Raw genomic sequence first — 55,867 nt, 5'->3', positions numbered from 1 at the left:
GGCGACCGGGGCGACGAGCGGACCCCGTACGCGCCGATACCGGGCCTGGCGGGGCTCGCGGAGGCGGCGCGGCGGGTACGGGCTGCGGGCGTCGCGGTGGAGCTGCGCACCGGCGGTGTTCCGAGGCCGTTGCCGCCGGGCGTGGAGCTGTGCGCGTACCGGGTCGTCCAGGAGGCCCTCACCAACGTCATCAAGCACGCCCCGGCGGCGCGCGTCGAGGTTCTCGTCGCCTACCTCCCGCACATCCTGACGGTCACGGTCACCGACGACGGCGGCGCCCCGGCCGGCGCCCCGGGCGGCTCACCCGACGGCCGGGCGCGCCGACCGGATCCGGCCAACGTTGCGGCAGGACCGGGGCACGGGTTGATCGGCATGCGCGAACGCGCGAGGCTCTACGGCGGAACAGTGGCCGCCGGCCCGCGGACCGAGGGGGGATTCAGCGTGCGCCTCACCCTGCCGGTCACCGCCGCGCGTCCCCTCGGACCGGAGAACCGGCCGCCGGCATGATCCGGGTCCTCGTCGTCGACGACCAGATCCTGATCCGGGCCGGACTCGTGGCGCTGCTCCAGGCGGCGCCCGGCATCGAGGTGGTCGGGGAGGCCGAGGACGGCGAGGGCGCCGTGGCCCGCGCGGCCGAGACCCGCCCGGACGTGATCCTGATGGACATCCGGATGCCCGGCCTCGACGGCACCGCCGCCACCGAGCGGATCCTCGCCCGGGCGGTGGACCCGCTGCCCCGGGTCCTCGTCCTGACCACCTTCGACCTCGACGAGTACGTGTACGCCGCCCTGCGCGCCGGAGCCTCCGGGTTCCTGCTGAAGGACACCGGTCCGGAGCGGCTGATCGAGGCGGTCGCCGCGGTGGCCCGCGGCGACGTGCTCTTCGCCCCGAGCGTGACGCGCCGCCTCATCGAGGCCTACGTGAACCGCTCGGACCCGGTGCCGGACACCCCCGCCGCCCTCGACGCGCTCACCGCCCGCGAGCGGGAGGTGCTGCGGCTGACGGCGCGCGGGCTGTCCAACACGGAGATCGCCGAGCTGCTCTTCATCAGCGAGGCGACCGTCAAGACCCACCTCAACCGGACCATGAGCAAGCTCGCCCTGGACAGCCGTGCCCAGGCCGTCGTCGTGGCGTACGAGACGGGCCTGGTCGTCCCCGGCGGCCCGCCCCCGACCGCCTGAGCCGGCCCGCCACCGGCCGCCACCGGCCGCCACCGGCCGCCCCGGCGCCCGGCGCACCGTCCCGCGCCTCAGCGCGGCAGGGTGAGGGACCAGGCCGCCGGGTGGTGGGTCCAGGTGCGGCGGCGGACCGGGCCGGTCAGGAGGTGGTCGGCCCGGTAGCGGAAGTCCGCCCCGGACACCGTCACCGCCTGCGCGCGCCCCGTCAGCGGCGCGCCGCCCGCCACCCGCACCACGACCTCCGCCGGGCCGCCCCCTTCGCCGGTCCGCACCGCCACGTCCTCCACCGGCTGGTCCACGTCCGCGAGGACCACCCCGTCCACCCGCACCTCCACCCGCAGCCGGTGCCCCGCCGCCGCCGGCCCGGGCAGCAGCGTCCGCAGCAGCGAGCGGTAGCCCCCGCCGCGGCGCGCCGAAGCGCCCGCCGCCTCCGCCGCCCCGGAAATCCGCAGCCCGCCCAGCACCACCCCGTCGCTGTCGTCGACCAGCAGGTCCCGCGGCCGCGTCACCCCGTCCAGCGCCGCCCTCGCCCCGAGCACCGCCGACAGCGGCACCCCGAGCGAGCGGGCCAGCGCCAGCGACCCCGCCGGCCCCACCGGCACCAGCGCGACCGCCCGGTCCACCGGCCCCCGCTCCCGGTGCAACAGGGCCACGGCCCGGACCAGCGCCCGGTCGTCGCCGACGATCACCGGCCGCCGATGACCCCGGCGGGCCAGGGCCCGCGCAAATTCCTCCTGCGAATCCGGGAGGCAGATTTTCGCCGCCGCCCCCGCTGACAGCACATCCTTCGCGATTCGCACGGACTCGCCGTCAAGACGGCGGGCGACCGGGTCGACGAGCACGAGCAGGCCGCCTACCGGCGCGCCCGCATGGCTCATGGTGGGCTCTGGAGCCGACACCTCGGTCCTTCCTCGGGTAGCATCTTTGTGCAAGAGGCCCTTGCGCTATTGCGCCAGGGCCTTCGTCTATTCCGGGGCACCGGTCCGACGGCTCAGCCTGCGGTGTACATCGTCGTACGCCCCCTGACCTTGGACATGCCCCATCCGGAAGAGGTGTACGCCTGTGCCCGCTCTTGTGCTGCTCGGAGCTCAGTGGGGTGACGAGGGCAAGGGAAAGGCCACCGACCTGCTCGGTGGTTCCGTCGACTATGTAGTGCGTTACCAGGGTGGCAACAACGCCGGCCACACGGTCGTCGTCGGCGACCAGAAGTACGCGCTGCACCTTCTCCCTTCCGGCATCCTCTCCCCCGGATGCACCCCGGTGATCGGCAACGGCGTCGTCGTCGACCCGGCCGTCCTGCTCTCCGAGCTGCGCGGCCTGAACGAGCGGGGCATCGACACCTCCAAGCTGCTCATCAGCGGCAACGCGCACCTGATCACGCCGTACAACGTCACCCTCGACAAGGTCGGCGAGCGCTTCCTCGGCAAGCGCAAGATCGGTACGACCGGCCGCGGCATCGGTCCGACGTACGCGGACAAGATCAACCGCGTCGGCATCCGCGTGCAGGACCTCTACGACGAGTCGATCCTCACCCAGAAGGTCGAAGCGGCGCTGGAGGGCAAGAACCAGCTCCTCGCGAAGCTGTACAACCGCCGCGCGATCGAGGCGGAGGCGATCGTCGAGGAGATGCTCCAGTACGCGGAGCAGATCAAGGGGTACGTCGCCGACACCACCCTGATCCTGAACAACGCGCTGGACGACGACAAGGTCGTGCTCTTCGAGGGCGGCCAGGGCACCCTGCTCGACGTCGACCACGGCACGTACCCCTTCGTCACCTCGTCGAACCCGACCGCGGGCGGCGCCTGCACCGGTACCGGCGTGGGCCCGACGAAGATCAGCCGCGTCATCGGCATCCTCAAGGCGTACACGACCCGCGTCGGCGCCGGCCCGTTCCCGACCGAGCTGTTCGACGAGGACGGCGAGGCCCTGCGCCGCATCGGCGGCGAGCGCGGCGTGACCACCGGCCGTGACCGCCGCTGCGGCTGGTTCGACGCCCCGATCGCCCGCTACGCGACCCGCGTGAACGGCCTGACGGACTTCTTCCTCACCAAGCTGGACGTGCTGACCGGCTGGGAGGAGATCCCCGTCTGCGTCGCGTACGAGATCGACGGCAAGCGCGTCGAGGAGCTGCCCTACTCGCAGACCGACTTCCACCACGCGAAGCCGATCTACGAAACCCTTCCGGGCTGGTCCGAGGACATCACGAAGGCCAAGACCTTCGCGGACCTCCCCAAGAACGCCCAGGCGTACGTGAAGGCCCTGGAGGAGATGTCGGGCGCCCCGATCTCCGCGATCGGCGTCGGCCCCGGCCGCACCGAGACGATCGAGATCAACTCGTTCCTCTAGGAACCGCACCACCCGCACCACCCGCACCACCCGCGGGGACAGGGCCCCGGAGCTCCGCGCTCCGGGGCCCTGTCCGTGCCCGGCGGCCCCGTACGGGCCCCGTGGCGCCGCTCAGCAGAACGCCTCGCGCGCCACGGCGGCGCCCTTGTTCCAGCCCTGGGTGTACGTCGCGTTGCCGGAGGCCGGGGCCCGCACGTCGCAGTCGCGCCGGGCGGCGTCCCAGCCCTCCCGGACGCCGGCCTTGTAGGGATTGCCGCCGACGGGCCCGCTCCCCTTGGCGCCCGTGCACCTCGTGTCCGTGTTGCCCTGCCGGACCGTGTACGGGGCGTCGCCCGTCTTGGGCATCGAGAAGGTGCCGTCGGCCTTCACGGTGAACCGCTGCGTCGGACTGTCGGTCCGCGCCAGGACGGCGGTCCCCGGCTGGAAGCCGTGGCCGGACAGGGTCGCTGTCCCGTCGGGCCGGACACCGGCCAGGGAACACGCGGCGGGGGGCGGCACGGCCGCGGGGGACGAGGCCCGCGCGAGGGCGCCGGGCCCGAGGGAGAGGGCCCCCGCCAGCACGGGGGCCAGGACGATCAGACGCGTACGTCGGTTCATGGTGCCGCTGCCTTCCACGGGGGACGGGGCCGTCGTTTGCGCCCCTCCATCGTCTCCCCGGGGGCCCCGTGTGTCGTCGCGAAGGGTTACGTCCCCGGACCCCGTCACCCGACCCGTGCGCCGGTGCGCCCGTGCGCCGGTGCGCCCGTGCGCCGGTGCCGCGGGTACCACCGGTGCCGCCCGTGCCGCCGCCCGGCGGGCGGCCGCACCGGGGCGGGCCTAGCCTGAAAGTTCCCTCGGGCAACAGGAGGAACCGTGGTGAAGGCGAGCCTCATACCCCTGCGCCGGGCCTGCGCGGCCGCCGCCGCGGCGACCGTGCTCCTCGTCCCGGCGGGCGCCGTCCGCGCGTACGGGGCGCCCGCCGCCCCGGCGCCCGCGGCCCCCTCCCCCACCCCTTCTCCGGACGACGGCTTCGCCCGGCTCACCCCCGCCGTGGCGGCCGAGCTGGACGCGGCCATCCGCACGACGATGGCCGAGACCAAGGTCCCGGGCGTGATCGTGGGCCTGTGGGCGCCGGGCAAGGGCAGCTACGTGAAGACCTTCGGCGTGGCCGACAAGGAGACCGGCGCCCCGATGCGGACGGACCTCGGGGTCCGCATCGGCAGCGAGACCAAGACCTTCACCGTCACCGCCCTGCTCCAGCTCGTCGACCAGGGCAAGGCCGGTCTGGACGACCCCATCGGCAGGTACGTCTCCGGCGTCCCGAACGGGGACCGCATCACCCTGCGCGAGCTGGCGGGCATGCGCAGCGGACTCTTCAACTACAGCGAGGACCCCGCCTTCGACAAGGCGCTCACCGGCGACCCCGACCGCGTCTTCACCCCCGGCGAGCTGCTGGACTACTCCTTCAGGCACCCGGTGCAGTTCGCGCCGGACGCCAAGTTCGAGTACTCCAACACCAATCTGATCCTGCTGGGCCTGGTCATCGAGAAGCTGACCGGACGCCGGCTGGCCGACGTCGTCAACCAGGACGTCATCAAAGCGGCCGGGCTGCGCCACACCCTCTTCCCCACCGGTTCGGAGTTCCCCGCTCCGCACGCACAGGGCTACACCGACCAGACGGCCTCCGGGAAGGTGGAGAACTCCACGGACTGGGACCCCTCCTGGGCCTGGGCCGCCGGGGCGGTCACCTCCGACCTCCAGGACCTGCGCAGCTGGGCGAAGACCCTCGCCACGGGCACCCTCCTGACGCCCGCGACGCAGGCCCAGCGCCTGAAGACGAAGCCGATCGGCATCCCCGGCGACGGCTACGGGCTGGGCATCTTCGACATCCAGGGCTGGATCGGCCACAACGGCTCGATCCCCGGCTACGAGACGCTGACGGTGTACCTGCCGCAGGCGCGGGCGACGATGGTCGTCCTGCTGAACACCGACGTCCTGGTCAACGGGCAGGAACCGAGCACCCTCTTCGGCGGCGCGATCACGCGCGTCGTCACACCGGGCCACGTCTATCCGGGCAAGAAGCCCCCCGTGCACGGCCGTTAGCGCGGGCGGGGCCCCGGGCCCTACCAGGCCAGCTGCGCGATCTCCTCGCAGACCACCGCGCACGCGTCGGCCGCCGGGTCGATCAGCGGGAAGTGGCCGATGCCGTCCAGCAGGGTCAGGCCGACCAGTTCCCCCGCCTCGCCCGCGGCGGCGACGTACGCCTCCGCCACCGCGTGCGGGACCACGATGTCCTCGCGCCCGTGCACGACGGCGGTGGCGATGCCCGTCGGGAGCAGCGCCGCCGGGTCGGCCGCGGGCCGCCGCGCCTCCCAGTGCTCCGCGCCCCCCAGCAACTGCCCCGACGCACCCCCGCAGACGCCCAGCGCCTGCGCCACCGTGAAGTCCGCGATGGGGGCCAGCGCCACCACCCCGCGCAGCGCGGGCGGCGCGGGCAGCCACCAGGGGGACCCGGCCGGGAGCACGTGCCGGGCGGCCGCCCACAGCGCGAGGTGTCCGCCCGCCGAATGCCCCGTCACCACCGTGCGGCGGGCGTCCGCGGCGGGCAGCGCCCCGGCAGCCAGGCCGGGCAGGGCGTCCATGGCGGCGGCGACGTCGTCGAAGGTCTCCGGCCAGCGCCCGGCGACCGGTCCCTCGGCATCCTGGTGCGGCAGGGAACTGCCGCGCCGGTACTCGACGTTGGCGACGGCGAAGCCCCGGCGGGCCAGGAACTCCGCGAAGGGGGTGACGTGCTGCCGGTCGTAGGGGGCCCGCCAGGCCCCGCCGTGCAGGACCACGACCAGCGGGGCCGGTCCCGAAGCGTCCCCGCGCGGGGCGTAGAAGTCGATGACCTGGTCGGGGTGTTCCCCGTAGGCGGCGCTCGCGTCCGGGGCGACCGCGGGGTGCGAGAAGGCCGAGGCGGCCTCGGCGGCGTCCCGTTCGACTGCGGGGTCCGTCATCGGCTCAACCTCTCGGTAACGCGTGGGACAGCGGGGACAGATGTTCCGGTGTTTCAGCAGAGCGGGACCGTATCAGGCTAGAACCCGCCTTCCTGTGGCCGGACAGCGCGGAACTGGAGCGGGCGGAGCCGTAGCCCCGCCCGCCCGTCGCAGTGACGTTTCGCTACCGGGTCACCCGAAAATGTGACCCAGCGTGCGCGCCGCGCGCTCCACGTCGGCGAATCCGACGTACAGCGGGGTGAACCCGAAGCGCAGGACGTCGGGGGCACGGAAGTCCCCGACGACGCCCCGGGAGACGAGCTCGGCCATCACCGCGCGCGCGTCGCCGGTGCGCAGCGAGACCTGGCTGCCCCGCTCGGCGTGCCCGGCCGGAGTGACCGGCTCGACCCGGCCCCCGGGGACGTACGCCGCCACGCACTCCAGGAAGAAGTCCGTCAGCGCGAGCGACTTGGCGCGGACGTCCTCGATGTCGACGCCCTCCCACACCCCGAGCGCCGCCTCCAGGGCCAGCATGGACAGGATGTCCGGGGTCCCGACCCGCGCCCGGGCCGCGCCCTCGGCCGGCTCGTAGCCAGGGGTCATCGCGAACGGCTCGGCGTGGCTGTTCCAGCCGGGCAGCGGCGAGTCGAAGGCGCCCTGGTGGCGGGCGGCCACGTAGACGTACGCCGGGGAGCCCGGTCCGCCGTTGAGGTACTTGTACGTGCACCCCACCGCGAGGTCCACGGCGTGCGCGTCCAGGCCGACCGGCAGGGCGCCCGCGCTGTGGCACAGGTCCCAGACGATCAGCGCGCCCGCGGCGTGCGCGGCCGCGGTCAGGGCGGGCAGGTCGTGGAGCCGGCCGCTGCGGTAGTCGACGTGGTTCAGGAGCACCACGGCGGTGTCCCCGTCGAAGGCGGCCGCCGCGTCGGCGGGGTCGACGGCCACCAGCTCCAGGCCCGTCAGCCGGGCGGCGGAGGCGGCGATGTAGCCGTCCGTCGGGAAGGTGGTGGCGTCGACGAGCAGCCGGGTCCGGCCGGGGGCCGCCAGGCGGGCGGCGCCGACCAGGGCCTTGAAGAGGTTGACGCTGGTGGAGTCGCCGACGGTCACCTGGCCGGGGGCCGCGCCGACGAGCGGGGCGATCAGGCCGCCGATCCGCTCGGGGGCGGTCCACCAGCCGCTCTCGTCCCAGGAGCGGATGAGGAGCTCGCCCCACTGGCGCCGGACGACGTCCGCGAGGGCGTCGGGGACGGCGGCCGGGAGCGCGCCGAGGGAGTTCCCGTCGAGGTAGACGACCCCGTCGGGGAGGGTGAAGCGCTCGCGGAGCCCCGCGAGCCCGTCCTCGGCGTCCAGCCGCGCGGCGCGGTCCCGCAGCTCGGTCGCGGTCGTGTCGGTCGCGGTCGTGTCGGTCGTGGTCCGGTCGGTCGCGGCCGGGTCGGTCGCGGTCCGGTCGGTCGCGGCCGGGTCGGTCGCGGTCGTGTCAGACATGGCTGCGGGCCGTCCAGAGCTCGGGGAAGACGTTCTTCGTCGCCCGCTTCTCCAGCCAGGTGACCCCGGCGGAGCCGCCCGTGCCGGTCTTCGCACCCATCGCGCGGCGGGTGGCCACCAGGTGGTCGTTGCGCCACCGCCAGACGAGTTCCGCCACGTCCGTGAGGACCTCGCCCAGCCGGTGCAGGTCGGCGTGGCGGCCGTCGGGCTCGGCGTACAGGGCGGTCCAGACGGCCTCGACCTCCGCCGAGGGCTCGTAGCGCAGCGCGAGGTCGCGCGTCAGGACCGACTGGGGGACCGGCAGGCCCCGGCGGGCCAGCAGGCGCAGGGTCTCGTCGTAGAGGCCGGGCTCCTGGAGCGCCTTCTCCAGCTCGCCGTGGACGCGCGGCGCGCCCCGGTGCGGAACCAGCATCGACGCCGACTTCTCGCCGAGCAGGAACTCCATCCGCCGGTACATCGCCGACTGGAAACCGGAACCTTCGCCCAGCGCCGAACGGTAGGCGTTGAACTGCGCGGGAGTGAGCTGCGCGAGGGGCCGCCAGGAGGCGTTCAGGGCCTCCAGCTCGCGGAGGGATCGTTTCAGCGCGTCCATCGCGACCGGGATGTCGTCCTCGCGCAGGGCGCGGGCCGCCGTCTCCCACTCGTAGACGATGACCGTGAACCACAGCTCCATGACCTGGGTCGTCACCAGGAAGACCATCTCGCCGGGATCGTCCGAGCGCAGGTGCTGGAGGTGGGTGAGGACGTCCGCCTGGACGTAGTCCTCGTACGGAGTCGTGCCCGCGAAGTCGAGGTTCGGGGTGTCCGAACCGGCTCCGGAGGCATCAAGGGCGTGCGACATTTCTGTCTCCTCGACACGTGCTTCCGGGTAGCGGTCCGCTCCTTCCGGTGAGGTAAGTGGAGCCCCGGTCCCCTGCCTCGCATCATAAGCAGGGGATCCGGAAGCCCTCTAGGGCGAACGCCTACGGTTATGCGAGCGTGTCCGCGGCCGTCGCCGAGGAGTCGCGCAGGAAGGTCGAGCAGCGCGCGTGCTCGTCCTTCTCCCCGATGGCCCCGGCCGCCCGGGCCAGGGCGTGCAGGGCGCGCAGGAAGCCGCGGTTCGGCTCGTGCTCCCACGGCACCGGGCCGTGGCCCTTCCAGCCGGCCCGGCGCAGCGAGTCGAGGCCGCGGTGGTAGCCGGTGCGGGCGTACGCGTACGACTCGACGGTGTGGCCCGCCGCGAAGGCGCGGTCGGCGAGGGCCGCCCAGGCCAGCGACGAGGTCGGGTGGGCGGCGGCCACCTCGGCCGGGTCGGTCCCGGCGGCGAGGGCCTCGCGGGGGGCGGGCTCGTCGGGCAGGTGGGTGGGGGCCGGGCCCCCGAGCAGGTTCTGGTGAATCGACATGGCCCCAGTGTGTCCGATGGGCCGGACGGGCGCGGTCCCGGCCGACTTGACGGACCGCCGCAATTCCCCGCCCCCGCGGACCCCGGCGTCGCCCAGGCTCCCGTACCGGAGCGTCCGCCGCGGCGGACCGGGGTGGTGGCGCGCCCACCACGTTGCGGGGAAGTGCGGTGGCCGGGGCACCTCCCCCGCAGGGGGGCGGACGGCGGAACGTGGGGGTGCAGTCGATGCACGCCTAGGGGGATGTCGTGGCAACGATCATGAGCAGCAGCACCGTCACCGGCCTGGACCCGGACCCGCTCCGGGCCACGGACCCGCGCCCGGAGCAGGGACCCGACCCGGCCTACGCCATGGCCGACGACCTCTGCGACACCGTCCTCGCCCCCCTGCGCCGCAAGGACCAGCGCGAGAAGGGCCGCCAGTACGTACGGGGGCTGCTCGCCCTGCCCGGCCGCAAGTCGATGCGCGGGATCGCCGCGCAGGTCGGCGGGGGCGCCGCCGAGCAGAGCACCCACCACTTCATCTCCGGCTCCACCTGGGACTGGGAACCGCTGCGCGACGCCCTCGCCGGGTACCTGGAGGCCACCACCCCGCTGACCGCCTGGGTGGCGCAGCCGATGGCGATCCCCAAGGGCGGCGAGCACTCGGTGGGCGTGGCGCACCGCTTCGACCCGCACCTGGGGCAGATGTTCCGCGGCCAGCAGGCCTTCGGCACCTGGTTCGCCTCGTCCTCGCTGGTGACGCCGGTCGGGTGGCGGATGTTCCTGCCCGAGGCGGAGGGCGCCGCCCCGCGCCCGCCCGCCGAGCGCGGGCCGTACGAGGACGCCGCCTACGCGCAGTCCGCGACGGCCGCCGTGCTCGACACCGTGCGCCGCGCCGCGGGCGCCCCCCGGCCGGTGGTGCTGGACGTCCACCGCATCGGCACCCGGTCCACGATGAACCGCTTCGCGCAGGCCGGGGTGCCGGTCATCGCCCGGGCGGATCCGGCGACCCCGCTGCTCGTCACCGACCCGGCACTGCCCGGCCACGGCGCGGGCCCCCGCGGCGCCCGGGACATCCTCCAGTCCGTGCGCGGGCTGTGCACGCCGGTGGAGTGGACCGACCCGGACCCGGCGCACCCGGGCGGCCGGCACCGCAGCACCCTCGCCGTCGCGGTGCGGGTGATGATGCCCGACCCGGCCCCGTCCCGCCGCCGCCACCTGCTGCTGGTCGGCGAGTGGACGGATCCCCGCCGCGCCCCGTCGCAGCTGTGGGTGACCGACCTCGTACGCCTGCCCGTCGGCCCGCTGCTGCGGCTGACGAAGCAGGGGCTGCGCGTCGGCTCCGCCGCCGGGCGCACCGGCCGCGAGGCGGGGCTGCGCGACTTCGCGGGCCGCGCCCTGCCCGGCTGGCACCGGCACGTCACCCTGGCGTCGGTCGCCCACGCCGCCCGCGCCCTGACGGCGTAGCCGCGCGCCGGGGCGGGCCGGGCTCCCGTCAGCCGGGGCGGTGCGCCGCCGTGCGGCGGTCGTGCAGGACCGTGCGGGCCTTGCGCAGCCGCAGGGCCAGCTGGATCTCCAGGGCCCGGGCGGGCTTCTGCCAGTGCGGGCCCAGCAGTTCGGCGATGCGCTCCAGGCGGCGGGAGACGGTGTTGGGGTGCACGTGCAGGCTCTCGGCGGCGTGGGTGGGGCTGGACCCGGCGGCGAAGTAGGCCTCCAGGGTGCGGGTCAGCTCCGTCAGCCGGTCGGCGTCGTACTCCAGGACCGGGCCGATGGTGCGGGCCACGAAGGACTCCACGTCGTGGTCGGCGGACAGCAGCAGCCCGAGGAACCCCAGGTCGCTCAGCGAGGCCGTGCCGCCGACCCCGTCCAGGGCGGTCAGCGCGTCCAGGCAGCGCACCGCCTCGGCGTACACGCGGGCCACCTCCCCCGGGCCCCCGGTGGGTCCGGCGGCGCCGGTGGACACGGCGTGGCCCAGCAGCGGGGAGAGTTCGCCGGAGGCCCGGTGGGCCGCGGCCGAGGCGTCGGCGCCGGGCAGCACCAGGACGATGCAGCCGCGGCGGACGCCCTTGAGGCCGCCCATCCGGTACGCGTACGAGGACGCCCAGGCGAGCGCCTTGCCCAGTTCGCCGCCCTCGGGCCGGGCGACGACCACCACGTGCGGGCGGTCGAGGTCGATGCCGAGCCGTCGGGTGCGCTCCAGCAGGTGCGGGTCGACGGAGTGCGGCCGCTCCAGCAGGTCGGCCAGGAGCTCGTCGTGCACGGGACCTTCGGCGGCGGCCGTACCGCGCTGGATCAGCATCAGGCAGGCCACGGACTGGGCCGCCAGCTGCAGGAGCCGTACGTCCTCGTCGGCGAGCGGCGCGGAGGCGCGCAGCAGCAGCACCCCGAGGTCCTCCGCGCCGGCCAGGACGGGAGCCAGCCACAGGTCGTCCGGCAGCCGCAGCGGCCGCCGGTCGGTCAGCGCCTGGAGGGCCCCCTTGGTCACCGTCTCCTCGTCCAGGCCGGGGAGTTCGCCGGTGGCGGTCAGCGGCCGCCCGCCCGGATCCCGTACCTGGAGGACCCCGTCCAGCGCGTCGGCGGTGGCGCGGGCCACGGTGGGCAGCCCGGCCCCGTCCAGGACCAGCCCGGCCAGCCGGGCGTGGCACTCCCACAGGTAACGGACCCGGGTCAGGGCCGTGTTGGTGCGCGAGCCGAAGGCCTCCAGCTCGGTGACCTCGTCGCGGGTCTGCTCCAGCAGCCGGGCCTTCTCGATGGCCACGGCGGCCAGGTCGGCGAGGGAGAGCATGATGCCGATCTCGTCCGGGGTGAACTGCCGTACGGAGCGGTCGGATCCGTACAGCGCGCCGAGGCTGGAGTCCCCGCGGCGCAGCGGGACCGCGATGATCGCGTGCAGGCCCTCCGCCGCGACGACGGCGTCGATGCCGGGCGAGTGGGCGATGGCCGGGTCGGCGAGGTAGTCGGCGGTCCACACCGGGGACTGGCGGGCCTGGGCGATGCTGCCGAGGCCCCGGCCGGTGCCGAGTTCGAGGCCGACGTTGAAGGCGGTGGTCTCGCCCTCGGAGGTGCGCACGTACGCGGACCCGTCGGGGCGGCTGAGCGAGACCCACGCCATGTCGAAGCCCAGCAGGCGCCGGGCCCGGCGGGTGATCAGGCGCAGCAGGCCGTCGATGTCGTACGGGGAGGTGAGGTCGTGCGCGGTGTCGACGAGGGCGGTGAGGGCGGCCTCGCGCTGCTTGCGGCGGGCCGCGCCGGCCCGGACGGTGCGGGCGAGCTCGACGGCCCGGGTGAGCTCGGCGAGGACGGCCTCCCCGGCGCCCGCGCCGTGGGCTTCGGCGAGCAGGGCGTCGTAGCGGCTCTGCGGGGCGTCCGCCGCGAGCAGTTCCAGTACGGCCAGTGAGCCCCCGTCGTCCCCGCCCATGGTGCCCTTCCCCCGTCCGACCAGCTGTTTTGCGCCCGGCTCCCGAACCTAGGTTCCGTCCGGCGGGGGGTCAAGCAGGACGCGCCCGGACGGCGCCGGCCGCGGTCTTCGGCCGGTCAGCAGCGGGCGCCGCAGGCCAGCGCCCGCTCGGCGGCGGGCGTCACGGGCGTCACGGGCGTCACCGGCGTCACGGGCCGGCCTCCGGCGCGGGCCGGCCCGGAGCCGGGGCGGCCGCCACCGGCCGGGCCCGGACCGGCCGCCGGGCGGATCGCGCCGCCCAGGCGGGGTCCGGAGGCGGGGCGGCCGGCCAGGGCCCGCGCCTCGGCCCGGCGCAGCGCGTCCGGGTAGGCGCCGTCGGGCCGCCCGGCGCCCGCCCCGCGCAGGCCCGCCAGTTCCAGGCGCAGTTCGCGGTGGCGGCCGAGCGCGAGTTCCGCTTCGACCCACTGGCCGAGTACGGAGATCCGGTCCGCGTCGAGCGCCGCGATGCGGCCGCGGAGCCAGGGGCCCGCCTCGACGCCGTCCAGGGCGGGGCCGGTCCACAGGTCCAGGGCGCGGCGCAGCCGGGAGGCGGCGCGGGCGAAGTCGCCCCGGCTCATGGCCCGGTACCCGGCGCCCGCCTCGCGCTCGAACTCCCGCACGTCGCAGCGGCCGCCGCCGGTGTCGAGAAGATACCCGCCGGGACGTGACGAGAGCACCGTTTCCGCGGTCCGTACCCCGCAGGTCCCCAGCGCCTCGGCGAACCGCTCGCGCAGACGGCGTACGGCGGCGTGCAGGGCGGCCCGGGCGTGCTCGGGCGGCACCCGGCCGGACAGCTCGTCGGCGAGCACCGCGACCGGTACGACCCGGTCGGGAGAGGCGGCGAGCACCGCCAGGACGTGCCGGGACTCCGGTGTCGGGGCCGTGACGGGCACGCCGTTCTCGGTGACCCGCGGTGGTCCGAGCACATCGATGTCCACAGTCTTCTCCCCCTGGGCGGCAGCAGAAAAATAATACCCGGAAGGATCTTTCAGGGAAGGGGTGGCGGGGTCCCGTCCTCGCGTCAGACGGAGATCCCCCGGTCGGCGACGGACGCGGCTCCGGCGGCAGCGGCTCCGACGGGCGCGGCCGCGGCCGGCTCCGCCCCGCCGGCGTCCGCCGGAGCCGTCCCGCCCGGGCAGCCGCTCCGGCAGCTGTGGCCCCCGTCGGGCCCGTACAGCGCCCGCGCGCCCCGCCCGGGCCGGGTGTCGAGCCGGATCGCCACGGCCGGCACCACCACGTTCGGCATGACGTGCGAGTACAGCTCGGAGACCTGCGCGTCCAGGTCCAGCCGGAGCGTCTGGGACATGGTGTTCAGCCCCGCGTACGCGCCCACGATCAGCCGCGACGGCACCAGCGGGTCCACGTTGGGCAGCAGTTCCCCGCGCCGCTCCGCCTCCTCCAGCACACCGACGTGCAGGTCGATCCAGGCCTGGTAGGGGGCGGCCTTGTCGAGGTGGCGGCCGGCGTGGTCCAGGGTCAGCCGGGCGCTCGCCCGCATCAGCGTCTCGTGCCGCAGCCGGTGCGAGAACACCATGCCGATGTCCACGAACTCCTGGGTCTTGTACGGCTGGGGGACCAGCTCCGGCTGCGAGGCGTTCTGCGCGTCGATGACGGCCTGGGCCAGGGCTTCCTTGGAGTCGAAGTGGAAGTAGAGCGCGCCCTTGGTGACCTTCGCGATGTTGACGATGTCGGAGAGCTTGGCCGTCTCGTAGCCGTGCTCCTCGAAGACCTCGGCCGCCGCTTCCAGGATCGCCCGACGCGTGCGCACCGCCCGGTCCTGCTTCACCTGGGGTCGCTCTGTCCTCATGTCTGGCGTCGCCTCTCCTGGCCCGCCGGCATTACATCCCCACGGGTACGTTTCTGTGGGTAGATTCCACACCATGGCGCGGCCGCCCGTCCACCGGAGCCCCCCGCCTCCGTCACAAAGGCCCGGCCCGACGGCCCGTCGCACGGGCCCGGCGCGACCAACGCGGCGCGGCCACCCGGCCGCGACCGCGCGGAAGGGGGCCCGCCGGTCCGTGGTGCGGACCGGCGGACCCCCTTCCCGGGTCCTCGGCGGGGACGGACGCCCCCGGCGCGGGTTACTTCAGCCTGGTGCCCGTGGAGCGCAGGTCCGCGCAGGCCGCGGTGACGCGCTTGGCCATGCCGGCCTCGGCCAGCTTGCCCCAGGTGCGCGGGTCGTAGGTGGACTTGGTGCCGACCTCGCCGTCGACCTTCAGCACGCCGTCGTAGTTGCGGAACATGTGGTCCGCGACCGGGCGGGTGAAGGCGTACTGGGTGTCGGTGTCGAGGTTCATCTTCACGACGCCGTTCTCCAGCGCGGTGGCGATCTCCTCGGCCGTGGAGCCCGAGCCGCCGTGGAAGACGAAGTCGAACGGCGAGGACTTGCCGTACTTCTCGCCGACGCCGGCCTGGAGGTCCTTGAGGAGCTCGGGGCGCAGGACGACGTTGCCCGGCTTGTAGACGCCGTGCACGTTGCCGAAGGAGGCGGCCAGCAGGTAGCGGCCCTTCTCGCCCAGGCCGAGGGCCTCGGCGGTGCGCAGCGCGTCGTCGACGGTGGTGTACAGCTCGTCGTTGATCTCGTGGCTGACGCCGTCCTCCTCGCCGCCGGTCGGGGTGATCTCGACCTCAAGGATGATCTTCGCGGCGGCGGCCTTGGCGAGCAGCTCCTGGCCGATGGCCAGGTTGTCGGCCAGGGTCTCGGCGGAGCCGTCCCACATGTGCGACTGGAAGAGCGGGTTCAGGCCGCGGGCCACGCGCTCGGCGGAGACCTCCAGGAGCGGACGGACGTAGCCGTCCAGCTTGTCCTTCGGGCAGTGGTCCGTGTGCAGCGCGACGGTGATGTCGTACTTGGCGGCGACGACGTGCGCGAACTCGGCCAGGGCGACCGCGCCGGTGACCATGTCCTTGTTGTACTGGCCACCCAGGAACTCGGCACCGCCGGTGGAGATCTGGATGATGCCGTCGCTCTCGGCCTCCGCGAAGCCGCGCAGCGCAGCGTGCAGGGTCTGGGTCGAGGTCACGTTGATCGCCGGGTAGGCGAACTTGCCTGCCTTCGCCCGGTCGAGCATCTCGTTGTAGACCTCGGGGGTTGCGATGGGCATCTGTCCGCTCCTTGGATGTGCGGGGAGTGTGCTTATTGCGGGCCCTGACCTGGGGGCGACGTCAGACGTCGCCCCCATCTTTCCAGACTCGGCGCAACACTCCAGCCCACCCGTCTCGCCATCCGGTCCGGCGCGGGTGGAGCCCTTCGCGGGGAGCGCCCCACCCACCCGGAAAGGAGCAGGTCAGGGCCCGGTGAGCCGGGCCGCGGGGACCTTGGTCCCCAGTTGTCCGCACGCTCCCCGTGTCCCCGGCGCGGGGCGGGTCAGCCGAGGCCGAGGTCCCCGAGGCGGTAGCCGGTCAGGTAGGGCAGGCCCGCCGCGGCGATGGCGTCGGCCGCGCCCCGGTCCACGATGGTGGCGACGGCGACGACCTCGCCGCCCGCCTCGCGGACCGCTTCGACGGCGGTCAGCGGGGAGCCGCCGGTGGTCGAGGTGTCCTCGACGACCAGGCAGCGCTTGCCCTTGACCTCGGTGCCCTCGATGCGGCGCTGCATGCCGTGCGCCTTCTGCGCCTTGCGGACGACGAAGGCGTCGAGGCGCCCGCCGCGCGCGGCCGAGGCGTGCAGCATCGAGGTGGCGACCGGGTCGGCGCCCAGGGTCAGGCCGCCGACGCAGTCGAAGTCGAGGTCGGCGGTGAGGTCGAGCATGACCTGCCCGACCATCGGGGCGGCCTCGCCGTCGAGGGTGATCCGGCGGAGGTCGATGTAGTAGTCGGCCTCCTTGCCGGAGGAGAGCGTCACCTTGCCGTGCACGACGGCCTTGTCCTTGATCTGCTGCAGAAGCGCATCGCGTACGTCAGTCATGCCCCCGAGCTTAATTGCGCCCTACGGGAGCCGCCGCCAGGTCCAGGTGCTGGAGATCTCCAGCGGGTCGACGGGCGTGACCAGCCGCGGGAGCGTGTTCAGACCGTTCGGGGGGCCGGACTGGGGCTCCACGCAGACGGCCTCGGGCTGCTCGTCGTAGATCACCACCCATTCGGCGCGGCTGGTCACCTTCAGCTCCAGGCGGCCGGGCCAGGTGAGGGTGACGTCGACGCCGCCGGGCATCCCGAAGCAGTCGTCCCAGGGGCCCGGCTTCGGGTCGGTGCGGCGGCCGGTGGGCAGGTGGTCCTCCCCGCGTTCCTCCTGCCACTGCGGCGCGAAGCCGATCTGCGCCTCGGGGCCGCCGGGTTCGAGGACGCGGTTGAACCAGGGGTGCCAGCCCGCCTGCGCCGGGAAGGAGTCCCCGTACGTCTCCACGCCCATGGTGAGCGTCAGCGCGTCCTCGGTGAGTTCGAAGACCTGCGTCACCCGGCCGGCGTAGGGCCAGGGGTCGGCCAGGTCGTAGACGAAGGCCGCCCGGGTCCCGCTCGCCCCGGCGGGCTGCCAGGCCGCGTCCCGGCCGAAGCCGTGGATGGCGTGCGGCGGGTGGTTCAGGGGCAGCTGGTGGACGGTCGCCCCGTCGCGGAACCGCCCGTTCGCCGTCCGGCCGCACCAGGGGACCATCGGGAAGGCCCCGAAGTGCGGGCCCTGGCGCAGCAGCTCGGTGCCGTCGACGCGCAGGCCGGCGATCCGGCAGCCGTTCTCCGGGTCGATGGTGATCTCGGCGCCGCCGGCGCTCAGTCGCGTACTCATACCGCGACCCTACGGCCCGTCAGCGGCGGCGGCGCAACGCCCGTCCGACCACGACGGCCGAGGCCAGGGCGAGTGCCGCGGCCGGGGCGACCCAGCGCATCCCGGCTCCCGCGCCGGCGGCGGAGGGGGCGGGGACGGGGGCGTAGCGGCCGCGCGGGGGCAGGTGGTCGACCTCCTCGGCGCTGCGGCCGATCATCGTGCGGCGGGCGTGCGCGGCCTCGGCCGGGGGGCCGGCCGGAGCATCGGGTCCCCCGGGGGCGCCCGGGGCGCCGTCCGCGGCGGGCTCCCCGCTCAGGAAGGGGTCGAGGGCGGGGTCGAGGGCGGGCGGCGGTACCTCGGTGTCGAACACGGAGGCGGTGACCTCGGTGACGTCCTCGCCCGGCTCCCCCGTCCCCCGGGCCTCCTCCGCTTCCTCGGCCTCGGCCACCGGGTCGTGCGGCTGCTCGCGCTCGGGCGCGCAGGCGCCCGCCAGATTGGCGGCGAACCGGTCCAGCAGACGGCGCCCGGCGGTGACGGTGGCCCCCGGATCGAAGCCCTCGGCCCGCCCCTTGGCCTCGGCCCCGGCGGTGAACTCCAGCCGGGTGCCGCCCTCGTGCGGGACCAGCCGCAGCCCGATCCGGAGCGCGACGGTGCCGCTGCCGCGCACCTCGGCGCCCTCGCCGACGGCCTCGAAGCGGCCGGGTTCGGGCTCGGTGAGGGCCAGCGCCCCGCGGTAGGTCACGGTGTGCCCGCCGACCCGCACCTTGAGCCGTCCGGCCGGCGGTCCGGCGTCGGCGTCCTGCTGGAGGCCGGGAACGCAGCGGGCCACCCGGGCGGGGTCGCGCAGCACTGCGCGGAGATCGTCTGCCGGTACCGGAACGAACACCTGATGCTCCATGTGGTCGAGCCTACCGACGGGACCCGTCCGCGCACACGGACACGACGGCTCCGGGGCCCGCCCGCCCGGGATCAGGAGTAGCGCGGGTGCGGGAGCGTGGAGGGCGGGAGCCCGGCCGGACGGGTCCGGGCGATGTCGCGGGCGGAGTCCTGCAGGGAGCGGGTGGACACCGCGCGCAGGGCGGGCGTGTCGCGGTCCACGCGCAGTTCGGGGACCTTCTCGCGGGCGGCGAGCACGTAGCCCCAGTCCTGCGTCGGCGAGCCGGTGGCGCCCGCCGTGCGGTCGGGCCCGGCGGCGAAGCCGGAGAGCCGGCCGCCCGCGCTGTAGGGGGTGGTCAGCAGCCCGGCGGCGCGCAGGGTGGCGTCGACGGTCCAGTAGGTGCGCGGCCGGGTGGTCAGCGGCCCGGCGTGCACGGCGAGGCGCCCGCCGGGGTTCAGGGCCCGTGCGGCGAGCCCGTAGAACTCCTGCGAGTAGAGCTTCGTGCTCGGGGTGATGCCCGGGTCGGGCAGGTCGGAGACGATGACGTCGAAGCGGGCGCGGGCGGCGGGACCGCGCAGCCAGCGGAAGGCGTCCTCGGTGACGACGGCCAGCCGCGGGTCCTCGTAGGCGCGGCCGTTGAGCACGGAGAGCATCGGGTCGGTGCGAGCGAGCCGGACGACGCCGGGGTCGAGCTCGACGACGGTGACGGAGGCGACGTCCCGGTAGCGCAGCACCTCGCGGGCGGCGAGCCCGTCGCCCCCGCCGAGGACCAGGACACGGGCGTGCGGCCCGGTCATCGCGGGGTGCACCAGGGCCTCGTGGTAGCGGTACTCGTCGTAGCCGGAGACCCGCAGGCGGCCGTCGAGGTAGAGGTCGAGGGAGCGGGGGGAGCCGGTGGCGGGGCCGGTCAGCACCAGTTCCTGCACGCCGGTCTGGACGGCGACCCGCACCTCCCCGCCGTAGACGGCGGTGCGCGCGATCCGTTCGAAGTCGTCGGCGAGCAGGGTCGCGCAGGCGAGGACGGCGAGGACGGTGGCGTTGGCGGCGATCAGCAGCCAACGGCAGCGGCGGCTGAGGTCGCACCGGAACAGCCACAGGACGAGGCCGCCCCCGGCGACCGCGTTGACCGTGCCGGTGAGCAGCGCGCCGGTGAGCTGGCCGACCATCGGCAGCAGCAGGAAGGGGAAGGCGAGGCCGCCCACGAGGGCGCCCACGTAGTCGGCGGCGAACAGGTCGGCGACGGCGCCGCCGGCGTCCTGTCTGCGGATGCGCTGGATGAGGACCATCAGCAGCGGGATCTCCGCGCCGATGAGCACGCCGATGGCGAAGGAGAAGCCGACGAGCGCCGGGCGGGACTCCCCCAGCCAGGCGAAGCTCGCGTACAGGGCCATGGCGGAGAATCCGCCGAGCAGGGCGAGGGCGGCCTCAATCGCGCCGAAGCCGAAGGCGGGCCGGGCGCGCAGGTGTTTGGCGAGCAGGGAGCCGACGCCCATGGCGAAGACCATGACGGACAGCACGACGGACGCCTGGGTGACGGAGTCGCCGATGAGGTACGAGCCGAGGGCGAGGAGCTCCAGCTCGTAGACGAGTCCGCAGGCGGCGCACACGAACACCGTGGCCAGGACGAGGAGTCGGCCGGTCCGTGCACGTACGGGCAGGGCGGCGGCCGGGACGGTCTGCACGCCCCGCGGCTCCGCCGCCGGGAGCACCCCGCGGGGGGCGGAACGGTCGATCATGAAGCGAACCGTACGTCACCGCCCGCGCACACCCTGTCACCCACATGGGTGCAACTGGCGCACTTATCCGGCCAGTTGGCGCAATCGGCGCGCAACCCGCCCTAGACGGCCGCCCCCATCCGTACGCCGACCCGGGTGCGGGTGGCCACCAGCTGGCCCTCCTGCGGGTAGGCGTGCCAGGTCCGCCAGCGCACCTGCCCCTCGCAGCGCTGCGCGAGCAGGGCGGTGAAGGCGTGTTCGTCGCCGGGAAAGGTGCCCGCTAGCCCGTTCGGGTGGTCCGCGACCAGGGCCAGCAACTCCTGGGCCCGCCCGGTGAAGGAGCCGCGGGAGAGGGTCTCGACCCGCGCGGCGAACTCGTACTCCCAGTCGCCCACCCGCTTGGCCACGCCCAGCGGCAGCGGCGTACTGCTGCCGGGCATGCAGGCGACCGTCTCCGAGCAGAGCACCTCGCCCTCCTCCAGGAACACCTGGTGGGAGGCTCCGAGCAGACGCAACTCCACCTTCGCGTCCGCGAGCTGGAGGTTCAGCACGGCAAGGGCGGGCAGCCGCTCCCGTCCCAGGGCCCAGGCGAGATCGGCGGCACGCGTGTCGGTGTAGGTGGTCTGGAGGGTCGTGAGCATGAGTCGGCTCCGCAAACGCGCGAGGGAGATGGGCCGGAGCCCGCCAGCGGTAGTCAACGGGTGGGGGGACACCGGCACGGGTCCACAGGAAGTCCAGGGAGGCCCGAGGACTGGTCTACTCAACCGAGGGAATCATGAAAGGCACGGCACTCACAGCGTTTTTACCCAACTTGACGGGGTTTACATCCCACCGGGGGCTACACAGTTCACGTGTTCAACGGGACGCCGCCCGTACGCCGCAGTGCGGGCCCGAACAAGAAGACGCCCCGGGGAAGTTGTCCCCACCGGAGCGCGCGTTCACGCAGGTCCGGCAGGCCCCTTCCAGTGTCAGCTGGACCCGCAGCCACCGCCACCGCAGGAGGACGACGAACCGCAGGAGGAAGAAGAACCGCACGAGGAGGAGGAACCGCAGGACGAGGAGGATCCGCACGAGGAGCCCCCGCCCCCGCCGGCCCACCAGCTGCTGCTGCTGCCACTGCCGCCGCTGCCGCTGCCGCCGCCCCCGGCCTTCTTGACGATCCAGACGATTCCCGCGAAGACGACTCCGATGATCACGACTACGAGGACCATGTCCCCGCCCCCTCTCTGACGCCCGGTCCCCCGGGCCCCGGGCTCCCCATGTCCCGGCGTGCAGGGGGGATGCCCGCAGGCCACGGCGGCCAAAGCACACTTGAGCAACTCCAGAGGTTCCCCCCAGGATGGCGCCCATGAGCGCACCCGCGAACAGCAGCCGCCCCTTCCTCAACCGCCGCCTGGCCTCCTTCGGCACCACGATCTTCGCGGAGATGTCGGCGCTGGCCGCCCGCACCGGATCGATCAACCTGGGCCAGGGTTTCCCCGACACCGACGGCCCCGCCGAGATCGCCGAGGCCGCCGTCCGCGCGATCCGGGACGGCCGCGGCAACCAGTACCCGCCGGGCCCGGGCGTCCCCGAGCTCCGCGAGGCGATCGCCGCCCACCAGCGACGCTTCTACGGGCTGGCGTACGACCCGGACACGGAGGTGCTCGTCACCGCCGGCGCCACCGAGGCCATCGCGGCCGCCCTGCTCGCCCTGCTGGAGCCCGGCGACGAGGTCATCGCCCTCGAACCGTTCTACGACTCCTACGCCGCCTGCATCGCCATGGCCGGCGCCGTCCGCGTCCCGCTCACCCTGCGCGCCCCCGCCTTCCGCCCCGACCTGGACGCCCTGCGCGACGCCGTCACCCCGCGCACCCGGCTGCTCCTGCTGAACACCCCGCACAACCCGACGGGCACCGTCCTGACCCCCGCCGAACTGGCCGCCATCGCCGAGCTCGCCGTCGAGCGCGACCTCCTGGTCGTCACCGACGAGGTCTACGAACACCTCGTCTTCGAGGGCGGCCACACCCCGCTGGCCTCCCTGCCCGGCATGCGCGAACGCACCGTCACCATCTCCTCCGCGGGCAAGACCTTCTCCTTCACCGGCTGGAAGGTCGGCTGGATCACCGCCCCGCCCGCCCTGGTCACCGCGGTCCGCTCCGCGAAGCAGTACCTCACCTACGTCGCCTCGGGCCCCTTCCAGTACGCCGTGGCCGAGGCCCTCGCCCTGCCCGACGCCTACTACGACGGCTTCCGCGCCGACCTCGCCGCCAAGCGCGACCTGCTCGCCGGCGGCCTCGCCGCCGCCGGGCTGGAGGTCTTCCGCCCGCAGGGCACGTACTTCGTCACCACCGACGTCTCCCCGCTCGGCGAGAGCGACGGCCTGGCCTTCTGCCGCGCCCTGCCCGAGCGCTGCGGCCTCGTCGCCATCCCGAACCAGGTCTTCTACGACGACAAGTCCGCCGGCGCCACCCAGGTCCGCTGGGCCTTCTGCAAGCGGACGGATGTTTTGGAGGAGGCCGTGGCCCGCCTCGGGCGTCTGGGGGCCGCGGCCTCGTAGGGTGGCGCCGGAGGGGGACCGAAGACCTTGGAACTGCCCGCCGGACGCAGCCTGCGAGGAGCGGCCCGCGCGGGCACGGGAAAGCCGGGCGGAACATGACGACGGTGTCCCTGCGGCCGCCGGTGCGGGCGACCACGGCCCCGGCGGCCCTCGTCGCGCTCGGCGTGTTCGCGGCCGTGCGCGGGGCCGGCGTGCTGGTGCTGGCCGCCGGGTCCTGGTGGGACGGGCGCGGCCCGGTACGGGTGCTCGGGAGCTCCTGGGACTCCGTCTGGTACCTCGCCATCGCCGCCCACGGCTACGGCCGGACCCAGATGTGGGCCGACGGCTCCATCCAGAGCGACCACGCCTTCTTCCCGCTCTACCCCGCCCTGGTCCGGCTGGCCGGGGCCACCGCGCCCGCCGGGCTGGCGGTGGCCTGGACGGCCGCCGCGGTGGCCGCCGTCGGCGTGTACCGGGTCGGGGAGCACCTGCTCGGGGCCCGGGCCGGGGTGCTGCTCGTCGGCCTGTGGGCGGCCCTTCCGCACGCCGTGGTGCTGACCCTGGCCTACACCGAGGCCCTGCTCTGCGCCCTCGCCGCCTGGGCCCTGTACGCCCTGCTGCGCGGGCGCTGGGCCGTCGCCGCGGCCCTGGCGGTGCTCGCCGGGCTGACCCGGCCCACCGGGATCGCCGTGGCCGCCGCGGTGACGGCGCTGGCGGTGCGGGAGCTGGCGCTGCGGGGCGGCCGCGCACCCGGCGTGTGGGCGGCCGGGCTGCTGGCCCCGGCGGGCTGGGCCGCGTACGTCCTGGCCGTAGGGGCGGCCCGCGGCGAGCCGCTCGGCTACTTCGCCGTGCAGCGGCAGTGGGGCTCGCGCTTCGACTTCGGCGTCGGGGCCATGCGGTCCGCCGGGACGGTGCTGACCGGCGGGCACGTGCCGCTCGCGACCACCGTGACGGTGGCCGTGCTGGCCGCGGCGGGGCTGCTCGCGGCGGCGCTGGTACTGGAACGGGCCCCGCTGCCGCTGCTCGCCTACACCGGGACCCTGCTGGTGATCACCTTCGGCGGCGCGGGGTTCTTCGAGTCGAAGCCGCGGTTCCTGCTGCCCGCGTTCCCGCTGCTGCTGCCGCTGGCGGCCGTCATGGCGAGAGCCCGGCCGCGCACCGCGGTCGTGGTGACCGGGTGCGCGGCCGGGCTCTCGTACGGCTACGGGGCGTACCTGCTCCTGGTGGCGCGGGTACCCCTGTGAGGGCCGCCGGCGACTAGTTGGTCCCGTCGCCCTCGGCCGTGTCGTCGCCCTCCGCGGAGTCGACGTCCTTCTCCAGGCCGAGCTGCTCCACGAGCCACTTGTCGAACTCGATCGAGGCGCGGACCCAGCTGACCGTGGAGGACACGAAGTGCTCCAGGCTGACGCCGGTGCCGATCAGCATCTGCGCCTCGCCGATCAGCCGGACGGAGCCGTCGTCGTGCGTGTGGCTGTAGACCTTCGGCCACAGGGTGCGGCGGTTCCAGTCGTCGATCGACTCGAGCAGCTGCGGCTTGTCGTCGATCGCGTGGGGGCGGTCGTAGAAGGTCCGCACGGAGAAGACCTGCTGCTCGTCTTCGCCGCGGAACATGAAGTACGTCCGGAAGTCCTCCCACGGCGCCGCGAGGTCACCCTCGTCGTCGACGACGTACTTGAGCTCCATCTGCTCCAGGAGCTGCTTGACCAGATCCTGGTCGGGGACGACGGGGCCCGCCGGTCCTGTGGCCTGCGGTTCGGGCTGACCCCCGAAGTTCGGAATCGAGGCCGGGTCGATGCTCACCGTGTACTTCCCTTCGTGCGGATACAGCCATCCTCCACCATCGCTCCCACTCCGTGTCCACCCCCGCACCCCCGATCCGCTCCGGGCGGACACGGGGACGCGGGAGGGGGTACGCGCGGGCGCCCGGGCGCGGGCCCGGCCCCCGCCCGGACGGCCCCGCTCAGAGCGCCTTGCCGACCAGCAGGCCGTCGCCGGCCACGTCGACGCGGACGGTGTCGCCGTCCTTGACCTCGCCGGAGAGGATCTCCCGGGCCAGCCGGTCCCCGACGGCCGTCTGGATCAGGCGGCGCAGGGGGCGGGCGCCGTACGCCGGGTCGTTGCCCTCGTCCGCCAGCCAGGCCAGGGCCGCGGGGGTGACGTCCAGGTGCAGGCGCCGGTCGGCGAGGCGCCGGGCGAGGCGGCCGATCTGGAGCTCCGCGATGTGCGCCAGCTCGTCGCGGGTGAGGGCGGAGAAGACCACCAGGTCGTCGAGGCGGTTGAGGAACTCCGGCTTGAAGCTCGCCCGGACCACCTCCAGGACGCGGGCCTTCTTGTCCTCGGCGGAGGTCGCCGGGTCCACCAGGTACTGGCTGCCCAGGTTGGAGGTCAGGACCAGGATGGTGTTGCGGAAGTCCACGGTGCGGCCCTGGCCGTCCGTGAGCCGGCCGTCGTCGAGGACCTGGAGCAGGACGTCGAAGACCTCCGGGTGGGCCTTCTCCACCTCGTCCAGGAGGACGACGGAGTAGGGGCGGCGCCGGACGGCCTCGGTGAGCTGGCCGCCCTCCTCGTAGCCCACGTAACCGGGCGGGGCGCCGACGAGCCGGGCCACGCTGTGCTTCTCGCCGTACTCCGACATGTCGATGCGGATCATGGCCCGCTCGTCGTCGAAGAGGAAGTCCGCGAGGGCCTTGGCCAGCTCGGTCTTGCCCACGCCCGTCGGGCCCAGGAAGAGGAACGAGCCGGTCGGGCGGTCCGGGTCGGCGATGCCGGCGCGGGTGCGGCGCACGGCGTCCGAGACGGCCCGTACGGCCTCGCCCTGGCCGATCAGCCGGCGGCCCAGCTCGTCCTCCATGCGCAGCAGCTTCTGGGTCTCGCCCTCCAGCAGCCGGCCGGCCGGGATGCCCGTCCAGGCACCGACCACGTCCGCGATGTCGTCGGGGCCGACCTCGTCCTTGACCATGCTGTCCTTGGCGGCGGCGCCCCCGCCGGCCTTGGTGGCCGCCTCCTCCTCGGTGGCCTCGGCCAGCTCGCGCTCCAGGGCCGGGATCTCCCCGTAGAGCAGCTTGGAGGCGGAGTCGAAGTCCCCGTCGCGCTGGGCGCGCTCGGCCTGGCCGCGCAGGTCGTCCAGGCGCTCCTTGAGCTCGCCGACCCGGTTCAGGGACTGCTTCTCCTTCTCCCAGCGGGCGGTCAGGCCGCGCAGCTCCTCCTCGCGGTCCGCGAGGTCCTTGCGCAGCTTGTCGAGGCGCTCGCGGGAGGCGGCGTCCGACTCGTTCTTCAGGGCCAGCTCCTCCATCCGCAGCCGGTCCACGGAGCGCTGGAGCTCGTCGATCTCGACGGGCGAGGAGTCGATCTCCATGCGGAGCCGGGAGGCGGCCTCGTCGACGAGGTCGATGGCCTTGTCGGGCAGGAAGCGGGAGGTGATGTACCGGTCGGAGAGGGTGGCGGCGGCGACGAGCGCGCTGTCGTTGATGACGACCTTGTGGTGGGCCTCGTAGCGGCCCTTGAGCCCGCGCAGGATCGCGATGGTGTCCTCGACGCTCGGCTCGGCGACCAGGACCTGCTGGAAGCGGCGCTCCAGCGCCGGGTCCTTCTCGATGCGCTCGCGGTACTCGTCCAGGGTGGTCGCGCCGACCATCCGCAGTTCGCCGCGGGCCAGCATGGGCTTGAGCATGTTGCCCGCGTCCATGGCGGAGTCCCCGCCGGCGCCCGCGCCGACGACGGTGTGCAGCTCGTCGATGAAGGTGATGATCTGGCCGTCGCTGGACTTGATCTCCGCGAGGACGGTCTTGAGGCGTTCCTCGAACTCGCCGCGGTACTTCGCGCCGGCGACCATCGCGCCGAGGTCGAGGGAGACGAGCCGCTTGTTCTTCAGGGACTCGGGGACGTCCCCCTTGACGATGCGCTGGGCCAGGCCCTCGACCACGGCGGTCTTGCCGACGCCGGGCTCGCCGATGAGCACCGGGTTGTTCTTCGTACGGCGCGAAAGCACCTGGACAACGCGCCGGATCTCGTGGTCGCGGCCGATGACGGGGTCGAGCTTGCCCTCGCGGGCGGCCGCCGTGAAGTCCGTGCCGAACTTCTCCAGGGCCTTGTACTGGCCCTCGGGATCGGGGGTGGTCACCCGCCGTCCTCCTCGTGCGTTCTCGAATGCGGACAGCAGCTTCTTCGCGGTCGCGCCCTGGGCGGAAAGGACCTCACCGGCGGCCCCGCCCTTGGCGGCGGTCGCGATGAGGAGGTGTTCGGTGGAGAGGTAGTCGTCGCCGAGCTTGCCGGCCTCCGCGTCGGCCTCGGCCAGGACGGCGAGCAGCTCGCGGGTGGGCTGCGGGGGCGCGACGGTGGAACCGGTGACGCTGGGCAGGGCGGCGAGCAGCCGCTCGGCGCCGGCCCGGACGGCGGCCTGGTCGGCGTCGGTCGCGGCGAGCAGGTCGGTGACGTTCTCGTTGTCCTCGCCGGCGAGCAGTGCCAGCAGCAGGTGTGCGGGGGTCAGGTCGGCGTGGCCGTCCTTGACGGCCCTGCTGGTGGCCGCGTTCAGGGCGTCGCGGCTCTTGTTCGTCAGCTCGGCGTCCACTCCGTGGCTCTCCTCTCCGGCGGGGTGCGCGCGCCGCGCACCGCTTTTTCTCGACTATGACACGTTCAGCGTCTGCAAACTTGAGTCTATTCCACTCAAGGTGAGTTTCGTACGCTTCGGCGCATGTCCCATGACGTACTCAATCCGACGCCCGAGTACCTCGCCTTCTGGCAGGAACGGCACGTCTGCACCCTGACCACCCCGCGCCCGGACGGCACGCCCCACGTGGTGCCGGTGGGCGTGACGTACGACCCCGCGGCCGGGCTGGCCCGGGTGATCAGCAACCGGCACAGCAAGAAGGTGCGCAACGTGCTCGCGGCGCCGGGCGGTTCGGCGCGGGCGGCGGTCTGCCAGATGCAGGGCCGGCGCTGGGCCACCCTGGAGGGGCGCGCGGTGGTCCGTACGGACGAGGCGTCGGTCGCCGACGCGGTGGCGCGCTACGCGGAGCGGTACGGGCGCACGCCCTCGCCCAACCCGGACCGGGTCGTACTGGAGATCACCCTGGACCGGGCGATGGGCCGGGCCTGAAGGGGCCGCCGGGGCGGACGGGGCGGCCCGGCCGGCCGGCAGGGCGTTCTCACCGGATCCTCATGCGGCGGACCGGTCCGGCCCCTGGACGCGGACATCACAACGGCGCCATCGTGGTCAGGTCCACGATGGCGCCGTTGTGTGGGGGAAGCACCTGGGGCGATCTGCAACGACGGGGGAATCGCCTCAGGCACTGCGGGGGGTGGCGGCGGTGATGTCGGGTTCGAAGAGCTGGTGATCGCGCTGATCGAGGTTGACGAAGACCATTCCGTACCGCACCTCGCAGCGGACGGGCTGCGGTGCGCCCCGGGGGCGGCGCAGACAGCGGTAGGCGCGGACGTCTTCGTCCTCCTCGCGCACGACGACGATCGGCTGGCCGAAGAGGGTGACCATCAGCGAGTCGCCCGCGTAGGGGATGGCGGTCGCAAGGTCGATGAACTGCCAGCCGGACCGGTAGGCGGAAGCCATCTCACGTCGGAAGTCGCGGTCGTCGGGGGTCATCAGGCGACCGTCGCGGGTGCGGCGTTCCAGCCGCTGTCGGACTGGACGGTCGGCACGACGTTCCAACCGCTGTCGAGCTCACCGTCCGCCACGGTGTTCCAGCCGCTGTCCGTCTTGCCCGCGGGCCTGGCGTCCCTGCCGCTGTCCGTCGGCGCGACGTTCCAACCGCTGTCGGCCAGAGCACCCCCCGCGTCGCCGTTGACAGCGCCGACTGCCCCAAAGACCGCAACAGCGGAGAAAACAACGGCAAGCGCCGAGCGAAGCATTCTCTTGTACATGGTCGGCTTCGTCCTCACTTGATGGAATCCTCTCCCCCGCATGTCAGACCATGGCTCATTCAGGCACGTTACGGCCACAGGGACGATGCATCATGTTCTTGCATGTTCAGGACCCTGGGGGGTGGAGATTTGCCCATAAGCGACACAAACCCGACACATCCCCACCCCGTGACATCGATGTGCGACGAGGGAGCCCGGCTCTACGCGGCGGCGCTGAGCACCGGACGGGTGCCGCGCAGCGAGGTGGAAAACGTTCCCTGCCTGCTTGAATTCGCCCTCCTGCGCCCCGACCCGGATGACGCGAACCAGCTCCGGGCGGTTCCGCCCGCCATCGCCCTGGCGCAGCGGCTCCAGCCCCTGGAACGCGAGATCCAGGACCGGCGGCGCAGCGCGATCGACCTCACCGACGCATTCGAGCCGTTCCTCACCATCAGCGCGCAGAACCCCTCGAACACCCACGCCATCACCGTCCTGGAGGGATTCGACCAGATCAACGCCGCGCTGGACCTGGCGACGGCCGAGTGCCACACGGAGATGCTGACGGTCCAGCCGGGCGGGGCCCGCCCCTCCTACGCCCTCAGCGAGGCGCTGGAACGCGACGCCCCGCTGATCGACCGCGGGGTGAGCATCCGCACGCTCTACCAGCACACCGCCCGGCACAGCCAGGGCACGCTCGCCTACGTGGAGCGGATCTCGGCGGGCAAGGTGGAGATCCGCACCCTGGAGGAGCTGATCGAACGGCTCATCGTGTTCGACCGCACGGTGGCCTTCATCCCGGTCAGCGACGACCGGCGGGTGGCGCTGGAGCTCCGCCACCCGGGGCTGGTCGACTACCTGATCAAGGTGTTCGAGCAGCTGTGGCGGCGGGCCGTGCCGCTCAGCGACGAGGTCACGTACACGCACATGCCCGACGGGATCTCCGGCGTGCAGCGCTCCATCGCCCAGCTGCTGATCGAGGGGCACGTGGACGAGGCCATCGCGCGCCGGCTGGGGATGAACGTGCGGACCTGCCGCGCGCACATCGCCCGGCTGGCCACCGCCCTGGGCAGCGGCAGCAGGGCCCAGCTGGGCTACCTCATCGCCCAGTCGGGGATCCTGCACACCGAGGGCCCCCCGGACCTCCCGGAGCCCTGAGGGGGCCGTACAGGGCCGCCCACGGCCCCGTGACGCGCGACGCGCGAAGGCCCCGCCCGGGATTTCGGGCGGGGCCTTCGCGCGTGCAGGTTCTTACAGGGCCGAACGGGCCGTACGGGTCGTACGGGGGCCTGCGCCGGGTGCGGGCGGCGTCAGTCCATCGGGCGCTTGGGACGCCAGACGACCAGCGCGCTGCCCGGCTGCGGCGGCTGGTACGGGACCAGGTCGCGCCGGTAGGAGGCGTGCACCTGGGCCTCGCGGGCCTTGAGGGTGGCCGCGGCCCCGTCCACCGCGCTGGCGAGCTCGGCGACGCGCTGCTGGAGCGCGGCCACCTGGTTCTCCAGTTCGATGATCCGCTTGATTCCCGCCAGATTGATGCCCTCGTCCTGGGACAGCGCCTGCACCGTGCGGAGCAGCTCGATGTCCCGGGCGGAGTAGCGCCGGCCGCGGCCGGCCGTCCGGTCCGGGGAGACCAGGCCGAGCCGGTCGTACTGGCGCAGGGTCTGCGGATGCAGGCCCGACAGCTGGGCGGCCACCGAGATGACGTAGACCGGGGTCTCGTCGGTCAGCTGGTACGCACCACTGCCGAAACGGGTCTGTCGTCGGCGGCCGTCCATGTCAAGCTCCCTTCGCGGACTCGAACAGCAGGGCGCGCGGGTCCTCGGACCCCACCGCGTCGCGGTACGTCTCCAGGGCCTCGCGGGCCTTGTCGCTCAGTTCCGTCGGCACCGCCACCTCCACCGTGACGAGCAGGTCGCCGCGGGTGCCGTCCTTGCGGACCGCGCCCTTGCCGCGGGCCCGCATCGTACGGCCGCCGGGGGTGCCCGGGGGGAGTTTCAGCGTGACCGCCGGACCGTTCAGGGTCGGCACCTTGATGTCGGCGCCCAGGGCGGCCTCCGCGAAGGTCACCGGGACCGTCACCGTGAGGTTGTCGTCCTTGCGGCCGAACACCGGGTGGGAGTCCACGTGGACGACCACGTAGAGGTCGCCCGCCGGGCCGCCGCGCTCGCCCGGAGTGCCCTTGCCGCGCAGCCGGATCCGCTGGCCGTCGGAGACGCCCGCCGGGATCCTGACCTGCATGGTCCGCGAGCTGCGGGCCCGCCCGCTGCCCTTGCAGACGTCACAGGGGGTCTCCGCGATCAGTCCGCGGCCCTTGCAGTCCGCGCAGGGGTCGGTCAGCGAGAAGCCGCCGCCGCTGCCGCGGGACACCTGGCCGGTGCCGACGCAGGTCGGGCACACCCGGGGGGTGCCGTTCTTGTCGCCGGTGCCCGAGCAGGCCTTGCAGGGTGCCTGCGAGGACATCCGCAGCGGGACGGTCGCGCCGTCCACCGCCTCCGTGAAGGAGAGCGTCACCTCGGACTCGACGTCCTGGCCGCGGCGCGGCTGGGTGCGGCCTCCCGCACCCGGGCCGGCGCCACGGTTGAACAGGCCGCCGAAGACGTCCCCGAGGCCGCCGCCGAAACCGCCGGCCCCCGCGCCGCCACCGCCGCCCTGGGTGCCCCCGAAGAGGTCGCCCAGGTCGAAGTTGAAGGAGCCGCCGCCCCCGCCCGGACCGGGGCGGAAGCCACCGTTGCCGAACAGGGCGCGGGCCTCGTCGTACTCCTTGCGCTTCTTGGGGTCGCCGAGGACGTCGTTCGCCTCGGAGATCTCCTTGAAGCGCTCCTCGGCCGAGGCGTCGCCCTTGTTCGCGTCCGGGTGGAACTCGCGCGCGAGCTTGCGGTACGCCTTCTTCACCTCGGCGTCGGTGGCGTCCTTCGGGACACCGAGGACCTTGTAGTAGTCCTTCTCGACGAAGTCCTTCGTGCTCATCCCCGGTGGCCCTCCTCTCGGTTTCCTACGTGTGCTGCGTCAGCCCTCTTCGGGGGCATCCGCGTCCTTGTCGGACGGCTTGTCGCCCTCCGCGGACTCGGACTTGGCGGCGGGCGCCGCACCCGGCTGGGGCTCGGCGACCGCGACCCGCGCGGGACGGATCGTACGCTCGCCGATCCGGTACCCCGGCTGCAGGATCGCCACGCAGGTGTCCTCGGTGACGTCCGGCGCGTACGAGTGCATCAGGGCCTCGTGGATCGTCGGGTCGAAGGGCTCGCCCTCCTTGCCGAACTGCTGCAGGCCCATCTTGGCCGCCGCGGTCTCCAGCGACTCGGCCACCGACTTGAAGCCGCCGACCAGTTCGCCGTGCTCCCGCGCCCGGCCGATGTCGTCCAGGGTGGGCAGGAGCTCCGTCAGGAGGGACGCGACAGCGATCTCCTTGACGGCGATCCGGTCCCGCTCCACGCGGCGACGGTAGTTCTGGTACTCCGCCTGGAGCCGCTGGAGGTCCGCGGTGCGCTCGCCGAGCGCGGTACGGGCCTGGTCCAGCTGCGCCAGCAGAGCCACGTCTGCTGCTGCGGAGTCCCCGGCCGGGGCCGCGGCCTCCTCCTTGTCGGAGGAAGCTGCGGCCTTCGGCTCGGCGGCGTCGTCGGACGTGCCGTCGGCGGGGACTTCGGGCTTCTCGTCGAAGCCCGGGGTCTCCTCCGGCATCAGGCAGCGCCACCCTTCGGCTTCTCGTCGTCCACGATCTCGGCGTCGACGACGTCGTCGTCGGCCGCCTTGGCCTGGCCCGCGTCACCGGCGCCACCCGCGGCACCCTGGGCACCCTGGGCGTCGGCGTAGATGGCCTGGCCCAGCTTCTGGCTGATCGCGGCGAGCTTCTCGGTCGAGGTGCGGATCTCCGCCGCGTCCTCGCCCTTCAGCTTCTCCTTGAGCTCGGTGATGGCGCTCTCGACCTCGGTCTTGACGTCGGCCGGGACCTTCTCCGCGTTCTCCGAGAGGAACTTCTCCGTCTGGTAGACGAGCTGCTCGCCCTGGTTGCGGGACTCGGCGGCCTCCTTGCGGCGCAGGTCCTCGTCCGCGTACTGCTCCGCCTCCTGGCGCATGCGGTCGACCTCGTCCTTGCCGAGCGAAGAGCCGCCGGTGACGGTCATCTTCTGCTCCTTGCCCGTGCCGAGGTCCTTCGCCGTCACGTGCATGATGCCGTTGGCGTCGATGTCGAAGGAGACCTCGATCTGCGGGACGCCGCGGGGCGCCGGCGGCAGGCCGGTCAGCTCGAACATGCCGAGCTTCTTGTTGTACGCCGCGATCTCGCGCTCGCCCTGGTAGACCTGGATCTGCACGGACGGCTGGTTGTCCTCGGCCGTCGTGAAGATCTCGGACCGCTTGGTCGGGATCGTGGTGTTGCGCTCGATGAGCTTGGTCATGATGCCGCCCTTGGTTTCGATACCCAGGGACAGCGGGGTCACGTCGAGGAGCAGGACGTCCTTGACCTCACCCTTGAGCACACCGGCCTGGAGGGTGGCGCCGATGGCGACGACCTCGTCCGGGTTGACGCCCTTGTTGGCGTCCTGACCGCCGGTGAGCTCCTTGACGAGCTCGGCGACGGCGGGCATGCGGGTGGAGCCACCGACGAGAACGACGTGGTCGATCTCGGACAGGTTGATGCCCGCGTCCTTGATGACGTTGTGGAACGGGGTCTTGCAGCGGTCGAGCAGGTCCGCGGTGAGCTGCTGGAACTGCGAGCGCGTGAGCTTCTCGTCCAGGTGCAGCGGGCCCTCGGCGGAGGCCGTGATGTACGGCAGGTTGATCGAGGTCTCCGTGGAGGAGGACAGCTCGATCTTCGCCTTCTCGGCGGCCTCGCGCAGGCGCTGGAGCGCCATCTTGTCCTTGGACAGGTCGACGCCGTGGCCGTTCTGGAACTGCTTCACCAGGTAGTCGACGACGCGCTGGTCCCAGTCGTCGCCACCGAGGTGGTTGTCACCGTTGGTGGCCTTCACCTCGACGACGCCGTCGCCGATCTCCAGGAGCGACACGTCGAAGGTGCCGCCACCGAGGTCGAAGACGAGAATGGTCTGGTCGTCCTTGTCGAGGCCGTAGGCCAGGGCGGCGGCGGTCGGCTCGTTGACAATACGCAGGACGTTCAGGCCCGCGATCTCGCCGGCCTCCTTCGTCGCCTGGCGCTCGGAGTCGTTGAAGTAGGCCGGGACGGTGATGACCGCGTCCGTGACCTTCTCGCCCAGGTACGCCTCGGCGTCGCGCTTCAGCTTCTGCAGGATGAAGGCGCTCATCTGCTGCGGGTTGAAGTCCTTGCCATCCAGGTTGATCTTCCAGTCAGTGCCCATGTGGCGCTTGACGGAGCGGATGGTCCGGTCCACGTTCGTGACCGCCTGGCGCTTGGCCACCTCGCCGACGAGGACCTCGCCGTTCTTGGCGAAGGCGACGACGGACGGCGTGGTCCTGGCGCCCTCGGCGTTGGTGATGACGGTGGGCTCTCCGCCTTCGAGAACGCTGACGACGGAGTTAGTGGTGCCCAGGTCGATGCCGACCGCACGTGCCATTTCAATTCCTCCAGCTGACTTGAGTGCAACGGACTCAAGAATGCCCCACAACCCTCCCGGCGTCAACAGAGGTGAGTCGAGGACGCTCAACCTTTAGGTGCCCCTTACGCTCACGTCTGCCGCGGCGCGCCCGAACGGGGCACCCCGGCCGCGCGCCACCCCCGTACGGCCGGAGGCGTCCGGCACCGTGCTGCCATGCCCCTGCTGCTCACGTTCCCCGACCGGCCGGCGCCGTGGCCGGCCAAGCGGGTCTTCGACCTGATCGGCGCACTGGCCCTGCTGACGGTATGCGTCCCGCCGCTCCTGCTCGCCGCCGCCCTGCTCTACGCGGCCCGGCGCCGGGGAGTCCTCGTGCGCGAGCCGGCGCTCGGGCTCGGCGGGCGCCCGTTCCGCACCTGGCGGCTGCGGACCGAGGACGCCGGACGGGCCGGCGAGGCCGTGGAGCGGTGCGCCCTGGACGCGCTCCCGCAGCTGCTCAACGTGCTGCGCGGCGAGATGTCCCTGGTCGGGCCCCGCCCGCAGGCCGCGCTCGCCCGGGCGGACCGCCCCGAACGCCTGCACGTACGTCCCGGAATGACCGGATTGTGGCAGGTCAGCTCGCGATCCGACCTCCCCTGGGAGGAGATGGACCTGCTGGACCGGCACTATGTGGAGAGCCATTGGCTGGGGATGGATCTCGCGATCCTCGCGCAGACCCCTCGGGCGGCCTACCGACAGAGGCATGCCTGAGCGACACAGATCACCGCTCGCCCACCTACATTGCGGCGGGGGAACTGGGTAACCTCAAGCCTTGACTCAATAAGTTACCGCTTAGTAAGTCCCGCCCGAGGAGCCCTCCCATGCAACTCGCCGCGATCATCGTGTCGCTGGTCCTGACCGTGGTCGGCGTCGCGCTGCTCGCCCGAGCCGTGGCCCAGATCTACCGCTTCGTGAAGATCGGCCAACCCGTACCGGCCGGCAGCCGTACGGACCGGCCGAAGGAACGAACGCTCACCCTGGTCAGGGAGTTCCTCGGCCACAGTCGGATGAACCGCTGGGGCATCGTCGGCTTCGCCCACTGGTTCGTCGCCATCGGCTTCCTGACGCTGCCTCCGACCCTGGTGCAGGCGTACGGCCAGCTCTTCCAGGCGGACTGGCTGCTGCCGATCGTCGGGGACTTCCTGCCCTTCGAGATGTACACCGAGTTCATCGGCGTCATGACGGTCGTGGGCATCGTCATCCTGATGGCGATCCGGCTGCTCAACCTTCCCTCGCGGGCCGGTCGCAAGTCGCGCTTCGCGGGCTCGAAGGCCTGGCAGGCGTACTTCGTCGAGTACGTCATCCTCACCATCGGCCTCGCCATCCTCGCCCTGCGCGGCCTCGAAGGCGCGATCCACCACGTGGACGGCTACGAGCCGGCGTACTTCGCCTCGTACCCGCTGGTCCTGGCCTTCAAGGGGCTCTCCCTCGGCGGCCTGCAGAACGCCATCTACTTCACCGCGATGGTCAAGATCAGCGTTTCGCTGATCTGGATGATCACGGTCTCGCTCAACACCAACATGGGTGTCGCCTGGCACCGCTTCCTCGGCTTCCCGAACATCTGGTTCAAGCGGAACGCAGACGGCGGCGTGGCCCTCGGCGCGCTCCAGCCGATGACCAGCGGCGGCAAGGAGATCGACTTCGAGGACCCGGGCGAGGACGACGTCTTCGGCGTCTCCCAGGTCGAGCAGTTCTCCTGGAAGGGCATCCTCGACTTCTCCACCTGCACCGAATGCGGCCGCTGCCAGTCGCAGTGCCCCGCCTGGAACACCGGCAAGCCGCTGTCCCCGAAGCTGCTGATCATGTCGCTGCGCGATCACGCGCACGCCAAGGCCCCGTACCTGCTCGCGGGCGGCGGCAAGGACATGGAGGGCAACGAGAAGGCGACGGCGGAGCAGCTCAAGGACGTACCGGCCGCGGCCCTGGCCGAGGCCGAGCGCCCGCTGATCGGCACCGCCGAGGAGAACGGCGTCATCGACCCGGACGTGCTGTGGTCCTGCACGACCTGCGGCGCGTGCGTGGAGCAGTGCCCCGTCGACATCGAGCACATCGACCACATCGTCGACATGCGGCGGTACCAGGTGATGATCGAGAGCGCGTTCCCGTCGGAGGCGGGCACGATGCTCAAGAACCTGGAGAAGAAGGGCAACCCCTGGGGCCTGGCCAAGAAGCAGCGCGTCGAGTGGACGAAGGAGGTCGACTTCGAGGTCCCGATCATCGGCAAGGACGCGGAGGACCTCTCGGAGTTCGACTACCTCTACTGGGTCGGCTGCGCGGGCGCCCTCGAAGACCGCGCGAAGAAGACCACGAAGGCCTTCGCGGAGCTGCTGAACATCGCGGGCGTCAAGTTCGCGATCATGGGCGGCGACGAGAAGTGCACGGGTGACTCGCCGCGCCGCCTGGGCAACGAGCCGCTGTTCCAGCAGCTGGCCCAGGAGAACGTGGCCATGCTGAACATGGCCTTCGGCGAGGACGACGAGGACGAGTCGACGAAGAAGCCGAAGACCGCGAAGCGGATCGTCTCGACCTGCCCGCACTGCTTCAACACGATCGCGAACGAGTACCCGCAGCTGGGCGGCGAGTACGAGGTCATCCACCACACGCAGCTGCTCCAGCACCTGATCGACGAGGGCCGGCTGACGCCGGTGACGCCGGTCGACGGGCTGATCACGTACCACGACCCCTGCTACCTGGGCCGGCACAACAAGGTCTACACGCCGCCGCGCGAGATCATGTCGGCCGTGCCGGGGCTGCGCCAGCAGGAGATGCACCGCCACAAGGAGCGGGGCTTCTGCTGTGGCGCGGGCGGCGCGCGGATGTGGATGGAGGAGCGGATCGGCAAGCGCATCAACAACGAGCGCGTCGACGAGGCCCTGTCCCTGAACCCCGACATCGTCTCCACGGCCTGCCCCTTCTGCCTCGTCATGCTCACCGACTCGGTGAACGGCAAGAAGAACGACGGCCAGGCGAAGGAATCCGTCCAGGTGGTGGACGTCGCTCAGCTGCTGCTCGCGTCGGTGAAGGCCCCGGAGCCGACCGAAGCCGAACTCGCCGCGGCGGCCGCGGAGGCCGCCCGGGCGGAGGAGGAGGCCGCGGCCGCGGCCGCCGCCGCGAAGGCCGAGGCGGACGCGAAGGCGAAGGCCGACGCGGACGCGAAGGCGAAGGCCGAGGCCGACGCCGAGGCGGAAGCCGCCGCACAGGCCGAGGCGCCCGCGGCGAAGGCGGACACCGACCCGGAGACCGAGGCCGCAGCGACGGCCACCACACGGGAAGCCGAGGCAGAGCCCACGCCCGACGCTCCGGCCGAGCCGAAGCCCGCCGCCGACGCGGCGCCGGAGGCAGCCGCCGAGCCCGAGCCGAAGGCGGCCACCGCGCCGGAGGCCAAGGCCGACGCGGCTCCGGAGGCAGCCGCCAAGGCCACGGCCGAGGCCGAGCCGAAGGCAGGCACCAAGCCCGCGCCGGAGGCGGAGGCCACGGCCGAGGCCGAGCCGAAGGCGGGCACCAAGCCCGCGCCGGAGGCGGAGGCCAAGGCCGACGCCGCACCCGAGGCAGCCGCCAAGGCCACGGCCGAGGCCGAGCCGAAGGCCACGGCCGACGCTCCCGCCGGGTCGAAGCCCGCCGCCGACGCGGCGACCGAGGCAGACGCCAAGGCGGCCGACAAGGCGGAGGCCGGGGCCGACGCGGCGACCGAGCCGGAGGCCGAGGGCGCCAAGTAGGCCGCCCGGCCCGCCCGGCAGCAGACAGGAACGGAACGGCCGGTCCCCGCGAGGGGGACCGGCCGTTCCCGCGTCACCGGGACCGGAGGTCAGCCGCGTCCGCGCCGCAGCAGCGCGAAGCCCAGCCCCGCCGCCCCCACCGCGGCCATGCCGCCGCCCGCGGCCAGCAGCACCGGCGTGCCGGGCTCCGACCGCTCGGCGAGCCCCTTCGCACCGGCCTTCACCCCGCCCTTCGGGACGACCCGCTCGCTCTTCGGCGTCGGCGCGGCGGCCGGAGCGGTCGGTACGGTCACGACCGCAGCCGGCTTCGGGCCCGCGGGCTTCCCCTCGCCCCTCCCGTCCCTCCCGTCCCTCCCGTCCCTCTCCACGCGGTACGTCTCGATCAGCTTGCCGGTGCCGAAGTCGTAGACCAAGCTGTCGCCCTTCCCGTCGATGACGACGAACTTCACCTGCCGCCGGTCCTGGACGAGCTTGTACGTCCAGCCGTCGTGCAGCGCGCTCGGGTGCTTCAGGTCGACCGTGCCGAGCCGTTCGCCGCTCGGCAGGGAGATCTCCGCCCGCTTGCCCTGAGGGCCGTCGACGAGGTGCGCGATCCGCCCGTCCGGCAGGGCGACGCGGGCGGAGGTCTCCTTGCCGACGTGCCGCTCCGGCTTCCCGGCCGACCTGTGACCGCCCTCGATCCACGAGCTCACCGTCCCGTCCGCGTGCAGCACGACGTGCAGGCCGTCGTGCTGCCCGTACGCGGCCTTGCCGCCCTTGCTGACCAGCGTGTCCAGCGTCGTTCCGGCGTCGCGGAGCTCCGCCTCGTACTGCCCGGGCCGGACCTTGTAGACCTTGGCGACCGACCCGTCGGCCAGCTCCACGGTGGCCACGTACACCCGCCCCTCGCCGCGCGGCGCCACCGGCGCCGCCACCGGCTCCGCACCCGGCCCGGTCGTCGCGTCGGCGAAGGCGGACCCCACCGGCAGCGCCAGAACGGCGGCGGCCCCGGTGAGGACGGCGGCGGTACGGAGGGTGGTGCGTCGGTTGCTGCGCATGGCGTGGCTCTTTCCGTGCTCGGTGCGTGCGGCGTGGGGGGTGGGGTCCGTGACGGCGACACCCCCGAAGCTACGGACCGAACATCTAGACATTCCGTAGGGAAGGTAACGAACCACCGCACACCTCCGCGCAGCCGCGTAAACCGGCAACTCCCGGTGTCCCCTAGGGGATGTCACAGCTCAGCCGCAAAGCCCCCCACTTCCGGCGGCCCGGCCACCGATCCCCCGCGGAACAGGTACTTTCGATCACGTGGCTGGATTCAGGATCGGACGCGGCCGGGACAACAACCGCACCCCGCAACAACCCCCGCAAGCCCCGCGGCAGCAGCCGTACGGTCAGCAGCAGGCGCCACAAGCGCCGCAGGCACCGTACGGCCGTCAGCCCTACCCGCCCGCCGGGCCGCCCCCGCAGCAGCACTGGCCGCAGCAGGGCGGCGGCCCCGGGGGCCACGGCGAGCCCGAGTACTTCGACCCGTACGGCCAGCCGCACCCGCAGCAGCCGCAGGATCCGTACGCGGACCCGCACGGGGACGCGTACACGGCCCCGTACGCCTCCTCCTACGCGAACGACCCGGGACACACGCAGGCGTTCTCCGTCAACGAGGACCCCTACGGCCAGGGCGCGACCTACCAGGCGGGCGCGGCGGCCGTCGCCCCCGCCGGTCCGCGGCTGCCCTGGAAGGAGCTCCTGCGCGGCATCGTGATGCGCCCGGGGCCGACCTTCCTCCAGATGCGCGACTACGCCGTCTGGGGCCCGGCGCTGCTCGTGACCTTCCTCTACGGGATGTTCGCGGTCTTCGGCTTCGACACGGCCCGCGAGGACGCCATCAAGGCGACCCTCACCCAGGCGATCCCGATCGTCCTCAGCACCGGCGTGGCCTTCGTCATCTGCGGACTGATCCTGGGCGCGGTCACCCACACGCTGGCCCGCCAGCTGGGCGGCGACGGCGCCTGGCAGCCGACGGTCGGCCTGTCGATGCTGGTCATGTCGCTGACGGACGCCCCGCGCCTGCTGTTCGCGATCTTCCTGGGCGGCGACAACATGCTCGTCCAGATCCTCGGCTGGGTCACCTGGCTGGCGGCCGGCGCGCTCTTCACCTCGCTGGTCAGCAAGTCGCACGACCTGCCGTGGCAGAAGGCGCTCGGCGCGTCCGCGATCCAGCTGGTGGCGCTGCTCTCGCTCATCAAGCTGGGCACGCTCTAGCGGTACCGGTACGGACACGACGAAGGGCCCGCCGCGCTGCGCGGCGGGCCCTTCGTCACGTTCGCCTCAGGCGTCGAGGACCTGGCCCTCGCGCTTCACCACGGGCGGCTCGACCGACCAGGGGAAGTTGATCCACTCGTCGGTCTTCTTCCACACGTACTCGCACTTCACGAGCGAGTGGGACTTCTCGTAGATCACGGCCGAGCGCACCTCGGCGACGTGCCCGAGGCAGAAGTCGTGGACCAGCTTGAGCGTCTTGCCGGTGTCGGCGACGTCGTCGGCGATCAGCACCTTCTTGTCGGTGAAGTCGATCGCCTCGGGGACGGGTGCCAGCATCACGGGCATTTCAAGCGTGGTACCCACACCTGTATAGAACTCAACATTCACGAGGTGAATGTTCTTGCAGTCGAGCGCGTACGCCAGACCGCCGGCGACGAACACGCCGCCGCGCGCGATGCTCAGGATGATGTCCGGCTCGTAGCCGTCGTCGGCGATCGTCTGCGCCAGCTCGCGGACGGCGTTCCCGAATCCCTCGTAGTTCAGGTTCTCGCGTACGTCGCTCATGCCTCGTGCCTCACCTGGGTGCGGTGGAAGTTCTGGAAGGAGCGCGAGGCGGTCGGGCCGCGCTGCCCCTGGTACCTGGACCCGTACCGCTCGCTGCCGTACGGGAACTCCGCGGGCGAGCTGAGCCGGAACAGGCACAGCTGGCCGATCTTCATCCCCGGCCACAGCTTGATCGGCAGGGTGGCGAGGTTCGACAGCTCCAGGGTCACGTGCCCCGAGAACCCGGGGTCGATGAACCCGGCGGTCGAATGCGTCACCAGACCCAGACGGCCCAGGCTGGACTTCCCCTCCAGTCTGGAGGCGATGTCGTCGGGCAGCGAGATGACCTCGTACGTCGAGGCGAGCACGAACTCGCCCGGATGCAGGATGAAGGCCTCATCCCCCTCGGGCTCGACCATGCGGGTCAGGTCGGGCTGCTCGACGGCGGGGTCGATGTGCGCGTAGCGGTGGTTCTCGAAGACCCGGAAGAACCGGTCGAGCCGCACGTCGATGCTGGAGGGCTGCACCATCGACTCGTCGAAGGGGTCAATGCGAACCCGTCCGCTGTCGATCTCGGCCCGGATGTCTTTGTCGGAGAGAAGCACGTCCCGAGGATACGCAGAGCGCGCGGGCCACCCCCAATCGGAGCGACACCCGCGCGCCCGGCCCATCTGCCGCCTACCGCTTGGCGCCGCCCACCGGCACCGCGTGCCGCAGCCGCGCGCACCGCGGGCACCTCAGCAGCCGCCCGGGCCCGATCCGGCCGGCACCGAGGTGCTGCAACGGAAACGAGGCGGTGCTGAATACATGCCCTTCGGCACAACGGACGACTGTGTGCTCCATCGAGTCCCTTTCCCCAACGAGCCGTACTGCGATGAATCGCCACATTAGGGGATGATCGGGACCCACTCCAGCCGCCGCTCCGACCCCCCACGCTACGCCCCAACTCCCGCCCCCACGAACCCTGCTGCCCGACTTCCGCGAGCGCGCCCACCCGGGCGAATTCACCGGGGGTCGATCATGGGGTACAGTGTGCAACGGTACGGATCCAGGCAATTGGACCGCCGTGCGGATGTAGTTTAATGGTAGAACATGAGCTTCCCAAGCTTATAGCGCGGGTTCGATTCCCGTCATCCGCTCAGATACGAAGGCCCAGGTCACAGACCTGGGCCTTCGTCGTTGTCTAGACCGGGTCAGTAGTCCCGCACCACTTGCGCACCACTTGACCCTTGCGCGCCCTGCTCTGCGACCTTCTGCCGCGCGGCCCGCACCATACCGTCCAACCCGCCGGCCACCTGCCGCTCATGATCAGAGTGTTGGTAGATCAGCGCGGCCTTCTCGGACGACTGGCCGGCGCGCACCATCGTGTCCTTCAACGTGGCCCCGGACCGCGTCGACAGGGTGTGCCCGGTGTGACAGAGGTCGTAGAACCTGAACGACTTCGGCATGCCGACTTTCACCCGCGCCTTGGCCCACTTCCGCCCGAACGTCGTATCTCCCCCACGAAGACGAGACCTTCGGGTCCCTTCTCGGCGTACCACTCGACGTGGCGCCGCAGCTCTTCCCTGAGGAACTCAGGCAGGACGACGACGCGCTTGCCGGCCTCGGATTTGGTGGGGCCATCGGCCCGCCTCCCGGTGTTCAGCTCGGGCGCCGCCGTCCGGACGCGGATCATCATGTTGTCGAGATCCACGTCCTTCCGCCGCAGCCCGGCCTGCTCCTCCGGCCGCATCGGGCCGTATGCGCCGAGGTAGACCATCAGCCGCCACCGGATCCCGACCGCCTCGGCGAGCGCGTCCACCTGGGCGGCCGTAGCGATCTCGCGTTCGGCGGCCGACTCCTTCCCGGCGCCCCGGATCCGGCACGGGTTCCGCCGGATCAGCTCGTCGTCAGCCGCCGTCTCCAGGATCGCCTTCAAGAGCCGGTAGGACTTCGCCACCGTGGTCGGGGCCTTGGTCGTCGCGAGCCTTTCGGCCCGCCACTCCCGGATGCGCGGCGGGGCGATCTCGTCCAAGTCCCAACCCTCGAAGGTCGGCAGGATGTGCAGCCGGAGCAGGCGCAGGTACAACTCGACCGTGAGAGCGCCGAGGTCCCGCTCCGCCACCCACTTCCCGGCGTACTCCTCGAAGTTGACCGCCCCGGCGTCGGGGCCCCGCCAGGCGCCTCGGGTGAGGTCGGCCTCCACCTGAGAGAGCCACACCTCGGCTGCGACCTCCGTCTCGAAGGTCTCCGGGGACCGCCGCACCCCCCGTCGGGTCGAGGTAGGAGGCGGTCCAGAAGCCGGAGCGGTACTGACGGACCGCTCCGAACCTCCGCTTGCCCTTCGTCTTCTTGGGACGCTTCACTGCCACTACGCCGCCCTCCGCATCCGCCGGCGGACGGGAACGGCCGGGACGACGCTGGCGCGCATGTACTCCTCCAGCACGCTTACTGCGATACGTACGTGCGTGCCGAACTTGCAGTAGGTGATCCGGCGTTCGGCAACGCCCGTCCGCCTACGTTCCACTCATATCCACGAAGCGGGCATAGTGCCCCTGGAATGCAGCAGTGATGGCCCCAGTGGGGCCCGTTCGGTTCTTCGCGATGAAGAGATCCGCTTCTCCCGCTCGCGGGGATTCGCGTTCATAGGCATCTTCCCGATGCAACAGGATCACAACATCGGCGAGAGCTTCGAGGCATGCCGGGATGTGGTGCAGCTCAGGCCTTGGAATATAGCCACCACCAGGTAGTCTCCCCATCTGATAGAGACAGACCACCGCCAAGTCGAGCTCCTTCGCCATCCTCCGAAGCTCTCGAATAGCAACGGATAGATCCTTCTCCTGATCCCCCACCCCTTTCGAGGGTTCGACGTAGAGTAGGTCGAGGCTGTCAATGACTACGAGTCGAACACCCTTGTACGTTCGCATCCTCTTGCAGGCATCCATCAGTTCACCGAGCGTATAGCCCGGCTCATCAACGATGTAGATCGGCGCATCCGAGAAAGCCGGAGCCACACGAGCTATCCGGGTCCAATCGTCATCAGTCATTGTTCCCGACCGCATATGATGAACAGCTACCCGCGCTTCCGCCGACATCATTCGCATCAGCGCTTCTTCACGACTCATCTGAAGTGACACAAGAAAGCTAGGCTGGGAGCTGGCGAACGAGCACGATCGTATGAAATTAAGCCCCAGAGTTGACTTACCCATCCCTGATGCGCCGCCGACTATGACCACCTGCCCCGGGCGCAACCCTCGATGCAGCAAGTCATAATCGCGGAATCCAGTGGGTGTACCGAAATCGAAGTCCACGCCCTCCACTTCATCCAAAGCCTGCTCAAGCACCTCACTGATTCTCGCCTCACGTTGACCCACTATCGAATAGAGTCGGTCGTCGATCAGCCGGATCAAGTCATCGACGTCGGGGGCATCGGAGCCAGAAATCTCGCGAGCCCGATCCGCCACCTCTGTCCCTAGAGCACCCACCCGACGAAGCACAGCGCGAGAGACTATTCCCTCGGCAAGCACCTCCGCCTCTGTCGGATCGATTTTTGCACTCTCTATTATTTTGAGATAATCCAGAACGTCGGCGGCACCAGCTCCATCACGTGCGAGCTCTCCACATACGTTTTCGACGGAAACTTCCAAGCCCTTATTGCAGAGCCCTTGAATGACCTCATAGATATCAGCACATAGGTGATCCGCAAAGTCATCACGGTTGAGGATTTCGACGACGTCCGCGAGAGCATCTCTGGATTGCATAATGCAGCTAAGAACGTGACGCTCGGACGGGTGATGATCCGTCTCTCTTGAAGAAGGCTCAGTATCAGCAACCCCTAGCTGTCGCTTGTGAGCCGCCTCTCGTAACTCAACCAGGTCCCTTGTGAAGCCTTCTGCGCCGTCGCCGCTACCCCCCGACTCCCCCTCGCGATAAAGCCACCCCGCCAAGCTGACCAATTGGCGAGGGTTCGGAAGGGTAAGTCCGTTCAGGATCTTCCCGATGGCTTGATAGTTCAGCGTGGTCGGCGCGTAATCATCACCCTTCAGGCCGAGCGAAATCGCACGCAAGCCAGGTCGACCCGCCGCCGCATAGGCCGTATGCAACGACGTGAGCATCTGTCGATGCGGGCCCGCCGGCACCGCGTCTTCCCCCGGCATGACCAACCCGCGTCTTCCGCGCGCCGCCCCCATCAGCCACCCCCAGCAAGTGTCGCGAAGTGTTTCCCCTCCACTCTCTCATCTGCCGTTAGCCCAGGTCAGGCACTTCGACTAACTCGCCAAGTGTCTATTTGTGACGCGTACCGAGCACCTGGTCGACACGGCGACGAAGGCTGGATCTATCAACCGATCCAGAGGGGAAGCCCATGCGTCGCTGCCAAAAGAGGACCGTCAACCATGATCGTCAGGCACTTGTCGAAGAGATCAAGAGGGCAGCTCTGGTGACTCCCGTTCAGGCCCTGGTCACGGTCGCGATCAACACGCTCGCCGCGGTGGTCCTGACGTGGGTCAGGTAAAACGCCAGAGCCTGGATGGCGGACACCAACAACGAGCCCTCAGAACCGAGACCGGGCCCCCGGGCCGGCGCGGGACAGCCAGACACGATCGTGGGAGCCGCGCTGGGCGCACCACTGGTGCACCACATGCGACAGACACTGGCAGCAAACGGCGGTCAACAACCACCTTGTAGCTACGTCGCCAATCGACGGAACTTGCAGGTCAGCAGCACTGCAGAGCTGACAGGTTCGGGGAATCCCAAGCTTATAGCGCGGGTTCGATTTCCGTCATCCGCTCCATAGCAAAGCCCCAGGTCAGCGACCTGGGGCTTGTTTGTTGTCTCACCACCGGCGGCCTTCGTTCACGCTGAACCGCAGTCGTTCCGGCGGGCCGGAGGCCGGCTCAGGGAGCGGCCGGTGCACGGCCGCGTCTAGCTCGCGAGGGCCTTGAACAGGCCGCGGATCTCGTTCTCGTCCGCGATCACCGGCAGGGTGTCGAAGTAGAGCTCCCACTCGCCCTTCGGGCCGAGGCGCTCGACGATCCCGAAGGGGATGCCGGTGCCCTTGGGGCCGGCCGTCGTGCCGTGCCACTCGATGTAGGTGGTGGTGCGGCCGAAGGCCACCTGGCCCGCCTTGAACTCGACGTCGGCGTTCTCGAACAGCCGCTGCAGATAAGCGGTCTTGCCCTCCTGGGTGGTCAGCGACCGGTCCAGGCCGGGCCCGGCCAGCTTGGCGTTGCCGGTACGGGCGGCCAGCGCGGCGGCGTCCCCGCTGTTCCAGGCGGCGAGGCGGGCGGGGATGTCCTGGGCGTGGAACCGGTCGGGGACCGCTCCGCGCGGGCCGGGGCGGGCCGGGTCGGCGATGCCGGCGAAGAGGGGGCGGGGCCGCTGAGGCTCGGGCAGGACCTGGACCAGTTCGTAACGGTCGTAGTAGCGGCGGGCCTGGATGGTCTTGCCGTCATCGCCGAGGACGTTGCGGGCGATCTGCGGGTAGCTGACCTTGCGGCCCTTGAGGGTGGCCGTGTTCTGCTGGCCGAACATCATCACGGCACCGTCGGCGACCACGTTCGTGCCGCGGTAGCGGAGGTCCGGCACGAGGCGGAGTGAGTTGCTGATCGAGGCGCCGATCACTTCGTGGCCGCGCTGGGGCTTGCCGCCGGCCTCCCAGAGGCTGGCCTCCTCGTCGAAGATGTCCAGGTAGGTCTGGAGGCTGGGGGCCTCGCCGAAGACGATCTGCCGCTTCATGAAGGCGCAGGCGTTCGGGGTGATCCGCCCTTCGAGCCGGTCCACCTTCGCGCGGGCCTCGGCGCACTCGGCGCCCTCGGCGGTGGCGGTGGCCGGCGCGGCACCGATGGTGAGGCCTGCGAGGAGAGTGGCCGCCGCGAACACTCCGGTGCGCGTGTACCGCCGCATGTTCATGTCGTTCCCCGTTCGTGATCGCTTGATCGCTTCGATGGATCAAGGCTCTTCGAGGGCGCCGGAGAAAACGATGACCTCAGGGGTAATGACGGGCAGTTGACGACCGACCACGGATGACAGGCGACCCGCACAGCTTCTGGTGGCGGCCGTCATCGGGGCGTGCCCCCACCGTGCCCTTGGGAGCGGTCCTTCCGCGCCATGGATTCCCAAGCTCATGGAGCGGGTTCGATTCCCGTCATCCGCTCCATGACGAAGCCCCGGGTCAGCGGCCTGGGGCTTTTGTGTTGCCCGGATGGGGTGTGCGGGGGCGGCGCGCGGGCGGGCCGCGGAAGGTCCGGTCGAGGTCCGATGAGGCCGGTCGCACTGGTCACCGGGTTGTCCGGGGTGGTCGGGGCCACGGCGGCGCCGCTGCTGGCCGCGTCGTTCGAGGTGGTGGCCCTCACCGGCCGCCGGGCTCTGGATGTGGACTGCGAGCAGGTGCCGATCGACCTGAGGGCGCCCGGACTCGGTCTGGATGCCGGTGCCTTCGCGCTGCTGGCGAAGCGTGCCAATGTGGCGTGCACATTCGGCAGCGGCGACCTCTACGGCTCCGGGCGGCCGGCCGCCCGGGGCGCCATGGTCGTGGCGGTCAACTACCGGCTCGGCGTTACGGGCTTCCTGTCCCACCCGGCACTGGGCACCTCCGGCGGCGTCGGCCTGGAGGACCGGCAAGCCGCGCTGCGCTGGGTCCGCGCCAACGCGGGCGCCTTCGGCGGCGATCCCGGCAACGTGACGATCATGGGTCAATCCGGCGGCGGCTACAGCGTCTGCGGACACCTCGCCTCACCGGCATCGGCCGGGCTGTTCCACCGCGCCATCGTGCAGAGCGCGCCCTGCGCCACGTGGACCCGGGCACGCTCATGAAGGCGTACGGAACCTGGAACGAGCCCCGCCCGATCGCCGGTACGCCCCTCGTGCCGCCGGCCCCCGCCGAAGCCCTGCGCACGGGGAGGTTCAACCGTGTCCCGGTCCTCATCGGGGTCAACCACGACGAGGAGCGCGGCAGGATCCTCGGCCAGGAGCTGGGGGGCGAGCCCATGCGGCCCGAGGCGTACGGGCCCGCGATCCGCGAGGAGTTCGGCGACCGCGCCGACGCCGTACTGGCACGCTACCCGCTGAGCCGCTTCGGCTCGGCCGGCGAGGCCCTGGCGGCGGCCCTGACCGACCGCACCCGGCGTGACGAACCTCCGCTGACGCCCGGCGCGCGGCGGTCGGGGGATCGCCGGCTCACCAGGTGGGGTCGGGGAGGAGGGGGACCGCGGCGCGGAGGAAGGGCCATTGGCGCAGCCACGGTTCGGCGGCCGTGGCGCGCGTCCACGCGTCCGCCGCCGCACGTTCGGCTTCCCTCAGGGTGCCCGCGCGGAGATAGATGCCGACGACCGGGTCCGGCCGGGCGTCGTCGTGCACGGTGATGTGCTCGATTCCCGGGGTTCCCGCCGTCGCGGCGGTTATCGCCGCTGCGGCGTTTGCGGGCAGCGGATCACCGTGGACGGGGCGCCCCAAATGGACATGTACGAGATACATGGTCAGCCTTTGCGACTCGTCGGACGACGGCGGTCTTCTGCTGCGGATTGGGCGGTGCGAATATCGGAAACGCCATTTGATTGGCCTATACCTGGCAACCCATTGACCATTTCTTTAATGGCCCGGGTTACTCTTCTGTGACCATTGCGCCCGCGTCGGCGCGATGGCATGTGCAAGGAGAGAAGAGCCCGATGCTGACGCGACTGGGACTGAACGCCGCGACCGAAGCCGTGTACCGGGGGCTGCTGCAGTATCCGCAGGACGGCGTACTGGACCTGGCCGGACGGTTGGGCCTGGCCGAGGCGGAGACCCGCTCGGCGTTGGACCAGCTCAGCCGGCTGGCGCTGGTGCGGACCTCGGCCGATGACCCCGGGCAGCTGCGCGCCGTCGGTCCCCGCCTCGCCATGGAGGTCCTGCTGGCCCGCCAGCAGGCCGACCTCGCCGCCCAGCAGCAGCGCGTCGAAGCCGCGCGCGTGGCGGCCGCCGAACTCATCGCGGAATACAGCCAGGGCGGGGCGCATTCCCCGGCCGGCATCGAATACCTCGAGGGCATCGAATCCATCAGAGAACATCTGGAGATGCTGAATGGCCAAGTCCGCAGGGAATTCCTGACCTTTGCGCCGGGCGGGCCCCAGACTCCCGAGAACATGAAGGCGTCCCGCCCCCTGAACGAACGGCTGCTCGGCCGCGGGGTGCGGATGCGGACGATCTATCTGGACAGCATCCGCCGGGACGGACCGACGCTGGAACACGCCCGGTGGCTGACCGAGTTGGGCGCACAGGTCCGCACGGTGGCGACCCTGCCGAACCGAGTGATCATCTACGACCGGGAGATCGCGCTGATCGCGGCGAACAGCGACGACACGGCCGCGGGCGCGGTCGTCGTGCACAGCCCCGGAATGATCGCCCTGCTGTGCGCGCTGTTCGACACCCTGTGGCAGTCGGCCGAGCCGGTCGGAGCCTGCCTGCCGCGCAGTCCGCAGGAACTGACGAAACAGGAGATGGAGACGCTCCGGCTGATGGCCCAGGGCCGCACCGACGACTCGATCGCCAAGAGCCTGGGCGTCTCCAGCCGTACGGTACGGCGCACCGTGACGAGCCTGCTGGCCCGGCTCGAGGCGCGCAGCCGGCTGCAGGCCGGGGTCCACGCGGTACAGCGCGGATATCTGCCGCATCTTCCCGAATGACTCGCTGAGCATCTGCCCTCCCGGGCCGGGCTCCGTCCCGTACGGGCGTTCCGTCTCATTCCGCTGGGATGTTCGCACGCAGGCTCCGGCGCCCGGTAGTTGGGGCTCCCGGCCCGTGGGGGGCTGCGCACCGGGGCCGGCCGTCCGGCGAGGGCCCGGACGGCCAGGAGGTGAAGGAGCGCAGCCCGTACAGCAGCGGTGACGCGTCCGCGCACTGTTGCGTGTTCGCCACCCGGCCGAGCACCAGGACGTGATCGCCCACCGCGTGCGTTTCGGTGAGCGCGCACTCGGCCAGCGCGAACGCGTCTTCGGCGAGCCACGGCAGCCCCAGCGCGGGCGAGTCACACCAGGCGACCTCGCCGAAGCGGTCCGCCACCGGGGAGGAGAAGGTGCGGGCCGCCCGTTCCCCGCCGTCGCGGAGCAGGTTGACCGCGAACCGTCCCTGCCGGCGGATCGCCGCCAGTACGGGACTGCGGCTCTTGAGGGAGACCAGCAGGGTCGGCGGATCCAGGGTGACGCTGATGAGGGAGGAACAGGTCAGCCCCTGCGGACCGTGCTCCGGGGACCGGGCCGTGACGATGGCGACGCCGGAGGGGAACGCGCTCATGAACTCCGTGAGGTCGCGCGGCGGGGCGACGGTGAGCAGTTCGGTCATGGGTGAACCAGCCTTACGCGGATGCCGGACGAGGTGTTCCGGGAGGGGGGCTCTGCACTGGGCCGCGGTCTCGCCACGGGGGCCGGGGCCCGGCGGGCTCCTGCGGGAGGCCGTGAGAGCATGCGGCATGAACTGGGCGACGTCGAACGATCCGGCCGAATTCGGGGCCGCTGTCGGTGCGTACCTGGCGGCGGATCCGGCGCAGTGCACGTATCTGACGGGCATGACGGCGTCACCACCGCGGCCGGGCCCGGCCGCGGTGTTCGGGTGGTGGCGCGCCGGAACCGGCGTGCCCGGCACGGGCGCCTTCGCCTGTTCGCCCGGACGACGCACGGTGCTCGGTCCGATGCCGGAGACCGCCGCGCGGGAACTGGCCCTGCTGTGGCGGGCCGGCGGCCCTCCGGCGCCGCTGCTGGTCGGACCGGCCGAGGCCGTCGAGCCGCTGCTCCACACCTGGCGGGAACGGGGGGCGGGCTGGCACCTCGTACGCAGGGAGCGGCTGTTCGAGTTGGGCCACCTCACCGCGGCGGCGCCGGCGCCGCCCGGACGGGCCCGGCTCGCCGCGGAGCCGGACGCGCCGCTGGTGGCGCGCTGGTTCGCCGAGTACGCCCGCGAGGTGGGTGAGCCGGCCGGCGGTGACCTGCCGGCACTGGCGCTGCGGCGCGTCGGGGAGGGCCAGATCACCCTCTGGGAGTCCGACGGCGAGGTGGTCTCGCTGGCGGGCCGGTCCGCCGTGGTGGCGCGGCAGGCGCGGATCGCGCCCGTGTACACGCCGGCCGCACTGCGCGGGCACGGCTACGCGGCGGCGGTGACCTTCGCGGTCACCGAGGACGCCCGGGCGGCCGGCGCGGCCCAGGTCGTCCTGTTCACCGACCTGGGCAACGCGACCAGCAACGCGTTGTACGAGCGCCTCGGCTTCCGGCCGCGGACCGGCTTCATGGCGTGTGTCCTGGAGGAGTGAGGTCATCTCAGGACCGCACCGCCCGCGCCTCGGGGCCCCGGGCCTGCGGCTGCTCCGGGGGGACGGCCCGCCCGAAGGCCCGGCCGGTGAGCGCGCACGCCAGGAAGACCCCGGCGGCGGCCAGCCAGCCGGCCGCGCCCAGCCGGACGACGACGAAGGACACGAACAGCGGTCCGATGACGCGTTCGGCCGTGGCGCTGAGGCTGTAGACGGCGAGGAAGCGGGGGCGCTCGTCGACGGGTGCCAGCTCGACCGAGAACCACCAGCCCGCCGCGGTGAACCGGGCCGCTCCCACGGACAGCAGGACGACGCCGAGGACCAGGGCGGCCGATGCCGCCCCGGCACGGGTCAGGTCGCCGATCAGGAAGGCCGTGGCGCCGGCGGCCAGCACACAGCCCGCCTGGACCAGGGCCCGGCCGGCGGCGGCCGCGCCGGTGAGCCCGCGGGAGAGCCGGGGCTGCAGGACCACGGTCACGGCCGTGTTGATCAGGAAGAGCACGCCGACCGTGCCGACCGCGATGTCGGCGCGCTCGGACACCCACAGGGGCAGGGCGACGGTCATCAGCGCGTCGGACAGCAGGAAGAACGCCGAGATCCCGGTGAAGGCCAGGTACGTGCGGCCGGGCCAGCGGCGGGTGAAGAGCGCCGATCCCCGCTGGGGGGCGGCCGCCCGCTCCGGTGCGGGGATCTTGATCAGGAGCGCGGCCGCCACCAGGAACGACGCCCCGTCCAGGAGCATCACCAGGGGATAGCCGAGCGAGGGACTGACCGAGATCGCGACGGCGACGGCCAGGGATCCCAGCCCGACGCCGACGTTGCCGGCCGCATGCCTCCAGGCCATGATCTCGACCCGTTGCCCCGCGGGCAGCACGGCCGCGAGGAGGGCCTGGGAAGCCGGGTTGGCCAGGCGGTCCACGATGGTCAGGACCAAGGTGAGCGCGATGAACGAGGCGGGCGAGTCGACCAGGAGGTAGGCGCTGTAGCCGCCCGCGCGGAAGAGGTGCAGGAAGATCAGCGTCTGCTTCACCCCGAAGCGTTCCAGCAGGAGGCTGGCCGGGACGGTGGTGAAGAGCGTCAGCAGGGCGCAGACGGAGAGGGTCAGGCCCACGGTGCCGGCGGGGATCTCCAGGTGGTTGCTGAAGTAGAGGACGGACCCGGACATGAACGCACCGGTTCCGGTGGCGTTGACCAGGGCGGTGATCAGCAGGGCCCGGACGGTCGGGGAGGTGCTGAGGAGGGCGGGCTTGCGCATGGTGGGTCCGTGTTCCGCTGCGGGTCCGGGGGATGACGGGCGCTGACTGGGTCTGGCGGCTTCGGCCGGCAGGTCAGCTCGGCGGGAGGAAGGCGAAGTAGGCCGACACGGTGGCGAGGGAGAACGCCGTCAGCGTCGCGGGGAAGAGAAAGGTGAAGGCCAGGTGCATGGCCACGCCGAGGGCCACCGCACAGGGCCAGGCCGGCGGATACAGCAGCGCGAAGGGCAGAACGGCCTCGATCACGACGACGGCCGCCATCGGGATGCGCAGGGCGGCGGCGCCGGGCTCGACGGCGGCGATCCACCGGCGGACCGGGGCGGGGTACCAGCCGTCGAAGTGGCGTCGTCGCGGCAGTTCGCCGAGCGTGAAGTCGAGGACCGCCCAGACCGCCGCTCCCGACAGGAACGTCGGGTTCAGCTTCCGGCGGGCGCTGCCGATGTAGAGGGCGCTCACCGTGAGCAGGACGGCACTCCGGCAGAAGCGGGAGCCGTCCGCCCCGTCGATGACGTTCCAGGCGGCCCGCGTCCCGCCGCCCGCGAACGCGGCGGCGGCGTCCCAGAGCGGGGGCAGGGCGGGGGCGAAGACGAAGCAGGCGGACAGCAGCGCGAAGAAGTTCACGTGGAACTTGAAGTACACGAAGCCCTCGAAGGCGAAGCACAACGCCAGTCCCGCCGCGGCGAAGCCGGGGGCGGCGCCCAGCAGCAGGAGCACCGCGCACACCGCCCGGGCCCAGAGGAACAGCCGGTAGTGCGCCGCGGTGGGCAGCCGGTCGCGGTGGGCGAGGAAGCGGACGCGCAGCCGGAAGTAGAGGTAGGTGGTGGGCTGGTAGTAGCCGGTGTACTCACGCCGCGACTCGACGAGCACCTTGATCAGGCAGGCCAGGGCGAATCCGGTGCGGGCCAGCCAGATGCCGCCGGTGGGGCCACTGCCCACGAGGTGGGCCGTGATGCTCTCAGTCGACCACATGGGAGTCCTCGACGGTCAGGGTGAAGGTGCTCATCTCGTCGCGGACGCCGATGGTTCCGCGCAGGTCGGTCATCTTGTGCACCCGGGTCAGGTAGAGCAGGAAGAAGCGGGACTCCTGGTGGCTCATGGAGACCTGCGTGTGCGGGAGGAAGTCCCAGATGTTCAGGGGTGCTCCATCGTGGTCGCGGCACAACGAGAACTTCGAGATCTTGGACCCGGCGAACATGTGCCAGGTGGCGAATCCCGGCTTCTTGCGCACGGAACGCCAGAACAGGAACAGGAAGTAGGCCGCGAGGGCGGCCAGAGCTGCGTTCGCCATGGTCCGGGGAGCCGGTCCCTTCGGGTACGGGGGTGGGTCAGGAGCCGGCGGCGGCGGAGGCGGCGTCCCGCAGGGCGGGCAGCGCCCGTGCGTAGGCCGCTTCCAGCGGCCGGCCGGCGGAAAGGGCGGAGATGCGCTGGGCGGGGGCGAGTCCGGTGGGCCAGTACTCCAGGGACCGCCGGTAGCACTCGAACGCCTCCTGCGGGTCGCCGAGCTTCTCCCAGCACCGGCCGGCGCCGAACCAGGCGACCCGGCCGAGCGGAACCTGCCGGCGCGCGGCGTTCAGATAGGCCGTGAGCGCCCCGCGTACGTCGCCGGCCTGCTTGCGGCCGTCGGCGACCTGGAGCCAGGCCTTGCTGTCGAGCGGGTCGACGACGGAGGTGATCTCCTCCATCAGCTCCCGGCCGAGCGCGGTGTTGCCCAGCGCGGCCTCGGTGCGCGCGGCCGATTCCAGGGCGGGGAAGAGGTTCTCCCGCGCGAGGAGGCGGGTCCGGGCATCGTGACCGGTCAGTTCGCGGGCCAGGCCCAGCCAGCGGTCGAGGTCGGCTCGCAGCTGGTCCTGCCGCTTGTTGAGGAACGGTTCGAAGGCCGCGGCACGGTAGAACCTGCTGGTCATCAGGGTCCGCTCGAAGTCGTCCACTTCGGGCAGGCCCGTGTACCGCTCCAGGGCCGCGAGTCCTCTGCCGTGCCACAGGGCCAGCGCGGGCAGCTGCTTGGACTGGGCGCTGGTGACGATGGCGACGATGCACAGCGACAGCCGGATCCGGGCGTGGCGCGGATCGTCGTCGAGCTCGGCGAAGACCCGCTCGATCTCGCTCTGCTGGTCGTGTCCCCGGCCGAGGTGGATCACGTGACCGAGGAAGAGCCGCATGCTGCGCGCGTAGGCGTACTCGGGTCCGGTCAGCCCGGGTACGGCGTCGAGGATCCCGTACGCCGCCTCCTGGAACCCGAGGCAGGACACCACCCGGGCCAGGCGGGCCAGTACCAGGGGGTCGTCCGGCCGGTCGGCCAGTGCCCGGGCGAGCTGGTCCCTGGCCGGGTCGCCGGGCAGCCGGAGCCAGGACGCGAAGTCGGCCTGGTCCCGGGCGCCGGCGACGCCGTCACGGATGGCGGTGCGCGTCAGCTCGGCGCGGAAGTTGTTCACCATGGACCGCTGGAGGTACAGGCTGGAGAACCAGGGCTCGTCCTTGCCCAGGTGGGCGTCCCACGCCAGCCGGGGGCCGGCGGCGAACAGCGGGGCGGGGACGGCCGCCGGCGCCATGGTCAGGTACGGAGCGAAGCGCTGCTCGAAGACCGAGGGGCCGGCCTCGCGCCGCGCGGCCAGCGCGTCGAGCGCGGTGGCGTCGATGGGGACCCGGGCCAGTACCCGGGAGCGGCTGCCGTCCGCCAGGTACTGCCATCGGTTGGCGGTGTCGTTGCCGTCGTGCCACGCGGCCAGGTCGTCATCGCAGCCGGCCGCCGTCTCCGGGCCGGCCAGTCGCGAGATCGCCATGCGGGCGAACGAGCGTTCGGCTATCCCGTAGCGGGCGGCCTTGCGGTACTCCTCGACGGCCCGCGCGCCGTGGCCGAGCCGTTCCAGGGCGATGCCGTGCAGCAGCCGCCCCCGGGCGCAGTGCGGATCCAGCAGTTCCGTACGCTGCGACCATTCGTCGGCCTGCCCGTAGAGGCGCTCGCGCAGCGACTCCACGGTCACCGCGTCGAGCACCCGGCGCGCGGCCTCGTCCAGCACGAATGCCGTTGCGGGGTCCGCCCCGTGCCGCACCTGGTCGAGCCGGTCGAGCTGGTCCCGCACCAGGGTGTGGACCGTGGCGAACTCGCGGCGGGCGCGGTGCCAGGGGATCAGGGCGCGCAGAACGCGCGCGTCGGCGGCGGCGCCCAGGGCGGGGGAGCCCTGCCGGATGTCGTCGGCGAGTTCCCGCGCGGCGTCCCGGTGCGTGGTGACGCGTTCGCCGTCGCCCGCCCGCGGCAGGGCCGCCGACAGCGCGAGCAGGCTCTCGTTCAGGCGCAGCAGCGGCGAGCCCGCCGGGCCGGCCGGCCGCTCGCTCCGGGTGGACGGGCGGCCCGGTGCCCGGATGCCGATCAGGCGGCGGAGGTAGCCGGACCATTCCGAGGCCTCGGGGTCGTCCCGGCCGATCCGGTCACACCGGTCGGCGGCCGCCTCGTACAGCCCCATCAGCAACAGCAGCCGCACTGCCCAGATCTGCTCGGCCGGATCGCCGGCCGCGCCGGCGAAGCGCGCGGCGGCGGGCGCGCTCCAGCTGCCGTCGATCGCCCCGAGGTCCGGATCGGCGTAGCCGGCCCGGCGCAGAGCCTGCCGGTACTGGGCCGGCGGGTACATCCGGGACCAGCCGTACGGGTCGCCGCTCCGGGCCCAGTGGGACACCGCGCGCGCGATGAGGGGCGCCTCGGGCCGGTCGCCCTGAGGACCGTGGATGACCGCCCCCAGGGCGGTCTCGGCAGGATCTGTCGAGGAAATCATGTGGGAACTCTCCGCCTTATGGCGGCGGGGGGGGGGGGGGGGGGGGGCGGGGCGGGGGCCCCCCCCCCCCCCAACAAAGTCCAAGGAATAGGGGGGGGGACCCCGGCGGCCCCCGAGCTCCGCGAGGTAGG

General features: G+C 72.2%; 49 protein-coding genes, 1 tRNA gene and 2 pseudogenes (1 of these 52 cut by a window edge). 16 read left to right on the top strand and 36 right to left on the bottom strand.

The features are described 5' to 3' along the window. Both ACGFXC_RS15045 and ACGFXC_RS15040 read left to right on the top strand, forming a co-directional pair. On the top strand, window positions 1–507 hold the 3' end of the coding sequence (locus ACGFXC_RS15045; RefSeq protein ID WP_393712856.1) for a sensor histidine kinase. It extends 822 nt beyond the left edge of the window; the window shows 507 of its 1,329 coding nt (coding positions 823–1,329); its start codon lies off the left edge, out of view; its stop codon occupies window positions 505–507. Further along, the gene (locus tag ACGFXC_RS15040; RefSeq protein WP_393712854.1) at window positions 504–1,181 is read left to right on the top strand and encodes a response regulator; all 678 of its coding nucleotides are present in this window, start codon (window positions 504–506) and stop codon (window positions 1,179–1,181) included. The genes ACGFXC_RS15045 and ACGFXC_RS15040 overlap by 4 nt, the downstream gene beginning before the upstream one ends. A gap of 68 nt (window positions 1,182–1,249) precedes the next feature. Here the strand turns inward: ACGFXC_RS15040 and ACGFXC_RS15035 are convergent, their stop codons facing one another. After that, the gene (locus ACGFXC_RS15035) at window positions 1,250–2,056 is read right to left on the bottom strand and encodes a diacylglycerol kinase (protein WP_393713194.1); all 807 of its coding nucleotides are present in this window, start codon (window positions 2,054–2,056) and stop codon (window positions 1,250–1,252) included. 184 nt (window positions 2,057–2,240) lie between these two features. Between ACGFXC_RS15035 and ACGFXC_RS15030 the strand changes: the two genes are divergently transcribed. Continuing rightward, window positions 2,241–3,524: an adenylosuccinate synthase gene (locus ACGFXC_RS15030; protein WP_393712853.1), complete on the top strand. Its 1,284-nt coding sequence runs from the start codon at window positions 2,241–2,243 to the stop codon at window positions 3,522–3,524. A 111-nt stretch (window positions 3,525–3,635) separates the two neighbouring features. On the opposite strand, the gene ACGFXC_RS15025 is transcribed toward ACGFXC_RS15030, so the two are convergent. Next, window positions 3,636–4,121, bottom strand: coding sequence for a hypothetical protein (locus tag ACGFXC_RS15025; RefSeq protein ID WP_393712852.1), 486 nt, complete (start codon window positions 4,119–4,121; stop codon window positions 3,636–3,638). Between the two features lie 255 nt (window positions 4,122–4,376). Between ACGFXC_RS15025 and ACGFXC_RS15020 the strand changes: the two genes are divergently transcribed. Beyond that, on the top strand, window positions 4,377–5,606 hold the full coding sequence (locus tag ACGFXC_RS15020) for a serine hydrolase domain-containing protein (protein ID WP_393712851.1): 1,230 nt from the start codon (window positions 4,377–4,379) through the stop codon (window positions 5,604–5,606). Between the two features lie 20 nt (window positions 5,607–5,626). Here ACGFXC_RS15020 and ACGFXC_RS15015 read toward each other — a convergent pair whose 3' ends face one another. The 4 genes from ACGFXC_RS15015 to ACGFXC_RS15000 all read right to left on the bottom strand — a co-directional run bounded on the left by ACGFXC_RS15015 (window position 5,627) and on the right by ACGFXC_RS15000 (window position 9,348). Beyond that, window positions 5,627–6,502, bottom strand: a complete 876-nt coding sequence (locus ACGFXC_RS15015; RefSeq protein WP_393712850.1) for an alpha/beta hydrolase — start codon at window positions 6,500–6,502, stop codon at window positions 5,627–5,629. Between the two features lie 171 nt (window positions 6,503–6,673). Further along, a complete protein-coding gene (kynU, locus tag ACGFXC_RS15010; protein ID WP_393712848.1) occupies window positions 6,674–7,966 on the bottom strand; it encodes a kynureninase in 1,293 nt (430 codons plus the stop codon). After that, complete coding sequence (locus ACGFXC_RS15005; protein ID WP_393712846.1) at window positions 7,959–8,807, bottom strand: tryptophan 2,3-dioxygenase family protein; 849 nt, start codon at window positions 8,805–8,807, stop codon at window positions 7,959–7,961. The genes kynU and ACGFXC_RS15005 overlap by 8 nt, the downstream gene beginning before the upstream one ends. A gap of 127 nt (window positions 8,808–8,934) precedes the next feature. Further along, window positions 8,935–9,348, bottom strand: a complete 414-nt coding sequence (locus tag ACGFXC_RS15000; RefSeq protein ID WP_393712844.1) for a DUF3151 domain-containing protein — start codon at window positions 9,346–9,348, stop codon at window positions 8,935–8,937. A gap of 257 nt (window positions 9,349–9,605) precedes the next feature. Between ACGFXC_RS15000 and ACGFXC_RS14995 the strand changes: the two genes are divergently transcribed. After that, a complete protein-coding gene (locus ACGFXC_RS14995; RefSeq protein ID WP_393712842.1) occupies window positions 9,606–10,793 on the top strand; it encodes an IS701 family transposase in 1,188 nt (395 codons plus the stop codon). Window positions 10,794–10,821: 28 nt separating this feature from the next. Here the strand turns inward: ACGFXC_RS14995 and ACGFXC_RS14990 are convergent, their stop codons facing one another. From ACGFXC_RS14990 to ACGFXC_RS14945, 10 genes are all read right to left on the bottom strand, one after another. Continuing rightward, window positions 10,822–12,744, bottom strand: a complete 1,923-nt coding sequence (locus tag ACGFXC_RS14990) for a helix-turn-helix domain-containing protein (RefSeq protein ID WP_393712841.1) — start codon at window positions 12,742–12,744, stop codon at window positions 10,822–10,824. A gap of 116 nt (window positions 12,745–12,860) precedes the next feature. After that, complete coding sequence (locus ACGFXC_RS14985; protein ID WP_393712839.1) at window positions 12,861–13,700, bottom strand: BTAD domain-containing putative transcriptional regulator; 840 nt, start codon at window positions 13,698–13,700, stop codon at window positions 12,861–12,863. Between the two features lie 83 nt (window positions 13,701–13,783). Further along, entirely contained in the window at window positions 13,784–14,569 is a 786-nt protein-coding gene (locus ACGFXC_RS14980; protein WP_393712837.1) for a ScbR family autoregulator-binding transcription factor, read from the bottom strand. Between the two features lie 274 nt (window positions 14,570–14,843). Continuing rightward, complete coding sequence (gene fbaA / locus ACGFXC_RS14975) at window positions 14,844–15,866, bottom strand: class II fructose-bisphosphate aldolase (RefSeq protein WP_393712836.1); 1,023 nt, start codon at window positions 15,864–15,866, stop codon at window positions 14,844–14,846. A gap of 263 nt (window positions 15,867–16,129) precedes the next feature. Next, window positions 16,130–16,669: an orotate phosphoribosyltransferase gene (gene pyrE / locus ACGFXC_RS14970; protein WP_393712834.1), complete on the bottom strand. Its 540-nt coding sequence runs from the start codon at window positions 16,667–16,669 to the stop codon at window positions 16,130–16,132. A 21-nt stretch (window positions 16,670–16,690) separates the two neighbouring features. Then, window positions 16,691–17,479, bottom strand: coding sequence for an aldose 1-epimerase (locus ACGFXC_RS14965; RefSeq protein WP_393712832.1), 789 nt, complete (start codon window positions 17,477–17,479; stop codon window positions 16,691–16,693). A gap of 19 nt (window positions 17,480–17,498) precedes the next feature. Then, window positions 17,499–18,356: an SRPBCC family protein gene (locus ACGFXC_RS14960; protein ID WP_393712831.1), complete on the bottom strand. Its 858-nt coding sequence runs from the start codon at window positions 18,354–18,356 to the stop codon at window positions 17,499–17,501. Window positions 18,357–18,427: 71 nt separating this feature from the next. Then, the gene (locus ACGFXC_RS14955; protein WP_393712829.1) at window positions 18,428–20,071 is read right to left on the bottom strand and encodes a polyamine aminopropyltransferase; all 1,644 of its coding nucleotides are present in this window, start codon (window positions 20,069–20,071) and stop codon (window positions 18,428–18,430) included. Between the two features lie 101 nt (window positions 20,072–20,172). Beyond that, entirely contained in the window at window positions 20,173–20,691 is a 519-nt protein-coding gene (locus ACGFXC_RS14950; protein ID WP_393712828.1) for a DUF2617 family protein, read from the bottom strand. 214 nt (window positions 20,692–20,905) lie between these two features. Continuing rightward, window positions 20,906–21,121 carry a hypothetical protein gene (locus ACGFXC_RS14945; RefSeq protein WP_393712826.1) on the bottom strand — a complete coding sequence of 72 codons (216 nt, stop codon included), beginning with the start codon at window positions 21,119–21,121 and terminating at the stop codon, window positions 20,906–20,908. A gap of 268 nt (window positions 21,122–21,389) precedes the next feature. On the opposite strand from ACGFXC_RS14945, the gene ACGFXC_RS14940 reads away from it, so the two are divergent. Further along, the gene (locus ACGFXC_RS14940; RefSeq protein ID WP_393712824.1) at window positions 21,390–22,589 is read left to right on the top strand and encodes a pyridoxal phosphate-dependent aminotransferase; all 1,200 of its coding nucleotides are present in this window, start codon (window positions 21,390–21,392) and stop codon (window positions 22,587–22,589) included. A gap of 95 nt (window positions 22,590–22,684) precedes the next feature. After that, the gene (locus ACGFXC_RS14935) at window positions 22,685–23,812 is read left to right on the top strand and encodes a hypothetical protein (protein WP_393712822.1); all 1,128 of its coding nucleotides are present in this window, start codon (window positions 22,685–22,687) and stop codon (window positions 23,810–23,812) included. 13 nt (window positions 23,813–23,825) lie between these two features. On the opposite strand, the gene ACGFXC_RS14930 is transcribed toward ACGFXC_RS14935, so the two are convergent. Both ACGFXC_RS14930 and clpB read right to left on the bottom strand, forming a co-directional pair. Beyond that, window positions 23,826–24,368: a YbjN domain-containing protein gene (locus ACGFXC_RS14930; protein ID WP_393712820.1), complete on the bottom strand. Its 543-nt coding sequence runs from the start codon at window positions 24,366–24,368 to the stop codon at window positions 23,826–23,828. Window positions 24,369–24,528: 160 nt separating this feature from the next. Then, window positions 24,529–27,135, bottom strand: coding sequence for an ATP-dependent chaperone ClpB (gene clpB / locus ACGFXC_RS14925; RefSeq protein WP_393712818.1), 2,607 nt, complete (start codon window positions 27,133–27,135; stop codon window positions 24,529–24,531). A gap of 123 nt (window positions 27,136–27,258) precedes the next feature. Here clpB and ACGFXC_RS14920 point away from each other — a divergent pair, with 123 nt between their 5' ends. Then, window positions 27,259–27,663 carry a pyridoxamine 5'-phosphate oxidase family protein gene (locus tag ACGFXC_RS14920; RefSeq protein WP_393712816.1) on the top strand — a complete coding sequence of 135 codons (405 nt, stop codon included), beginning with the start codon at window positions 27,259–27,261 and terminating at the stop codon, window positions 27,661–27,663. Between the two features lie 186 nt (window positions 27,664–27,849). Here the strand turns inward: ACGFXC_RS14920 and ACGFXC_RS14915 are convergent, their stop codons facing one another. Then, the gene (locus ACGFXC_RS14915; RefSeq protein ID WP_267088552.1) at window positions 27,850–28,164 is read right to left on the bottom strand and encodes a (2Fe-2S)-binding protein; all 315 of its coding nucleotides are present in this window, start codon (window positions 28,162–28,164) and stop codon (window positions 27,850–27,852) included. Continuing rightward, on the bottom strand, window positions 28,164–28,460 hold the full coding sequence (locus ACGFXC_RS14910) for a hypothetical protein (RefSeq protein ID WP_393712814.1): 297 nt from the start codon (window positions 28,458–28,460) through the stop codon (window positions 28,164–28,166). Before ACGFXC_RS14910 ends, ACGFXC_RS14915 begins: the two co-directional genes overlap by 1 nt. Before the next feature lie 84 nt (window positions 28,461–28,544). Between ACGFXC_RS14910 and ACGFXC_RS14905 the strand changes: the two genes are divergently transcribed. Continuing rightward, entirely contained in the window at window positions 28,545–29,576 is a 1,032-nt protein-coding gene (locus ACGFXC_RS14905; RefSeq protein ID WP_393712812.1) for a helix-turn-helix transcriptional regulator, read from the top strand. Between the two features lie 152 nt (window positions 29,577–29,728). Here ACGFXC_RS14905 and ACGFXC_RS14900 read toward each other — a convergent pair whose 3' ends face one another. The 4 genes from ACGFXC_RS14900 to dnaK are packed head-to-tail and all read right to left on the bottom strand — an operon-like array spanning window position 29,729 to window position 33,946. Then, entirely contained in the window at window positions 29,729–30,193 is a 465-nt protein-coding gene (locus ACGFXC_RS14900; RefSeq protein ID WP_393712810.1) for a heat shock protein transcriptional repressor HspR, read from the bottom strand. 1 nt (window position 30,194) lies between these two features. Then, window positions 30,195–31,385, bottom strand: coding sequence for a molecular chaperone DnaJ (gene dnaJ / locus ACGFXC_RS14895; protein WP_393712808.1), 1,191 nt, complete (start codon window positions 31,383–31,385; stop codon window positions 30,195–30,197). A 39-nt stretch (window positions 31,386–31,424) separates the two neighbouring features. Continuing rightward, window positions 31,425–32,096, bottom strand: a complete 672-nt coding sequence (gene grpE / locus ACGFXC_RS14890) for a nucleotide exchange factor GrpE (RefSeq protein WP_351824551.1) — start codon at window positions 32,094–32,096, stop codon at window positions 31,425–31,427. Beyond that, complete coding sequence (gene dnaK / locus ACGFXC_RS14885) at window positions 32,096–33,946, bottom strand: molecular chaperone DnaK (protein WP_393712806.1); 1,851 nt, start codon at window positions 33,944–33,946, stop codon at window positions 32,096–32,098. The genes grpE and dnaK overlap by 1 nt, the downstream gene beginning before the upstream one ends. Before the next feature lie 195 nt (window positions 33,947–34,141). Between dnaK and ACGFXC_RS14880 the strand changes: the two genes are divergently transcribed. Continuing rightward, window positions 34,142–34,675 (top strand): sugar transferase, encoded by a 534-nt coding sequence (locus tag ACGFXC_RS14880; protein WP_393712804.1) that lies wholly within the window; start codon window positions 34,142–34,144, stop codon window positions 34,673–34,675. 110 nt (window positions 34,676–34,785) lie between these two features. Continuing rightward, window positions 34,786–37,002: pseudogene (locus ACGFXC_RS14875) on the top strand (heterodisulfide reductase-related iron-sulfur binding cluster); the annotation flags it as partial. Window positions 37,003–37,769: 767 nt separating this feature from the next. Here ACGFXC_RS14875 and ACGFXC_RS14870 read toward each other — a convergent pair. Then, window positions 37,770–38,717 carry a hypothetical protein gene (locus ACGFXC_RS14870; RefSeq protein ID WP_393712803.1) on the bottom strand — a complete coding sequence of 316 codons (948 nt, stop codon included), beginning with the start codon at window positions 38,715–38,717 and terminating at the stop codon, window positions 37,770–37,772. Window positions 38,718–38,967: 250 nt separating this feature from the next. Between ACGFXC_RS14870 and ACGFXC_RS14865 the strand changes: the two genes are divergently transcribed. Further along, window positions 38,968–39,921 (top strand): Yip1 family protein, encoded by a 954-nt coding sequence (locus tag ACGFXC_RS14865; protein WP_393712802.1) that lies wholly within the window; start codon window positions 38,968–38,970, stop codon window positions 39,919–39,921. 66 nt (window positions 39,922–39,987) lie between these two features. Here the strand turns inward: ACGFXC_RS14865 and ACGFXC_RS14860 are convergent, their stop codons facing one another. Then, a complete protein-coding gene (locus tag ACGFXC_RS14860; protein WP_393712800.1) occupies window positions 39,988–40,485 on the bottom strand; it encodes a phosphoribosyltransferase in 498 nt (165 codons plus the stop codon). Further along, window positions 40,482–41,069 (bottom strand): dCTP deaminase, encoded by a 588-nt coding sequence (dcd, locus tag ACGFXC_RS14855; RefSeq protein WP_351824564.1) that lies wholly within the window; start codon window positions 41,067–41,069, stop codon window positions 40,482–40,484. Before dcd ends, ACGFXC_RS14860 begins: the two co-directional genes overlap by 4 nt. Window positions 41,070–41,532: 463 nt before the next feature. Between dcd and ACGFXC_RS14850 the strand changes: the two genes are divergently transcribed. Continuing rightward, window positions 41,533–41,603 (top strand) — tRNA-Gly (locus ACGFXC_RS14850). A 54-nt stretch (window positions 41,604–41,657) separates the two neighbouring features. Here ACGFXC_RS14850 and ACGFXC_RS14845 read toward each other — a convergent pair. The 3 genes and pseudogenes from ACGFXC_RS14845 to ACGFXC_RS14835 form a co-directional block, all read right to left on the bottom strand. Beyond that, a pseudogene (locus ACGFXC_RS14845) lies at window positions 41,658–42,815 on the bottom strand (tyrosine-type recombinase/integrase). A gap of 144 nt (window positions 42,816–42,959) precedes the next feature. Beyond that, window positions 42,960–44,600 carry a replicative DNA helicase gene (locus tag ACGFXC_RS14840; RefSeq protein WP_393712798.1) on the bottom strand — a complete coding sequence of 547 codons (1,641 nt, stop codon included), beginning with the start codon at window positions 44,598–44,600 and terminating at the stop codon, window positions 42,960–42,962. Between the two features lie 766 nt (window positions 44,601–45,366). Then, window positions 45,367–46,353, bottom strand: a complete 987-nt coding sequence (locus ACGFXC_RS14835) for a hypothetical protein (RefSeq protein WP_393712796.1) — start codon at window positions 46,351–46,353, stop codon at window positions 45,367–45,369. Between the two features lie 348 nt (window positions 46,354–46,701). Here ACGFXC_RS14835 and ACGFXC_RS14830 point away from each other — a divergent pair, with 348 nt between their 5' ends. Further along, entirely contained in the window at window positions 46,702–47,256 is a 555-nt protein-coding gene (locus tag ACGFXC_RS14830; RefSeq protein WP_393712794.1) for a carboxylesterase family protein, read from the top strand. Between the two features lie 363 nt (window positions 47,257–47,619). On the opposite strand, the gene ACGFXC_RS14825 is transcribed toward ACGFXC_RS14830, so the two are convergent. Next, window positions 47,620–47,799, bottom strand: a complete 180-nt coding sequence (locus tag ACGFXC_RS14825) for a hypothetical protein (RefSeq protein ID WP_393712793.1) — start codon at window positions 47,797–47,799, stop codon at window positions 47,620–47,622. 308 nt (window positions 47,800–48,107) lie between these two features. On the opposite strand from ACGFXC_RS14825, the gene ACGFXC_RS14820 reads away from it, so the two are divergent. After that, on the top strand, window positions 48,108–49,103 hold the full coding sequence (locus tag ACGFXC_RS14820) for a LuxR C-terminal-related transcriptional regulator (RefSeq protein WP_393712791.1): 996 nt from the start codon (window positions 48,108–48,110) through the stop codon (window positions 49,101–49,103). Between the two features lie 55 nt (window positions 49,104–49,158). Here the strand turns inward: ACGFXC_RS14820 and ACGFXC_RS14815 are convergent, their stop codons facing one another. Continuing rightward, entirely contained in the window at window positions 49,159–49,758 is a 600-nt protein-coding gene (locus ACGFXC_RS14815; RefSeq protein ID WP_393712789.1) for a flavin reductase family protein, read from the bottom strand. A 127-nt stretch (window positions 49,759–49,885) separates the two neighbouring features. On the opposite strand from ACGFXC_RS14815, the gene ACGFXC_RS14810 reads away from it, so the two are divergent. Next, a complete protein-coding gene (locus tag ACGFXC_RS14810; protein ID WP_393712787.1) occupies window positions 49,886–50,719 on the top strand; it encodes a GNAT family N-acetyltransferase in 834 nt (277 codons plus the stop codon). A 7-nt stretch (window positions 50,720–50,726) separates the two neighbouring features. Here ACGFXC_RS14810 and ACGFXC_RS14805 read toward each other — a convergent pair whose 3' ends face one another. The 4 genes from ACGFXC_RS14805 to ACGFXC_RS14790 form a co-directional block, all read right to left on the bottom strand. Further along, entirely contained in the window at window positions 50,727–51,971 is a 1,245-nt protein-coding gene (locus tag ACGFXC_RS14805) for an MFS transporter (RefSeq protein WP_393712785.1), read from the bottom strand. A 73-nt stretch (window positions 51,972–52,044) separates the two neighbouring features. Beyond that, entirely contained in the window at window positions 52,045–52,938 is an 894-nt protein-coding gene (locus ACGFXC_RS14800; protein WP_393712784.1) for a hypothetical protein, read from the bottom strand. Continuing rightward, window positions 52,925–53,257, bottom strand: coding sequence for a hypothetical protein (locus ACGFXC_RS14795; RefSeq protein WP_393712782.1), 333 nt, complete (start codon window positions 53,255–53,257; stop codon window positions 52,925–52,927). The genes ACGFXC_RS14800 and ACGFXC_RS14795 overlap by 14 nt, the downstream gene beginning before the upstream one ends. A gap of 37 nt (window positions 53,258–53,294) precedes the next feature. Beyond that, entirely contained in the window at window positions 53,295–55,736 is a 2,442-nt protein-coding gene (locus tag ACGFXC_RS14790; protein WP_393712781.1) for a hypothetical protein, read from the bottom strand. Window positions 55,737–55,867 lie beyond the last annotated feature (131 nt).

The sequence above is a fragment of the Streptomyces sp. NPDC048507 genome, from assembly GCF_043199995.1.
GTDB lineage: Bacteria > Actinomycetota > Actinomycetes > Streptomycetales > Streptomycetaceae > Streptomyces.
Note: the sequence above shows the minus strand (reverse complement) of the source record. Positions and strands in the feature narration are given on the sequence as shown.

Bases quoted from the DNA above. Each gene is read 5' to 3' on its own strand.
- dnaK (WP_393712806.1), bottom strand. From the start codon at position 33,946: ATGGCACGTGCGGTCGGCATCGACCTGGGCACCACTAACTCCGTCGTC.
- ACGFXC_RS14935 (WP_393712822.1), top strand. From the start codon at position 22,685: ATGACGACGGTGTCCCTGCGGCCGCCGGTGCGGGCGACCACGGCCCCG.
- grpE (WP_351824551.1), bottom strand. From the start codon at position 32,096: ATGCCGGAGGAGACCCCGGGCTTCGACGAGAAGCCCGAAGTCCCCGCC.
- ACGFXC_RS14820 (WP_393712791.1), top strand. From the start codon at position 48,108: ATGCTGACGCGACTGGGACTGAACGCCGCGACCGAAGCCGTGTACCGG.
- ACGFXC_RS14990 (WP_393712841.1), bottom strand. From the start codon at position 12,744: ATGGGCGGGGACGACGGGGGCTCACTGGCCGTACTGGAACTGCTCGCG.
- ACGFXC_RS14905 (WP_393712812.1), top strand. From the start codon at position 28,545: ATGTTCAGGACCCTGGGGGGTGGAGATTTGCCCATAAGCGACACAAAC.
- ACGFXC_RS14795 (WP_393712782.1), bottom strand. From the start codon at position 53,257: ATGGCGAACGCAGCTCTGGCCGCCCTCGCGGCCTACTTCCTGTTCCTG.
- ACGFXC_RS14810 (WP_393712787.1), top strand. From the start codon at position 49,886: ATGAACTGGGCGACGTCGAACGATCCGGCCGAATTCGGGGCCGCTGTC.
- ACGFXC_RS14980 (WP_393712837.1), bottom strand. From the start codon at position 14,569: ATGAGGACAGAGCGACCCCAGGTGAAGCAGGACCGGGCGGTGCGCACG.
- ACGFXC_RS14995 (WP_393712842.1), top strand. From the start codon at position 9,606: ATGAGCAGCAGCACCGTCACCGGCCTGGACCCGGACCCGCTCCGGGCC.
- pyrE (WP_393712834.1), bottom strand. From the start codon at position 16,669: ATGACTGACGTACGCGATGCGCTTCTGCAGCAGATCAAGGACAAGGCC.
- ACGFXC_RS14940 (WP_393712824.1), top strand. From the start codon at position 21,390: ATGGCGCCCATGAGCGCACCCGCGAACAGCAGCCGCCCCTTCCTCAAC.
- ACGFXC_RS14950 (WP_393712828.1), bottom strand. From the start codon at position 20,691: ATGCTCACGACCCTCCAGACCACCTACACCGACACGCGTGCCGCCGAT.
- ACGFXC_RS14965 (WP_393712832.1), bottom strand. From the start codon at position 17,479: ATGAGTACGCGACTGAGCGCCGGCGGCGCCGAGATCACCATCGACCCG.
- ACGFXC_RS15005 (WP_393712846.1), bottom strand. From the start codon at position 8,807: ATGTCGCACGCCCTTGATGCCTCCGGAGCCGGTTCGGACACCCCGAAC.
- ACGFXC_RS14800 (WP_393712784.1), bottom strand. From the start codon at position 52,938: ATGTGGTCGACTGAGAGCATCACGGCCCACCTCGTGGGCAGTGGCCCC.
- ACGFXC_RS14960 (WP_393712831.1), bottom strand. From the start codon at position 18,356: ATGGAGCATCAGGTGTTCGTTCCGGTACCGGCAGACGATCTCCGCGCA.
- ACGFXC_RS15000 (WP_393712844.1), bottom strand. From the start codon at position 9,348: ATGTCGATTCACCAGAACCTGCTCGGGGGCCCGGCCCCCACCCACCTG.
- ACGFXC_RS14830 (WP_393712794.1), top strand. From the start codon at position 46,702: ATGAGGCCGGTCGCACTGGTCACCGGGTTGTCCGGGGTGGTCGGGGCC.
- ACGFXC_RS14870 (WP_393712803.1), bottom strand. From the start codon at position 38,717: ATGCGCAGCAACCGACGCACCACCCTCCGTACCGCCGCCGTCCTCACC.
- ACGFXC_RS14805 (WP_393712785.1), bottom strand. From the start codon at position 51,971: ATGCGCAAGCCCGCCCTCCTCAGCACCTCCCCGACCGTCCGGGCCCTG.
- ACGFXC_RS14955 (WP_393712829.1), bottom strand. From the start codon at position 20,071: ATGATCGACCGTTCCGCCCCCCGCGGGGTGCTCCCGGCGGCGGAGCCG.
- ACGFXC_RS14835 (WP_393712796.1), bottom strand. From the start codon at position 46,353: ATGAACATGCGGCGGTACACGCGCACCGGAGTGTTCGCGGCGGCCACT.
- ACGFXC_RS14860 (WP_393712800.1), bottom strand. From the start codon at position 40,485: ATGAGCGACGTACGCGAGAACCTGAACTACGAGGGATTCGGGAACGCC.
- ACGFXC_RS14815 (WP_393712789.1), bottom strand. From the start codon at position 49,758: ATGACCGAACTGCTCACCGTCGCCCCGCCGCGCGACCTCACGGAGTTC.
- ACGFXC_RS15035 (WP_393713194.1), bottom strand. From the start codon at position 2,056: ATGAGCCATGCGGGCGCGCCGGTAGGCGGCCTGCTCGTGCTCGTCGAC.
- kynU (WP_393712848.1), bottom strand. From the start codon at position 7,966: ATGTCTGACACGACCGCGACCGACCCGGCCGCGACCGACCGGACCGCG.
- ACGFXC_RS14790 (WP_393712781.1), bottom strand. From the start codon at position 55,736: ATGATTTCCTCGACAGATCCTGCCGAGACCGCCCTGGGGGCGGTCATC.
- fbaA (WP_393712836.1), bottom strand. From the start codon at position 15,866: ATGCCCATCGCAACCCCCGAGGTCTACAACGAGATGCTCGACCGGGCG.
- ACGFXC_RS15015 (WP_393712850.1), bottom strand. From the start codon at position 6,502: ATGACGGACCCCGCAGTCGAACGGGACGCCGCCGAGGCCGCCTCGGCC.
- ACGFXC_RS14915 (WP_267088552.1), bottom strand. From the start codon at position 28,164: ATGACCCCCGACGACCGCGACTTCCGACGTGAGATGGCTTCCGCCTAC.
- ACGFXC_RS14880 (WP_393712804.1), top strand. From the start codon at position 34,142: ATGCCCCTGCTGCTCACGTTCCCCGACCGGCCGGCGCCGTGGCCGGCC.
- dnaJ (WP_393712808.1), bottom strand. From the start codon at position 31,385: ATGAGCACGAAGGACTTCGTCGAGAAGGACTACTACAAGGTCCTCGGT.
- ACGFXC_RS14900 (WP_393712810.1), bottom strand. From the start codon at position 30,193: ATGGACGGCCGCCGACGACAGACCCGTTTCGGCAGTGGTGCGTACCAG.
- ACGFXC_RS15040 (WP_393712854.1), top strand. From the start codon at position 504: ATGATCCGGGTCCTCGTCGTCGACGACCAGATCCTGATCCGGGCCGGA.
- ACGFXC_RS14840 (WP_393712798.1), bottom strand. From the start codon at position 44,600: ATGCCGGGGGAAGACGCGGTGCCGGCGGGCCCGCATCGACAGATGCTC.
- ACGFXC_RS14920 (WP_393712816.1), top strand. From the start codon at position 27,259: ATGTCCCATGACGTACTCAATCCGACGCCCGAGTACCTCGCCTTCTGG.
- ACGFXC_RS15025 (WP_393712852.1), bottom strand. From the start codon at position 4,121: ATGAACCGACGTACGCGTCTGATCGTCCTGGCCCCCGTGCTGGCGGGG.